At 67.1% G+C, this 56,699-nt stretch carries 51 protein-coding genes and 1 pseudogene (2 of these 52 cut by a window edge); 20 read left to right on the forward strand and 32 right to left on the reverse strand.

Annotation, left to right across the window (positions count from 1 at the left end; translation table 11 throughout):
- A protein-coding gene (locus AC3A5Z_RS21040) for an FAD-binding and (Fe-S)-binding domain-containing protein (protein WP_487521234.1) crosses the window boundary here: on the reverse strand, positions 1 to 2,142 show its 5' portion. 696 nt of this gene lie to the left of the window's left edge; only the first 2,142 of its 2,838 coding nucleotides appear in the window; the start codon lies at positions 2,140 to 2,142; the stop codon falls past the left edge of the window.
- Between the two features lie 66 nt (positions 2,143 to 2,208).
- Between AC3A5Z_RS21040 and AC3A5Z_RS21045 the strand changes: the two genes are divergently transcribed.
- From AC3A5Z_RS21045 to pqqE, 9 genes are all read left to right on the forward strand, one after another.
- Positions 2,209 to 3,159: a LysR family transcriptional regulator gene (locus AC3A5Z_RS21045; RefSeq protein WP_487521235.1), complete on the forward strand. Its 951-nt coding sequence runs from the start codon at positions 2,209 to 2,211 to the stop codon at positions 3,157 to 3,159.
- A 111-nt stretch (positions 3,160 to 3,270) separates the two neighbouring features.
- Positions 3,271 to 5,607: a calcium-binding protein gene (locus AC3A5Z_RS21050; RefSeq protein WP_487521236.1), complete on the forward strand. Its 2,337-nt coding sequence runs from the start codon at positions 3,271 to 3,273 to the stop codon at positions 5,605 to 5,607.
- Positions 5,608 to 5,686: 79 nt separating this feature from the next.
- Positions 5,687 to 6,430 carry a sulfotransferase family protein gene (locus AC3A5Z_RS21055; RefSeq protein WP_487521237.1) on the forward strand — a complete coding sequence of 248 codons (744 nt, stop codon included), beginning with the start codon at positions 5,687 to 5,689 and terminating at the stop codon, positions 6,428 to 6,430.
- Positions 6,431 to 6,521: 91 nt separating this feature from the next.
- Entirely contained in the window at positions 6,522 to 7,547 is a 1,026-nt protein-coding gene (locus AC3A5Z_RS21060) for a LysR family transcriptional regulator (protein WP_487521238.1), read from the forward strand.
- Between the two features lie 107 nt (positions 7,548 to 7,654).
- On the forward strand, positions 7,655 to 7,732 hold the full coding sequence (pqqA, locus tag AC3A5Z_RS21065; protein WP_107665770.1) for a pyrroloquinoline quinone precursor peptide PqqA: 78 nt from the start codon (positions 7,655 to 7,657) through the stop codon (positions 7,730 to 7,732).
- Positions 7,733 to 7,767: 35 nt separating this feature from the next.
- Positions 7,768 to 8,667, forward strand: a complete 900-nt coding sequence (gene pqqB / locus AC3A5Z_RS21070) for a pyrroloquinoline quinone biosynthesis protein PqqB (protein WP_487521239.1) — start codon at positions 7,768 to 7,770, stop codon at positions 8,665 to 8,667.
- Positions 8,664 to 9,428: a pyrroloquinoline-quinone synthase PqqC gene (pqqC, locus tag AC3A5Z_RS21075; RefSeq protein WP_487521240.1), complete on the forward strand. Its 765-nt coding sequence runs from the start codon at positions 8,664 to 8,666 to the stop codon at positions 9,426 to 9,428. Before pqqB ends, pqqC begins: the two co-directional genes overlap by 4 nt.
- A complete protein-coding gene (gene pqqD / locus AC3A5Z_RS21080) occupies positions 9,428 to 9,742 on the forward strand; it encodes a pyrroloquinoline quinone biosynthesis peptide chaperone PqqD (protein WP_487521241.1) in 315 nt (104 codons plus the stop codon). The genes pqqC and pqqD overlap by 1 nt, the downstream gene beginning before the upstream one ends.
- 5 nt (positions 9,743 to 9,747) lie before the next feature.
- Complete coding sequence (gene pqqE / locus AC3A5Z_RS21085; RefSeq protein WP_487521306.1) at positions 9,748 to 10,899, forward strand: pyrroloquinoline quinone biosynthesis protein PqqE; 1,152 nt, start codon at positions 9,748 to 9,750, stop codon at positions 10,897 to 10,899.
- 28 nt (positions 10,900 to 10,927) lie between these two features.
- Here the strand turns inward: pqqE and cysN are convergent, their stop codons facing one another.
- Together cysN and cysD are read right to left on the reverse strand one after the other, a co-directional pair.
- Entirely contained in the window at positions 10,928 to 12,829 is a 1,902-nt protein-coding gene (gene cysN, locus AC3A5Z_RS21090) for a sulfate adenylyltransferase subunit CysN (RefSeq protein WP_487521242.1), read from the reverse strand.
- Positions 12,830 to 12,882: 53 nt separating this feature from the next.
- A complete protein-coding gene (gene cysD / locus AC3A5Z_RS21095; protein ID WP_107664284.1) occupies positions 12,883 to 13,788 on the reverse strand; it encodes a sulfate adenylyltransferase subunit CysD in 906 nt (301 codons plus the stop codon).
- Positions 13,789 to 13,877: 89 nt separating this feature from the next.
- On the opposite strand from cysD, the gene AC3A5Z_RS21100 reads away from it, so the two are divergent.
- A complete protein-coding gene (locus tag AC3A5Z_RS21100; RefSeq protein WP_487521243.1) occupies positions 13,878 to 14,906 on the forward strand; it encodes a helix-turn-helix transcriptional regulator in 1,029 nt (342 codons plus the stop codon).
- Here AC3A5Z_RS21100 and AC3A5Z_RS21105 read toward each other — a convergent pair.
- From AC3A5Z_RS21105 to AC3A5Z_RS21115, 3 genes are all read right to left on the reverse strand, one after another.
- A complete protein-coding gene (locus AC3A5Z_RS21105; protein ID WP_487521244.1) occupies positions 14,903 to 15,622 on the reverse strand; it encodes a transporter substrate-binding domain-containing protein in 720 nt (239 codons plus the stop codon). The two genes, AC3A5Z_RS21100 and AC3A5Z_RS21105, sit on opposite strands and share 4 nt — an antisense overlap.
- A complete protein-coding gene (locus AC3A5Z_RS21110; protein WP_487521245.1) occupies positions 15,619 to 16,719 on the reverse strand; it encodes an isocitrate/isopropylmalate dehydrogenase family protein in 1,101 nt (366 codons plus the stop codon). The genes AC3A5Z_RS21105 and AC3A5Z_RS21110 overlap by 4 nt, the downstream gene beginning before the upstream one ends.
- A 69-nt stretch (positions 16,720 to 16,788) precedes the next feature.
- Entirely contained in the window at positions 16,789 to 17,841 is a 1,053-nt protein-coding gene (locus AC3A5Z_RS21115) for an Ldh family oxidoreductase (RefSeq protein WP_487521246.1), read from the reverse strand.
- A 95-nt stretch (positions 17,842 to 17,936) separates the two neighbouring features.
- Here AC3A5Z_RS21115 and AC3A5Z_RS21120 point away from each other — a divergent pair, with 95 nt between their 5' ends.
- A complete protein-coding gene (locus AC3A5Z_RS21120) occupies positions 17,937 to 18,854 on the forward strand; it encodes a GntR family transcriptional regulator (protein WP_487521247.1) in 918 nt (305 codons plus the stop codon).
- A 1-nt stretch (position 18,855) separates the two neighbouring features.
- Here AC3A5Z_RS21120 and AC3A5Z_RS21125 read toward each other — a convergent pair whose 3' ends face one another.
- Positions 18,856 to 19,932, reverse strand: coding sequence for an AbrB family transcriptional regulator (locus tag AC3A5Z_RS21125; RefSeq protein WP_487521248.1), 1,077 nt, complete (start codon positions 19,930 to 19,932; stop codon positions 18,856 to 18,858).
- A 70-nt stretch (positions 19,933 to 20,002) separates the two neighbouring features.
- On the opposite strand from AC3A5Z_RS21125, the gene AC3A5Z_RS21130 reads away from it, so the two are divergent.
- Genes AC3A5Z_RS21130 through tcuB form a run of 3 tightly spaced genes read left to right on the forward strand, consistent with a single transcriptional unit; the run spans position 20,003 to position 23,143 of the window.
- Positions 20,003 to 20,668 carry a GntR family transcriptional regulator gene (locus AC3A5Z_RS21130; RefSeq protein ID WP_107663607.1) on the forward strand — a complete coding sequence of 222 codons (666 nt, stop codon included), beginning with the start codon at positions 20,003 to 20,005 and terminating at the stop codon, positions 20,666 to 20,668.
- The gene (gene tcuA, locus AC3A5Z_RS21135; protein WP_487521249.1) at positions 20,665 to 22,059 is read left to right on the forward strand and encodes an FAD-dependent tricarballylate dehydrogenase TcuA; all 1,395 of its coding nucleotides are present in this window, start codon (positions 20,665 to 20,667) and stop codon (positions 22,057 to 22,059) included. Before AC3A5Z_RS21130 ends, tcuA begins: the two co-directional genes overlap by 4 nt.
- A complete protein-coding gene (gene tcuB / locus AC3A5Z_RS21140) occupies positions 22,049 to 23,143 on the forward strand; it encodes a tricarballylate utilization 4Fe-4S protein TcuB (RefSeq protein WP_487521250.1) in 1,095 nt (364 codons plus the stop codon). Before tcuA ends, tcuB begins: the two co-directional genes overlap by 11 nt.
- 73 nt (positions 23,144 to 23,216) lie before the next feature.
- Here the strand turns inward: tcuB and AC3A5Z_RS21145 are convergent, their stop codons facing one another.
- The 5 genes from AC3A5Z_RS21145 to AC3A5Z_RS21165 form a co-directional block, all read right to left on the reverse strand.
- Positions 23,217 to 24,311 carry a 4-oxalomesaconate tautomerase gene (locus tag AC3A5Z_RS21145; RefSeq protein ID WP_487521251.1) on the reverse strand — a complete coding sequence of 365 codons (1,095 nt, stop codon included), beginning with the start codon at positions 24,309 to 24,311 and terminating at the stop codon, positions 23,217 to 23,219.
- Between the two features lie 61 nt (positions 24,312 to 24,372).
- On the reverse strand, positions 24,373 to 26,373 hold the full coding sequence (locus tag AC3A5Z_RS21150; protein ID WP_487521252.1) for a tripartite tricarboxylate transporter permease: 2,001 nt from the start codon (positions 26,371 to 26,373) through the stop codon (positions 24,373 to 24,375).
- 200 nt (positions 26,374 to 26,573) lie between these two features.
- Entirely contained in the window at positions 26,574 to 27,674 is a 1,101-nt protein-coding gene (locus AC3A5Z_RS21155) for a Bug family tripartite tricarboxylate transporter substrate binding protein (RefSeq protein WP_487521253.1), read from the reverse strand.
- 108 nt (positions 27,675 to 27,782) lie between these two features.
- Positions 27,783 to 29,180, reverse strand: coding sequence for a sensor histidine kinase (locus AC3A5Z_RS21160; RefSeq protein WP_487521254.1), 1,398 nt, complete (start codon positions 29,178 to 29,180; stop codon positions 27,783 to 27,785).
- Between the two features lie 2 nt (positions 29,181 to 29,182).
- The gene (locus AC3A5Z_RS21165; RefSeq protein WP_487521255.1) at positions 29,183 to 29,857 is read right to left on the reverse strand and encodes a response regulator transcription factor; all 675 of its coding nucleotides are present in this window, start codon (positions 29,855 to 29,857) and stop codon (positions 29,183 to 29,185) included.
- 121 nt (positions 29,858 to 29,978) lie between these two features.
- On the opposite strand from AC3A5Z_RS21165, the gene AC3A5Z_RS21170 reads away from it, so the two are divergent.
- Positions 29,979 to 31,091 carry a type 2 periplasmic-binding domain-containing protein gene (locus AC3A5Z_RS21170; protein ID WP_487521256.1) on the forward strand — a complete coding sequence of 371 codons (1,113 nt, stop codon included), beginning with the start codon at positions 29,979 to 29,981 and terminating at the stop codon, positions 31,089 to 31,091.
- On the opposite strand, the gene AC3A5Z_RS21175 is transcribed toward AC3A5Z_RS21170, so the two are convergent.
- The 12 genes and pseudogenes from AC3A5Z_RS21175 to AC3A5Z_RS21230 form a co-directional block, all read right to left on the reverse strand.
- On the reverse strand, positions 31,075 to 32,064 hold the full coding sequence (locus AC3A5Z_RS21175; protein WP_487521257.1) for a D-2-hydroxyacid dehydrogenase family protein: 990 nt from the start codon (positions 32,062 to 32,064) through the stop codon (positions 31,075 to 31,077). The two genes, AC3A5Z_RS21170 and AC3A5Z_RS21175, sit on opposite strands and share 17 nt — an antisense overlap.
- 95 nt (positions 32,065 to 32,159) lie before the next feature.
- On the reverse strand, positions 32,160 to 32,462 hold the full coding sequence (locus AC3A5Z_RS21180) for a hypothetical protein (RefSeq protein WP_487521258.1): 303 nt from the start codon (positions 32,460 to 32,462) through the stop codon (positions 32,160 to 32,162).
- Positions 32,463 to 32,632: 170 nt separating this feature from the next.
- The gene (locus AC3A5Z_RS21185; RefSeq protein ID WP_487521259.1) at positions 32,633 to 34,258 is read right to left on the reverse strand and encodes an ABC transporter ATP-binding protein; all 1,626 of its coding nucleotides are present in this window, start codon (positions 34,256 to 34,258) and stop codon (positions 32,633 to 32,635) included.
- Positions 34,259 to 34,268: 10 nt separating this feature from the next.
- A complete protein-coding gene (locus AC3A5Z_RS21190) occupies positions 34,269 to 34,616 on the reverse strand; it encodes a cupin domain-containing protein (protein WP_487521260.1) in 348 nt (115 codons plus the stop codon).
- Positions 34,617 to 34,626: 10 nt separating this feature from the next.
- Complete coding sequence (locus tag AC3A5Z_RS21195; protein WP_487521261.1) at positions 34,627 to 35,949, reverse strand: NAD(P)/FAD-dependent oxidoreductase; 1,323 nt, start codon at positions 35,947 to 35,949, stop codon at positions 34,627 to 34,629.
- A 4-nt stretch (positions 35,950 to 35,953) separates the two neighbouring features.
- Positions 35,954 to 36,832, reverse strand: coding sequence for an ABC transporter permease (locus tag AC3A5Z_RS21200; protein ID WP_487521262.1), 879 nt, complete (start codon positions 36,830 to 36,832; stop codon positions 35,954 to 35,956).
- Positions 36,833 to 36,845: 13 nt separating this feature from the next.
- Entirely contained in the window at positions 36,846 to 37,796 is a 951-nt protein-coding gene (locus AC3A5Z_RS21205; protein ID WP_487521263.1) for an ABC transporter permease, read from the reverse strand.
- 100 nt (positions 37,797 to 37,896) lie between these two features.
- On the reverse strand, positions 37,897 to 39,549 hold the full coding sequence (locus AC3A5Z_RS21210; protein WP_487521264.1) for a peptide ABC transporter substrate-binding protein: 1,653 nt from the start codon (positions 39,547 to 39,549) through the stop codon (positions 37,897 to 37,899).
- A 94-nt stretch (positions 39,550 to 39,643) separates the two neighbouring features.
- Positions 39,644 to 40,975 carry an NAD(P)/FAD-dependent oxidoreductase gene (locus AC3A5Z_RS21215; RefSeq protein WP_487521265.1) on the reverse strand — a complete coding sequence of 444 codons (1,332 nt, stop codon included), beginning with the start codon at positions 40,973 to 40,975 and terminating at the stop codon, positions 39,644 to 39,646.
- Entirely contained in the window at positions 40,975 to 41,667 is a 693-nt protein-coding gene (locus AC3A5Z_RS21220) for an SDR family NAD(P)-dependent oxidoreductase (protein ID WP_487521266.1), read from the reverse strand. The genes AC3A5Z_RS21215 and AC3A5Z_RS21220 overlap by 1 nt, the downstream gene beginning before the upstream one ends.
- The gene (locus AC3A5Z_RS21225; protein WP_487521267.1) at positions 41,664 to 42,164 is read right to left on the reverse strand and encodes a MarR family winged helix-turn-helix transcriptional regulator; all 501 of its coding nucleotides are present in this window, start codon (positions 42,162 to 42,164) and stop codon (positions 41,664 to 41,666) included. Before AC3A5Z_RS21225 ends, AC3A5Z_RS21220 begins: the two co-directional genes overlap by 4 nt.
- Before the next feature lie 75 nt (positions 42,165 to 42,239).
- Positions 42,240 to 43,350 (reverse strand): annotated as a pseudogene (locus AC3A5Z_RS21230) (IS110 family RNA-guided transposase).
- Positions 43,351 to 44,031: 681 nt separating this feature from the next.
- Here AC3A5Z_RS21230 and AC3A5Z_RS21235 point away from each other — a divergent pair.
- The 5 genes from AC3A5Z_RS21235 to AC3A5Z_RS21255 all read left to right on the forward strand — a co-directional run bounded on the left by AC3A5Z_RS21235 (position 44,032) and on the right by AC3A5Z_RS21255 (position 50,107).
- Positions 44,032 to 44,430: a hypothetical protein gene (locus AC3A5Z_RS21235; protein ID WP_487521268.1), complete on the forward strand. Its 399-nt coding sequence runs from the start codon at positions 44,032 to 44,034 to the stop codon at positions 44,428 to 44,430.
- Positions 44,427 to 44,795, forward strand: coding sequence for a plasmid mobilization protein (locus tag AC3A5Z_RS21240; protein WP_487521269.1), 369 nt, complete (start codon positions 44,427 to 44,429; stop codon positions 44,793 to 44,795). Before AC3A5Z_RS21235 ends, AC3A5Z_RS21240 begins: the two co-directional genes overlap by 4 nt.
- Positions 44,785 to 46,566, forward strand: coding sequence for a relaxase/mobilization nuclease domain-containing protein (locus AC3A5Z_RS21245; protein WP_487521270.1), 1,782 nt, complete (start codon positions 44,785 to 44,787; stop codon positions 46,564 to 46,566). Before AC3A5Z_RS21240 ends, AC3A5Z_RS21245 begins: the two co-directional genes overlap by 11 nt.
- 107 nt (positions 46,567 to 46,673) lie before the next feature.
- Positions 46,674 to 48,500: a DUF927 domain-containing protein gene (locus tag AC3A5Z_RS21250; protein WP_487521271.1), complete on the forward strand. Its 1,827-nt coding sequence runs from the start codon at positions 46,674 to 46,676 to the stop codon at positions 48,498 to 48,500.
- Between the two features lie 701 nt (positions 48,501 to 49,201).
- A complete protein-coding gene (locus AC3A5Z_RS21255; RefSeq protein WP_487521272.1) occupies positions 49,202 to 50,107 on the forward strand; it encodes a DNA-methyltransferase in 906 nt (301 codons plus the stop codon).
- Positions 50,108 to 50,190: 83 nt separating this feature from the next.
- Here the strand turns inward: AC3A5Z_RS21255 and AC3A5Z_RS21260 are convergent, their stop codons facing one another.
- From AC3A5Z_RS21260 to AC3A5Z_RS21295, 8 genes are all read right to left on the reverse strand, one after another.
- A complete protein-coding gene (locus AC3A5Z_RS21260; protein WP_487521273.1) occupies positions 50,191 to 50,706 on the reverse strand; it encodes a hypothetical protein in 516 nt (171 codons plus the stop codon).
- Positions 50,707 to 51,068: 362 nt separating this feature from the next.
- Positions 51,069 to 51,413 (reverse strand): hypothetical protein, encoded by a 345-nt coding sequence (locus tag AC3A5Z_RS21265; RefSeq protein ID WP_487521274.1) that lies wholly within the window; start codon positions 51,411 to 51,413, stop codon positions 51,069 to 51,071.
- 91 nt (positions 51,414 to 51,504) lie between these two features.
- Positions 51,505 to 52,416, reverse strand: a complete 912-nt coding sequence (locus AC3A5Z_RS21270; protein ID WP_487521307.1) for an aldose epimerase family protein — start codon at positions 52,414 to 52,416, stop codon at positions 51,505 to 51,507.
- A gap of 3 nt (positions 52,417 to 52,419) precedes the next feature.
- The gene (locus AC3A5Z_RS21275) at positions 52,420 to 53,214 is read right to left on the reverse strand and encodes an NAD-dependent epimerase/dehydratase family protein (RefSeq protein WP_487521275.1); all 795 of its coding nucleotides are present in this window, start codon (positions 53,212 to 53,214) and stop codon (positions 52,420 to 52,422) included.
- 1 nt (position 53,215) lies between these two features.
- Entirely contained in the window at positions 53,216 to 54,091 is an 876-nt protein-coding gene (locus tag AC3A5Z_RS21280; RefSeq protein WP_487521276.1) for an SMP-30/gluconolactonase/LRE family protein, read from the reverse strand.
- Positions 54,088 to 55,290 (reverse strand): mandelate racemase/muconate lactonizing enzyme family protein, encoded by a 1,203-nt coding sequence (locus tag AC3A5Z_RS21285; RefSeq protein WP_487521277.1) that lies wholly within the window; start codon positions 55,288 to 55,290, stop codon positions 54,088 to 54,090. Before AC3A5Z_RS21285 ends, AC3A5Z_RS21280 begins: the two co-directional genes overlap by 4 nt.
- 72 nt (positions 55,291 to 55,362) lie before the next feature.
- A complete protein-coding gene (locus AC3A5Z_RS21290) occupies positions 55,363 to 56,205 on the reverse strand; it encodes an ABC transporter permease (RefSeq protein ID WP_487521278.1) in 843 nt (280 codons plus the stop codon).
- Positions 56,206 to 56,209: 4 nt separating this feature from the next.
- On the reverse strand, positions 56,210 to 56,699 hold the 3' portion of the coding sequence (locus AC3A5Z_RS21295) for an ABC transporter permease (RefSeq protein WP_487521279.1). 401 nt of this gene lie beyond the right edge of the window; the window shows 490 of its 891 coding nt (coding positions 402-891); the start codon falls outside the window, past its right edge; it ends in the stop codon at positions 56,210 to 56,212.

Raw genomic sequence — 56,699 nt, forward strand, 5'->3', positions numbered from 1 at the left:
GGGCAGGGGGCTGTCGAGCTCGGTCTCGCGCAGGAGGAGCGGCGGTTTCGGGCGAGGGGCGAGCCGGTCAGGGAGATCGATGCTCGCCGTCAGCGCCTCGCCCAGACGGGCGGCGAGCGGCCAGACCGGGGCGAGCAGCGGCGACAGGCGCGCGGCGCGCGGGCTCAGCCGTTCGGCCGCCAGCACCAGACGGTCGGCGAGGCTGCGGCGGTGGCGGCTGTAGTGATCGGCGAGGAAGGCCGAGCGCATGCTGGGGATATCGACCTGCACCGGGCAGCTCGAGGCGCAGGCCTTGCAGCCGAGACAGGTGTCGAGCACCCCCATAAGATCGGCCTCGATCCGCGGCAGCTCCGGGTCGGCCTCGGCCCGCGCCCGGTGCCAGCCGCGCAGCGCATCGGCCCGGCCCTTGGGGCTGTGGCGCAGATCGGCGCTGGCCTTGAAGCTGGGGCACATCGGCGTCGTCGCGGCGTAGCTCAGGCATTGCGCATTGCCGTTGCAGCGGAAGGCGCGGGTCAGCGGGTCGCCCTCCGGCGCGTTGAAGGCGCGGAACGGGGTGGTGGCGATGCCGAGGATCGGGGTGGCGTTGGAGACGAGCTTGCCGGGGTTGAAGCGGTCGCCCGGATCGAAGGCGGCCTTCACCCCCTGCAGCGCGGCATAGGCCTCGGGGCCGATCCAGTCGCGCAGATAGGCGCCGCGCACGCCCTTGCCATGCTCGCCCCAGAACACGCCGCCGTGCTGGCGGGTGAGGGCATAGATCGCATCCGACACGGCCTTGAGGCGGGCGCGGTCTTCGGCGCTGTCGATGTTCAGCGCGGGGCGGATATGCAGGCAGCCGACGTCGACATGGCCGTAGATGCCGAAGCCGAGCCCGTGCCGGGTGAGCACGGCGAGGAAGTCCTCGACGAAGGCCGGCAGGTTTTCCGGCGGCACCACGGTATCCTCGACGAAGGCCACCGGCCGGGCGGGGCCGTCGACCTTGCCCAGAAGCCCGACGCCGGCCGAGCGGATCGCCCAGAGCTCGCGGATCTCGGCGAGATCGGCGGCGACATGCAGCGCGCCGAGACCGGGCAGGCGGGCGAGAATGGTCTCGCAGGCGGCGAGCCGGGTCGTCACCTCGAAAGCGTCACTGCCGTTGATCTCGATGAAGAGATAGGCGACGCGCTGGCCTTCCACCGCCTGCAGCGCCTGCGGCAGCCGCCCGAGGATGCCGGAGCGATAGGCGATCTCCTGCACGGTCTCGTCCATCACCTCGACCGCGGTCGGATCGGCGGCGATCAGCGGGGCGGCGGCGGCGAGCGCGTTGCGGAAGCTGTCGAAGCCCGCCACGATCAGCCGCTTCTCCGGCTCGATCCGCCGCAGCTTCACCCGGATGCGGCTGATCGGACCCAACGTGCCCTCGGCGCCGAGGAACAGCCGCCACCACTCGAAGCCGCCGGTTTCGGGGCAGGCGCGGTCGAGATCGTAGCCGGTGAAGCGGCGGTTGAGCCTTGGCGTGTTGGCGATAAAGGCGGCGCGGCCGGCGCGGGCGGCGGCCTCGGCCTCGGCCAGGAACGGCTCCGCCCAGCCGGGGGTGGGGGCGAGGCTGGAGAGGAGCCCTTCGGGGCGGGCGATCTCCAGCCCGAGGATGTTGTCGGAGGTCTTGCCATAGACGCGCGAACCCTTGCCCGAGGCATCGGTGCTGACCATGCCGCCGATGGTGCAGCGGGTCGAGGTCGAGGTTTCCGGCGCGAAGAACCAGCCCGAGGGGCGCAGGCGCTCGTTCAGATCGTCAAGCACCATGCCCGGCTCCACCTCGGCCCAGCCCGCGCTTGTGTCGAGCGCGACGATCCGGTTCATGTGGCGACGAAGATCGACGATCACCCCGCTGTTCAGGCTTTGCCCGTTGGTCCCGGTGCCGCCGCCGCGCGCGGTCAGCGGCAGGGTGGCGAAGGCGGGATCGGCCATGACCGAAAGCAGGGTCACCAGATCCTCGGCCCGTTCGGGCGCGACGATCAGGTCGGGGGCGATCTGGTAGACCGAATTGTCGGTGGACATGGCGGCGCGCAGCGCGCTGTCGGTCTCGATCTCGCCGGCAAAGCCCGCGTGGCGGAGCGCCCCGGCCAGACGGTCGATCAGCGGGGGGCTGTCGGGGAAGTCGCGCATCGAAAAACCTTTCCGGCAAGTCGGAGCAGTTGACCACGGCGGGGCCTTCGATAAAACTGGAATAAAATGAAGATAAATGCGGAAAACCTGAACATAAATCTGCGCCACCTCAGGGCGCTGCATGCGATTGCCGAGGAGGGATCGTTCAGCGCGGCGGCCGGGCGGCTGGGCATCGTGCCCTCGGCCCTGTCGGAGATCGTGCGGCAGATCGAGGAGGCGATCGGCGCGCCGCTCTTCGACCGGACGAGCCGCCCGGCGCAGATCACGCCCCTGGGGCAGGATTTCCTGGCCGAGACGGCGCCCCTGATGCAGGGGCTCGACCGGGCGGTGACGCGGCTTCGACAGCAGGCGGGGCTGGAGGCGGGGGTGCTGACGCTGGGCGCCTCGCCCTCGGCGATCTCGGAGCTGCTGGCGCCGGTGCTGGCCGAGTTCCTTGCGGCGCATCCGGGGGTAGGGTGCCTTCTGCACGACGATATCGCGGAACGGCTGGCGCGGATGGTGGCGGAGGGCGCGCTGGATCTGGCGATTGCCGGGCGGGCGCTGCAATCGCCCGACCTGCGCCAGCGCCCGCTGCTGCGCGACGCCTTCGGGCTGGCCTGCCCCGCGGATCATCCGCTGGCCGTGGCGGGGGTGGCGCGGCTGGCCGACATCGACCCCGCGGCTCTGATCGGGCTGGCCGCCGATACCGGCACCTCGCAGCTTCTGGCGCAGAGCCCAGCCCTGCCCGAGGCGCTGCGCCGGCCGCGGATCACCGCCTATTCCACCATCGCCCAGCTCTGCCTGATCCGCGCCGGGCTCGGCGTCGGGCTGATGCCGGAAAACGCCGTCACCCTGTTCAACGACCCCCGCATCCGCTTCGTCCCGCTGAGCGACCTGCCGCTCTGGCGCACGCTCTACCTGATCGAACCGACCCGCCGCCCGCAATCCGTGGCCGGGCAGGCATTCGTGCGCGCCCTGGAACGACGGTTTTACGGGGTGCTGCAGGGGGAGTCGGGCGGGTGTCAGGGGGCATTTTAAGGCGGCATGCGGTTTTGGGCTTTTCGGGCTTTCCGGCAGCCGCGATTTCGCCGCGCAAGATTATTGCGCATTGCGGTGGCGGTGGTCTGGAGTTGCGGGCGGAGAGTCCCGTTGCAATGGGGTCTGATCCTTCATTACGCCGCCGATGCCGAGATGATCGACCAGGAGGGCAATACCGTCGAGGTGATCATTACGCTCGAGGATGCGGTGAACGGCGACGCGGAGCTGCTGTTCGTCGATCCCTCGGTGCTGCCGGCTCTGGCGGCGCTGAACATCTCGATCAGCGGCGACGGCAGCCACGAGATCCGGCTGTCGAGCGAGGAGGGCATCGATCCGACGCACTTCCAGCTGGCGCTGCGGGCGATCCGCTACCTCAACAACTCCACCGCGCCCACCGCGGCAGAGCGCCATGTCACCGTCAGCTCGACCGATGCCGACGGCAACCCCGGCGTCTCGGCCACCACGGTGATCGGGATGGATCTGGTGAACGACGCCCCGGTCGAGAATATCTCGATCTCCTACGAGGCCTCCGAGACCCGCAACCCGCTCTCGGGCGATCAGCTGGTGCTCGGCGGCATGCTGGACGATGCCGACGGCATCGACTTCTCCATCCCGCCGCTGGTCGAATGGCTGCGCGACGGCAAGGTTATCGCCTCCAGCAACGACTCGCCCAGCTACACGCTGACCCCGGCGGATGCAGGCCATCTGATCACCGCCCGCATCACCTACACCGATGGGGAGGGCAACGTCGAAGTCATCGAGGTCGAAGGCCCCGCCATGGTCGGGCTGAACCTCGAGGGCACCGACGGCGCCGATCTGCTGACCGGCTCGCGCGGGGCAGACCAGATCTCGGGGCGGATGTTCAACGACACGCTGATCGGGGGGGCCGGCGACGACCTGCTCGACGGCAACGGCGACAATGACAGCCTCTACGGCAACCAGGGCAACGACTCGCTTTATGGTGGCGAGGGCAACGACTGGCTGCATGGCGGTCAGGGCGAAGACCTCGTCGCGGGCGGTGCCGGCGATGACGTGCTCGCCGGTGGTCTGGCCAATGATACGCTGCAGGGCGGCGACGGCAACGACACCGCCAGCTACGATACGGCCACTGCCGGCGTTTCGGTCAGCCTGCTCCTGCAGGGTAAGGGCCAGTGGGTGAACGTCGAGGAAGGCTCCGACCTGCTGACCTCGATCGAGAACCTGACGGGCAGCAACTACAGCGACGTGCTGATCGGCGACGCGGGGGCCAACGTGCTCTCGGGTCTTGCCGGGGATGACGGGCTGGTGGCCGGCGCGGGCGACGACACGCTGCTCGGCGGTGCGGGGACCGACTTCGTCGATCTTTCCGCAGCGACGGGCGGGGTGACGGTCGATCTGTCGCTCGAGGGTCGGGCGCAGCTGATCAGTGCCGAGGAAGGCACCGACACGCTGAGCTCGATCGAAGGGGTCTACGGCAGCCTCCACAACGACCGGCTGCTGGGCAGCTCGGTGGCCAACATCCTCGTGGGTCTCGGCGGTGACGACACTATCATGGGTCGCGCCGGCAACGACACCATCGTGGGTGAGGACGGGGCGGACAGCCTCTACGGCAACCAGGGCAACGACCTCCTTGTCGGCGGCGAAGGCAACGACTGGATCCATGGCGGTCAGGACAACGACACCGTCATCGGCGGCGAGGGCGACGATGTGCTGGCCGGCGGCCTCGGCGACGACATCATCGACGGCGGCGCGGGCAACGACACGGTGGAGTTCCAGACCGCAAACTTCGGTGTCACGGTCGATCTGTCGCTGCAGGGCGTGCCGCAGCTGATCAGTGCCGAGGAAGGTTCGGACGTGCTGTACTCGATCGAGAACATCATCGGCAGCCGGCAGAACGATCGCCTGCTGGGCGATGCCGGGGCCAACATGATCGATGGCAGTGCCGGGAACGACACGGTCATGGGTCAGGCCGGCGAGGACATGGTCGACGGGGGCGAGGGGAATGACAGCCTCTACGGCAACCAGGGCCATGACACCCTTCTCGGCGACTGGGGCGACGACTGGATCCACGGCGGGCAGGACGACGACTTCCTGTTCGGCGAGAGCGGGAACGACACCATTTCCGGCGGGACGGGCGACGATGTGCTCATCGGCGGCGAGGGTGCGGATCTTCTGTCGGGTGGAACGGGGGCGGATACCTTCGTCTTCGAGAGTCTCGACAGCGCCGATGCGGACCGGATCACCGACTTTGAGCAGGGCGTCGACCAGTTCGAGATCTCGGGCGCGCTGATGCTGGCGCTGGAGATGTCGGAGACCAATCTGTCCGATGCGATCGTCTGGAATGCCGAGACCGGCATGCTGTCGATCGATATGGACGGCGGCGAGGCGACGCGTCTGGTGGATCTCGCCCGGATCGACCATGATGGCACGCTGAACATCACCTTCGACGATTTCCAGCTCCTGCGCTGAACCCTGCCGGGCCCCGGCCAGGCGATCGTCGACTGAAGGAAGGGCGGCCCCCTCAAGGGGGCCGTTTCACATGAGGACCATGGCAGAAGACAGACCGGACCAGACCCAGAACCCCATCGCCGTCGGCACCATCGGCGGCAGCGGCAGCCGGGTCGTCGCCCGCATCCTGAAGGGGGCGGGCGTCTTCATGGGCGCCAGGCTCAACGGGTCGGAAGACAATCTGGAGTTCACCGAGCGTTTCCGCCAACGCGAGATCCTCGAGCTGCCCGAGCCCGCCTTCGCGGCGCGGCTGGCGGCGTTCGAGCGCCTGTCGCGCACGGCGATGCAGGCGGCCGGGCAGCAGCGCTGGGGCTGGAAGGAACCCAACAGCCATGTGGTGATCGAGCGGATCCTCGCCACCTATCCGGGCATGCGCTACGTCCACCTGCTGCGCAGCGGGCTCGACATGGCGTTTTCGACCAACCAGCGCCAGGCGCGGCTCTGGGGGCCGGTCTATCTGGGCCGCAAGGTGGCCGAGCCGCCGCAGCCGCGCGACATGCTGGCCTATTTCTGCGAGGTGCATCGCCGGATCGCCGCGCTGGCCGCCCGGCCGGAGAACCGCGACCGGGTGATGTTTCTGCATTACGAGGCGCTCTGCGCCCGGCCCGAGGCCGAGATCGCCCGGCTCCTGGCCTTCCTCGGGCTGGAGCCTGCCGAGCCGCTCGACGCCCTCGCCGCCCTCGTTGCGCCCCCCGCCAGCATCGGGCGGCATCGCGCGCATGATCCGGCGGTTTTCGATCCCGCCGATCTGGCCTATCTCGAGCGGACGCTGCCCGACGCCTGAGCCTCATTCCTTCGTCGGGGGCGACGGCCCTGCGCGGGCCTGCCAAGCTCGGGCCCTGCGGGCGCGCGCCCGAGCCAGACGGGGAAGAGCCATGCCGAAACCTCTCAAGGCGGTGCCCGCCACGAAACCGGGGACGGAGCAGGAGCCGGGACTTGCGTTGCAGCAGGGGCCGGAACTCACGCTGCGCAAGCTGCGGGCCTTCTGGGCGGTGGCGCATGCGCAGTCGCTGACCGAGGCAGCGAAGCTTCTGGGCATCGCGCAGCCCTCGCTGTCGCAGCAGATCATCGGCATCGAGCAGGGGCTGGGGCTCGCGCTCTTCGAGCGGCGGTCGAACCGGATGGAGCTGACCGAGGCGGGCAAGCTGATGCTGCGCAAGGCCGAGCATGTGCTGCGCGGCATGCAGGAGCTGGAGGACAGCCTTGCCGCCTTCGGCAGCGGCCAGCGCCACCCGCTGCGGCTGGCAGGCATCGAGTCGCTGTTGCGCACCATCCTGCCCGAGGCGCTGGCCCGGCTGGAGGCGGGCTTCGGCCAGATGGATTGCGACCTGATGGAGGGGGCGCCGGCCGATATCCTGGAAATGCTCTATTCGCGCCGTGCCGATATCGGGCTTCTGGCGGCGAATTCGATCTCCGAGGCGAGCACCGGCTTCCTGCAGATCCCGATGCTCGATGATCCGATGGTGCTGGCGGTGCCCGAGGCGCTGGTGCTCGATGGAATCGAGCGGCTGGAGGACCTGCCGCCCGAGGGGCGGACGGTGCTGAATGCCTCGATCCAGATCGCCTTCGGCACCCAGCACAGCCGGCGGATCGAGAGCTGGTACGCCGGGGTGCTGCCGCAGAACCGGATGGCGGCGCGGGTGCGCAGCTTCGAGACCGCGCTGTCGATGGTGCGGGCCGGGCTGGGCGTCTGCCTCGTGCCCGCATTGGCGGTGGGAGCGGCGCCGGGACTGAGGCTCTATCACGCCGGGCTCGCGCCGCGGCGAATCGTGGCGCTGATCCTGCCGACGCTGCGCCGCTCGGGGCGGTTCGATGCGGTGCTGGAGGCCTTGCAGGCGGCGGGGGCGGCGGTGACGCGCCCGACGATCCACCCGCTGCCGCCGCTGCTGGTGCAGGCATGAGGCAGCCATAGGTTCGCACCTATGGCGCGCATAGCTGGTGACGCAATGTCGCAGCCTTACACTTCGTAAAGACGGCAGCAGAGCCGTTGCTAACGGAGGAGACCGACATGGCCTGGAAGACCCCGAAGTTCGACGAGACCCCGGTGGGCATGGAAATCAACATGTACGCCTGCGCCAAGAAGTGACGGCGTAGCCTGCTGCGAACCGGAAGGGAGCCGGGATGCTTCGTGTCATGGTCCTCGGGTCCGCAGCAGGCGGCGGTCTGCCGCAATGGAACTGCGCCTGCGACGGCTGCAGCGCCGCCCGCGCCGATCCGTCCCTGCGCAATGGCCAGATGTCGCTGGCGGTCAGCGCCGACGACCGGCACTGGTTCCTCATCAACGCCTCGCCCGACCTGCGCCAGCAGCTGATCGAGACGCCCGTGCTGCATCCGCAGGGGCTGCGCCACTCGCCCATCGCCGGGGTGATCCTGACCAATGGCGAGGTGGATGCGGTGGCGGGGCTTCTGTCGCTGCGCGAGGGCTCGCCATTCCGGCTCTATGCCCATCCCGACGTGCTGGAGGTTCTGGCCGAAAACAGCATCTTCAACGTGCTGAACCCCACTCTGGTGCCGCGCCTGCCGATGGCGCTGGATAGGCCGCTGAGCCTTGATCTGCCGGACGGCAGCCCCTCGGGGCTGGAGGTGGAGGCCTTCGCGGTGCCGGGCAAGCCCGCCTGGTATCTCGAAGGGGCGGCACCGCGGGAGGGCGACACCATCGGGCTGCGGCTGACGGCGGGGGGGCGGAGCCTGTTCCTGCTGCCGGCCTGCGCCGCGGTGCCGCCGGAGCTGGCCGAGCGGCTTCGGGGGGCGGATCTTCTGTTCTTCGACGGCACGCTCTGGACCGATGACGAGATGATCCGCGCCGGGCTGTCGCAGAAGACCGGGCTCGGCATGGGGCATATGGCGATCTCGGGCGTCGGCGGGGCCATCGCGGCACTGGCCGGCTTGGGGATCGGACGCAAGATCTTCGTGCACATCAACAATTCGAACCCGGTGCTCCTGCCGGGCTCGCCCGAACGGCAGGAGGCCGAACGCGCCGGATGGTGCGTGGCCCGGCCCGGACTGGAGGTCAGCCTATGACGCTCGACATGGTGAGATCAGATCTCGGCCCCGCGGGGCCGCTCGACAGCGCCGATGCGATGGAGGCGCGGCTGCGCGAGATCGGTGAAAAACGTTATCACAACCTGCATCCCTTCCATCACCTGCTGCATGGCGGGCAGCTGACCAAGGGGCAGGTGCAGGCCTGGGCGCTGAACCGCTTCTATTACCAAAGCTCGATCCCCCTGAAGGACGCCGTGGTGATCTCGCGCTTCCGCGACCGGGCAACGCGGATCGAGTGGCGGCACCGGCTGGAGGATCACGACGGGGCCGAGGGATCGGAGGGCGGGATCGAGCGCTGGCTGCAGCTGACCGACGGGCTGGGGCTGGACCGTGCCTATGTGGAAAGCACCGCCGGAGTGCTGCCCGCCACCCGCTTTGCCGTCGATGCCTATGTGCGCTTCGTCGGCAACCAGAGCCCGCTGGAGGCCATCGCCTCCTGCATGACCGAGCTCTTCGCCCCGGCGATCCACGAGCAGCGCATCGCCGGGATGCTGGCGCATTACGATTTCATCAACCCGGGCGTGATGCGCTATTTCCAGCGCCGCCTGACGCAGGCACCGCGCGATGCCGATTTCGCGCTGGCCTATGTGCGCGAACATGCCCGCACGCCGGAACAGCGCGCCGCGGTCTGCGAGGCGCTGATCTTCAAGACCGATGTGCTCTGGGTGCAACTCGACGCGCTGCATCATGCCTATGTCACCGGCCACATCCCGCCCGGTGCCTTCGTGCCGGAGGCGTGATGTCGAGCCTGCGCTCCCCCCGCCCGCAGCTGCGGCCCGAAGACCGCCCGATCCTCGCCCGCCACGCGCGGCTGCGCTTCGACAAGGCGCGCGACCGCTGGATATTGCTGGTGCCGGAGAAGGTCATGGTGCCCGACGAGATCTGCATCGAGATCCTGCGGATGTGCGATGGCGCCGTGAGCATCGCCGCGATCACCGCGACGCTGGACGACAAATACACAGCCCCACCCGGCGTCATTGCCGCCGAGGTGCTGGCGCTGCTGCAGGACCTTGCCGACAAGGGCTTCGTCCTGCCTGTCCCGGAGGCCGCATGACCGAGATGAAAGACGATTTCGCCCTTGTCACCCGCGCAGGCGAGGCCGCGCGCGCAAGCTACGGCATGCCGCTGGCCGTGCTGGCCGAGCTGACGCATCGCTGCCCGCTGCAGTGCCCCTATTGCTCCAACCCGGTGGAGCTCGAAACCTCGCGCGCCGAGCTGACCACGGCGGAATGGTGCCGGGTGCTGGGCGAGATGGCCGAGCTTGGCGTGCTGCAGATCCATTTCTCCGGCGGCGAGCCGCTGGTGCGCAAGGATCTGGAGCAGATGGTGGCGCATGCGACCGACGTCGGGCTTTATTCCAACCTCATCACCTCGGCGGTGATGCTGACGCGCGAAAGGCTGTCGCGGCTCTACGATGCCGGGCTCAGCCATGTGCAGATCAGCTTTCAGGGGGCCGAATCCACGGTGGCCGACCGGGTGGGCGGCTTTGCCAAGGGCCATGCGAAGAAGCTGGAAGCGGCACGCTGGACGCGCGAGCTGGGCCTGCCCCTGACGGTCAACGCGGTGATGCACCGGCAGAACCTGCACCAGCTGGCGGGCATCATCGAGATGTCGGTGGAGCTGGGGGCGGACCGGCTGGAGGTGGCCAATGTGCAGTATTACGGCTGGGCGCTGAAGAACCGCGCCGCGCTGATGCCGACCCGGGCGCAGCTGGAGGAGACCACCCGCATCGTCGAGGAGGCGCAGGCCCGGCTGCAGGGGGTGCTGGCCATCGACTATGTGATGCCCGACTATTACGCGCTGCGGCCCAAGCAATGCATGGGCGGCTGGGGGCGGCAGTTCTTCAACATCTCGCCCTCGGGCAAGGTGCTGCCCTGCCATGCCGCCGAGACGATCACCGGGCTGGAGTTCGCCTCGGTGCGCGATCACTCGCTGGAATGGATCTGGCACAATGCCGAGGCGCTGAACCGCTATCGCGGCACCGACTGGATGCCCGAGCCCTGCAAGAGCTGCGATTTCAAGGAGGTCGATTTCGGCGGTTGCCGCTGTCAGGCCTTCGCGCTGACCGGCAACGCGGCCAATGCCGACCCGGCCTGCGTGAAATCGGCGCTGCATGAAACCCTGTTCCAGCTGGCCGATACCGAGGCCGAGACCGGATCGCAGCGCTTTCTCTACCGCAACTTCTCGGGCGGGGTGCCGGAGGCGGAGTGATCCGCCCCCGGAAGCTCTTGCCGACGGATCAGGGGATCAGCCGGGCGATGATCGCGTCGGCGGCATCCTCGGGGGTCATCGTCGTGGTGTCGATGCGGATCTCGGCATGGTCGGGTGCCTCGTAGGGCGAGTCGATGCCGGTGAAGTTCTTTAGCTGACCGCTGCGGGCCTTGGCATAGAGCCCCTTCACGTCGCGCGCCTCGGCCACTTCCAGCGGCGTGTCGACGAAGACCTCCATGAACTCGCCCGGCTGCATCATGCCGCGCACCATGTCGCGCTCCGAGCGGAAGGGCGAGATGAAGGCGGTGATCACGATCAGCCCGGCATCGGTCATCAGCTTGGCCACTTCGCCGACCCGGCGGATGTTCTCGATCCGGTCGGCCTCGGTGAAGCCGAGATCCTTGTTCAGCCCGTGCCGCACGTTGTCGCCGTCAAGCAGGAAGGTGTGCCGGTTCATCCGCGCCAGCTTCTTCTCGACGATATTGGCGATGGTCGACTTGCCCGAGCCGGAAAGCCCGGTGAGCCAGAGCACGGCGGGCTTCTGATGCTTCATCCCGGCATGATGGTCGCGGCCGATGTCGGTCGCCTGCCAATGGATGTTCTGCGCCCGGCGCAGCGCGAAATGGATCATCCCCGCGGCGACCGTCTGGTTGGTGATCTTGTCGATCAGGATGAACCCGCCCAGATCGCGGTTCTCGGCATAGGGGGCGAAGGGGATCTCGCGGTCGGTGGTCACGTTGGCCACGCCGATCGCGTTCAGGTCCAGCGTCTTGGCCGCCAGATGCTCCTGCGTGTTGACGTTCACCTCGTATTTCGGCTGATGCACCGTGGCCGACACCGTCTGCGCGCCGATCTTCAGCCAATAGGCCCGGCCCGGCACCATCTCGGCCTCGTCCATCCAGACCAGCGTCGTCTCGAACTGGTCGGCGACCTCCAGCGGCGATTGCGCCGCCACGATCACCTGCCCGCGCGAACAGTCGATCTCGTCGGCGAGCGTCAGCGTCACCGACTCGCCGGCCACCGCCAGATCGCGGTCGCCCTCGAGGCTGACGATGCGGGCGACGCGCGAGGTCTTGCCCGAGGGCAGCACCCGCACCGCCTCGCCCGGGCGGATCGCGCCGCTGGCGACGAAGCCGGAAAAGCCGCGGAAATCGAGGTTGGGCCGGTTGACCCATTGCACCGGCATGCGGAAGGGCTGGGCCTGATCGGCGCCGCTGTCGACCTCGATCTCCTCCAGATGCGCCAGAAGGGTCGGGCCCTCAAACCACGGCGTGTTGGCGCTGCGGCTGGTGATGTTGTCGCCCGCCAGCCCCGAGATCGGGATCGGCACGAAGCTGTCGATGCCGATGCTGCGGGCGAAGTCCGTGTAATCCGCCACGATGCTGTCGAACACCTGCTGGTCATAGCCGACCAGATCCATCTTGTTCACCGCCAGCACCAGATGGCGCACGCCGAGGAGATGCACGAGATAGCTGTGCCGCCGGGTCTGGGTCAGCACGCCCTTGCGCGCGTCGATCAGGATCACCGCGAGATCGGTGGTCGAGGCGCCGGTGACCATGTTGCGGGTATACTGCTCGTGGCCGGGGGTGTCGGCGACGATGAACTTGCGCTTCTCGGTGGCGAAGAAGCGGTAGGCGACATCGATGGTGATGCCCTGCTCACGCTCCGCCGCCAGCCCGTCGACCAGCAGCGCGAAGTCGATCTCGCCGCCTTGCGTGCCCACGCGCTTGCTGTCGGCCTCCAACGCCGCCAGCTGATCCTCGAAGATCATCTTGCTGTCGTAGAGCAGCCGCCCGATCAGCGTCGACTTGCCGTCATCGACCGAGCCGCAGGTGATGAAGCGCAGCATGGTCTTATGCTGATGCGCAACGAGATAGGCGTCGATGTCCTCGGCGAGCAGCGCTTCGGTCTGGTAGACGGGGTCGGTCATGGCGGTATCCGTGATGTCTGTGGCGGGCGGAGGGCGAAGGGCGGGCAGGCGGCTCAGAAATAGCCTTCCTGCTTCTTCTTCTCCATCGAGGCGGCCTGATCGCGGTCGATCGCGCGGCCCTGGCGTTCGGAGGTGGTGGTCAGCAGCATCTCCTGGATGACCTGCGGCAGCTCGGTCGCCGTGCTTTCCACCGCGCCGGTCAGCGGGTAGCAGCCCAGCGTGCGGAACCGCACCGAGCGCATCTGCGGCACCTCGCCCTCGCGCAGCGGGAAGCGGTCGTCATCCACCATCAGGATCAGCCCGTCACGCTCCACGGTCGGGCGGGGGGCGGCGAAATACAGCGGCACGATCTCGATGCCCTCGAGGTGGATGTATTGCCAGATGTCGAGCTCGGTCCAGTTCGAGATGGGGAAGACCCGCACGCTCTCGCCCTTGGCCTTGCGCGCATTGTAGAGCCGCCAGAGCTCCGGGCGCTGGGTCTTGGGGTCCCAGCGGTGGTTGGCCGAGCGGAAGGAGAACACCCGCTCCTTGGCGCGGCTCTTCTCCTCGTCGCGCCGGGCACCGCCGAAGGCCACGTCGAAATTGTGCAGGTCGAGCGCCTGTTTCAGCCCCTCGGTCTTCCACATGTCGGTGTGCAGCGGGCCGTGGTCGAAGGGGTTGATGCCGCGGGCCAGCGCCTCGGGGTTCTGGTAGACCAGAAGCTCCATCCCGGCCTGCTCCGCCGCCTTGCCGCGCAGGGCGTACATGTCGCGGAATTTCCAGGTGGTGTCGACGTGCAAGAGCGGGAAGGGCGGCGGCGCCGGGTAGAAGGCCTTGCGCGCCAGATGCAGCATCACCGCGCTGTCCTTGCCGATGGAATAGAGCATCACCGGGTTTTCCGCCTCGGCCACCACCTCGCGCATGATGTGGATACTCTCCGCCTCGAGGCGCTGCAGGTGGGTCAGGGTCTTCTGGGTCATGCTCGGCTCATCCGGTTCGGGCGATTTGCGACTGACTTAGACCATGGGCGGGGCTGGTGAACCCCCCATTTGGGGGGTAATATGACAGGATGCGGTTTTCCGAGGATCAGACAGGGCTGGTGCAGGCGCTTTTCGCAGGCGCGGCCGAAGGCGAGGCCGCTCCCTGGCAGGGGTTTCTCGAGCTCCTGTGCCGGGTGACGCAGGCCGACTCTGCGGCGCTGGCCTTCGACCGCGAACGCCGCACGGCGCTGGTCTGGAGCCGCGGGCCCTGCCCGATGCTCGGCCCCGAACTGCGCCAGCGGCTGCGTGCCGACCGGGTCTATGACCGCGACGGGCTGCCGGGCGAGGCAGGGACCACGGGCTTTCTGCGCGCGGTGCAGGCCCGGGCGGGCGTGGGTGTGGGGGCAGGGCGGGTGACGCTCTGGCTGCACCGCCCGCCGCACCGCCGCGACTTCCGCAGCGCCGAGGCGCAGCCGCTGGCCGCTCTCGCGCCCTTCCTCGGTCAGGCGCTGGCGGGGTGGCAGGCGTTGCAGCAGGAACGCGCCCGCGCCGGTTTCGCCGAAGCGCTGAACCGGGGCCTCGGGGCGGGCTGGCTGCTCCTGGATCCGGCGGGGCTGCTGCTCGATGCCTCGCCCGGGGCGCTGGCCATGGCGGCGGAGGCCGGGTTGCGCCTCGCCGACCGCCGCCGCCCCGACCTGCCCGACGCGACGCTCGCCCGCGACTTCCGCACCGCCCTCGCCGCCTGCGCCACGGGCGCCGCGCCGCCGCCGCTGCGCCTGTCGCAGAGCCCGGTGATCGAGGCGCGCCTCACCCCCACGATCTTCGCCGGTGATCCCGCCATCCTCGCCCGCCTGCGCCGCCCGCTTTCCGCCGCGGCACTTCCGCCCGACAGCCTCGCCCACGCCCTCGGCCTCAGCCGCAGCGAGGCCCGCCTTGCTGCCCTCCTTACCGACGGGCACAGCCTGCGCAGCGCCGCCGCCATCCTCGGCTGGACGGAAGAAACCGCCCGCAGCACCTCGAAGACGCTGTTCTCCCGCACCGGCCAGCACGGCCAACCGGCCCTCCTGCGCCATATCCTGAGCAGCGCGGTGTGGTTCGGGGAGGAGCCGAAGCCCTAGGCGATCACCGCGCCCTCGGTCCGGTTCTGCTCCAGCAGCCGGGCGATGAGGCCACTGTCGCGGGCCGACGCGAGATAGGCGTTCAGCGCCGCCTTCAGCCGCGGGTCGCGGGTGGCGGGCAGGCCCATCGCTTGCTGGATCACCATGAAGCGTTCGGGCAGCAGGCGCAGGCCGGGGTGGCGGCGCTGGTCGGCCTCCAGCTGCTGGCGGATGCCGGCGGCGACCTCGAAGCCTTCGCGCAGGAAGAAATCGACCACCTCCTGCGAGGTCTTCACCCGTTCCAGCGTGGCAGAGCCGATGCTGCGGCTGAGATGCAGGTCATAGGCGCTGCCCCGGCCGACGGCGATGCGGATGCCGGGGCGGTCGACCTGATCCAGCGTGCGGATCGGCGAGGCCTCGGGGACCAGATACCAGCCCTCGATCAGCAGCCAGGGGTTGGTGAAGGCGACCGTCTCGGCGCGGGCCGGATCGACCGCGAAGAAGCCCAGATCGGCCTCGCCCCCGGAGATCAGCGCGACCGAGGCGGCGGCGTTGGGCACGGTCAGAAGCTCCAGCGGCAGGCCGCGGTCGGCGGCGAAGGCGCGGGCCAGATCGACCGAGACGCCGGCGGGCGCCCCCTCCTCGCCTGGTCGGGTCAGGATGGCGTTGCCGGTGTTGATCACCACCCGCAGCGTGCCGCTGGGGGCGAAGAGCGCGTTCAGGCCGTCGCTGGTCATGCCGTCTCTCCCGCCTCGATGGTCTCGACGATCCGCGCCGTGAAGGCCCGGGTGCCCAGCGGCCCGCCCAGATCGCCGGTGCGCCATTCCGGCACGGCGATGACCCGGGACACCGCGTCTTCGATCAGCCCCGCCGCCGCCTCCAGCCGGGGGTCGGCGCGGCGTTCGCCGAGCCAGCGCAGCAGCATGGCGGTCGAATTGATCAGCGAGGCCGGGTTCGCCCGGTCCTGCCCGGCGATCGAAGGGGCCGAGCCGTGCTGCGCCTGTGCCATGGCGTGATGCTCGCCCGCGTTCAGCGAGGCGGCAAGACCGATGCTGCCCGCGATCTCGGTCGCCTGATCCGAGAGGATGTCGCCGAACATGTTCGTGGTCACGATGGTGTCGAAGGCCGAGGCGTCGCGCACCAGCAGGGCCGCCATCGCATCGACCAGCACCTCCTCGACCGCGACCTCGGGATAGGCCTTGCCCACCTCGCGCGTGCAGGCGAGGAACAGCCCGTCGCTGACGCGCAGCACATTGGCTTTGTGGACCACGGTCAGCCTGCCGCCGCGCTGGCGGGCGATGCGGAAGCCGGCTTCGGCGATCCGGGTGGAGCCCTTGCGCGTCACCTTGCGCATGGCGATGGCGACATCCTCGGTCGGCATGAACTCTCCGGTGCCGGCGAACATGGTGCGGTCGGCGTAGAAGCCTTCGGTGTTCTCGCGCACGATCACCAGATCGACCGGCACGCCGCAGCGCGCGGGGAAATCGGGATGCGATTTCGCCGGGCGGATATTGGCGAAGAGATCCAGATGCTTGCGCAGGAAGCCCGAGGGGTTGACGCCGCCCTCGGCGACCGGCGGATAATCGTTGTGCGACACCGGGCCGAGGATCACCCCGTCTGCCGCCCGCGCCTGCTCCAGCAGCGCCTCGGGAAAGGTGGTGCCGAGCCGCGCCAGCGGTGCCAGCCCGACCTCGGCACGCGTCAGATCGAAGCGCAGCCCAAGCCAGCGCTGCACCGCGTCGAGCACGTCCATCGTCGCGCCCACGATCTCGGGGCTGATGCCGTCGCCATCGAGGACCAGCAGGGAAACGGGGGCGGAAAGGTCGGCGGTCATGCGGTCGGTCCTTGGGTCATGTGTCTTTCCTCGCTGAAAAACCGGCGCCGCCTCCTCGCGGCGCCGTGGTCATTGCGGCAGGGCCACGCCGAGGCGGGCCGCTTCCTCTGCCAGCAGGCGCAGGTCCTCGCCATCGAGGCGGATGCCGTCGCGGCGGCGGGTCTCGGTGGCGCGGGCCTCGATCTCGCCGGGCATCATGATCTCCTCCACCCCCGCCGCAAGCGGCTGGTCCTTGGCGCGGCGGATCAGCTCGGCCATGCGGTCCTCGTAGGCGCCGGGCGCGAGGAAGAGGCCGGGGCGGAAGGCCATGAAGACATGGCCCGCATCCTGCGGCGCGTCGAAATCGCTGTACTGGTTGCCGACCTCGCCACCGAAGGCCGAGCCCGACATGACCCCCGCGACGATCTCCATCATCAGCGACAGGCCCGAACCCTTCGGCCCGGCCAAGGGCAGCACGACGCCCTCGTAGCCCTTCTGCGCGTCGGTGGTCGGGTTGCCCTCGGCATCCAGCGCCCAGCCGAGCGGGATCGGCTCGCCCCGGGCGGCGGCGCGGCGGACCTTGCCGCGGGCCACCACCGAAAGCGCCATGTCCAGCACCACCGGCCGCTCGCCCGCCGGGGCCGCGAAGGCGAAGGGGCTCGTGCCGAGGAAGGGCGCGCGGCCGCCCCAGATCGGCATCGCCCGCGAGGCATTGGTGAAGACGAAAGCCGCCATGCCGGCGTCGGTCGCCTGCAGCAGGTAGTTCGCCGCCATGCCGAAATGCGTCGAGCGGCGGACGGCGCACATGCCCATGCCGTGCTCGCGCGCCATGTCGATCGCCTCGGCCATGGCGCGGGTTGCCGCGACGAAGCCGAGCGCGTCATCGGCATCGAGCCGCGCCGCCACCGACATCGGACGCTCCAGCACCATCTCGGGGCGCGGCTTCACGAGGCCGCGGCGCAGGCGCTCGAGATAGATCGGCACGCGCGACACGCCATGCGAGGCCACGCCGCGCAGATCGGCCAGCACCAGACATTCGGCCACCCGGCGGGCATCGGCCTCCGGCACGTCATGGGCGGCGAACATCGCGGCGACGGCTTCGGTCAGCCCGGCCTCGGTGAAAGTTCTGCTCTGCTCCGGCACGAAATCCTCCTCAGTCCGCCCCGGCTCATATTCATTTATGCACTCACAAATGCAATAGTGAAAACGGCGGGGCGCCATGCTACACGGGGCTTTCCTTGCCGAAAGCCCCGCACTTGCCCGCCTCGCCCACCTCCCGCAGCCGCATCGGCCCGCATCTTGCCGCGGATATCGCCGCGCATATCGCCTCCCAATCCCTGCCGGAGGGGGCGCATCTGCGCACGGCGGAGCTGGCCCGGCGATTCGCCGTGTCGCGCTGGCCGGTGGAGCAGGCGCTGAAGCAGCTGGCCGAGACGGGCCGGGTGCGCCACGAGCCGAACCGCGGCTTCTTCGTGCGCCATGTCGCCGAAGCCGCGCCGGAACGGCCGCGCGACCCGGTGCATGCCGCCTATCTGCAGCTCGCGACGCTTCTGACCGAGCGCACACTCGGGCCGCAGGTCACCGAGCAGGAGATCCGCGACAGGTTCACCCTGACCAAGCGCCAGACCTCCGACCTGATGGGCCGCCTGATCCGCGAGGGCATCGCCGAGAAGCGCGCGGGCTACGGCTGGAACATCAACACCGAGCTGACGGCGCCCGATGCGCTGGCCCATACCACGCAGATGCGGCTGATCCTCGAGCCCGCGGCGCTGCGCCTGCCCGGCTATCGCTTGCCGCCCGAGGACATCGCGCGGCTGCGCCGGGTGGAGCATGACCTGCTCGACGGCACGATCGACCGCGCCCCGCCGGATGCGCTCTATCTGCGCGGCGCGCAGTTCCACGAGACGGTGATGACCGGCGCGGGCAATCCCTTCATGCTGCAGGCGCTGATGCGGGTGAACCGGGTGCGGCGCCTGCTGACCTATCGCGCGATGGACGACCGCGAGCGCTACTACCGCCAGTCGCGCGAGCATCTGCGCATCCTCGACCTGATCGAGTCGGGCGACCTTGCCGGCGCCGCCGACCAGATGGAGGCGCATCTGCGTCAGGTGCGCCACAGCCTCTCGGCGCTCGGCTTCATCGCGCCGCAGGCGTGACCTAGCGCGGCGGCTTGCCCGCGGATTTCACGCCCATGTAGCGCGCGACCAGCGGCGCGCCGGTGATGACGATGACGATCCGCGTCAGGTGGTGCAGCACCACGAAGCCGAGATCGGCCCCCACGACGATGGCCAGCACCGTCAGCTCGGCCTGCCCCCCGGGCGCGAAGGCCAGAAACCCCTCCAGCGGGCGGGCGAGGCCGGTGAGCACGACGAATTCGGTGAAGGCCGCGGCCAGCACCGCCAGCACCATCACGAAGGCCAGCCCCGACAACACGAAGGCCCGCAGCTCGCGCAGGGTGACGCCGACATATTGCACGCCGATGCCGATGCCGATGAAGAGCTGCGCCAGCATGATCGCCTCGGCCGGCGGGCGCTGCGTGATGATCCCCGCCAGCGACAGCGCCGCGGTGGTGATCATCGGCCCGAGGATCGAGGCGCCGAAGAGGCCGAGATACTCGCCCCCCTTCCAGCCGACCAGCGCCGCCACCGCCATCCAGATCAGCTGGCCCGCCCCGAATTCCCGCAGCGGCGCGCCCATCGCCCCGCTGAGCGGCGCGTCGTAGAGCCAGACGAGGATCATCGGCGCGATGGTGACCAGCACCGCCACCCGCGTCGCATGGATCAGCGACAGGGCCCGCACATCGGCCCCCGCCTCCTCGCCGAAGATCACCATGTCCTGCAGCCCGCCTGGCATGGCCGCGTAATAGGAGGTCGCCGGATCGAAGCCGAGCCGCCGGAAGAACGGCACGCCGATCAGCCCGATCAGCAGCACATAGAGCGGCACCAGCGCCACGCTCATCGCCATCTGCGGGATCTGCCCGACCACCTCGGGGGTGATCGAGGCGCCGACCGCCACGCCGAGGATGGTGCGCGCCCCGACCGAGATCTGGCCCAGCCCGCGCAGCCGGGCGCCGAAAAGCGCCGCCACCAGACAGAAGGACATCGGTCCGAACAGGAAGGGCAGCGGCAGCCCAAGCAGAAGGAAGGTGGCGGCTCCGGCGAGAGCCAGCGCGACGGTGCCGGCGCGGGGGATCACCGACGCCCACGACAGGTTGAAACGGAAGGGCTGCGTCATGGCGCTCTCCTTGTTGACGGTTAATGTATCCAGATGTATGCAGCGGGATGCAACAGGGAACTGCGCGCACATGACCGAGGACTCAGAAGGACCGCAGGGACAGTCCGCATACCGGCGCCTGCTGGCCGACATCAAGTCGGGCCAGCTGCTGCCCGGCTCGCGCCTGCGCGAGACCGAACTGGCCGAGCGTTTCGGCATCTCGCGCACCCCGGTGCGCGAGGCGATCCGGCAGCTGGAGGCCGACGGGCTGGTGACGCATCAGGCCCGTCAGGGCGCCACGATCCGCAATCTCGACTATGCCGAGGTCATCGAGCTCTACGAGATGCGCTCGGTGCTGGAGGGCACGGCCTCGCGTCTGGCGGCGCGGATGGCGCAGCGGGTCGAGGTGGTCGAGCTGACCGAGCTGAACGACGCGCTGGCCGCCAGCGCCCCCGGCGCCGCCGCGCAGGAGCTGAACCGCCAGTTCCACCGCACCCTGCTCGACGCGGCGCGCAACCGCTTTCTGGTCAAGACCATGAGCGCGCTGCAGAAGACCCTGCTGATCCTCGGCCCGACCACCCTTGCCGACCCGACCCGCCCTGAGGCCGCCGCCGCCGAACATGCCGCCGTCATCCGCGCCATCGCGGCCCATGACGGCGATGCCGCCGAGGCGGCGATGCGCGCCCATGTCGAAGCCGCCCTGAACGCCCGTATCCGGGCCATGCGCGGGCGCGAAATCCCGATGGAGGACGAATGACCGAGACTCCCGAAACTTACGACATCGCCATCGTCGGGGGCGGCAATGCCGCGCTCTGCGCCGCGATCACCGCCGCCGAGGCCGGCGCGCGGGTCATCATCCTCGAGGGCGCGCCGGTGCCCTATCGCGGCGGCAACTCGCGCCACACCCGCAACTTCCGCTGCATGCATCGCGGCCCGATGTCGCCCCTGACCGGCGCCTACGAGGAAGACGAGTATTTCCACGACCTGATGCTGGTCACCAAGGGCAAGACCGACGAGCATCTGGCCCGCATGACCATCCGCACCTCGGAGGAATGCCTGCCCTGGATGCAGGAGCATGGCGTGCGCTTCCAGCCCTCGCTCTCGGGCACGCTGTCGCTGTCGCGCACCAACGCCTTCTTCCTCGGCGGCGGCAAGGCGCTGGTGAATGCCTATTACAACACCGCCGAGGCCCTGGGCGTGACCGTCGTCTACGAGGCGCAGGTGCGTCACGTCCATCGCGACGGGCAGGCGATCACCCATCTCGATGTCGAGATCGCCAAGGCCCCGCCGGTCACCATCCGCGCGAAGGCCTTCGTGCTGGCCTCGGGCGGGTTCCAGGCCGATCTCGACTGGCTGGCCCGGGCCTGGGGGCCCTCGGCGCGCAACTTCCTGATCCGCGGCACGCCCTACAACCGTGGCGTCGTGCTGAAGGACATGCTCGATCAGGGCGCCGACAGCGTGGGCGACCCGACGCAGTGCCATGCCGTCGCCATCGACGGGCGCGCGCCGAAATACGACGGCGGCATCGTCACCCGGCTGGATTGCGTGCCCTTCTCCATCGTGGTCAACCGCGACGGCCAGCGTTTCTATGACGAGGGCGAGGATACCTGGCCCAAGCGCTATGCGATCTGGGGCCGGCTGGTCGCGGCGCAGCCCGATCAGGTGGGATATGCGCTGATCGACGCCAAGTCGATCGACCTCTTCATGCCCTCGGTCTTCCCGCCGATCGTGGCCGACACGATCCCCGAGCTTGCCGCGAAGATGGGCCTCGACCCCGCCGCGGTGCAGGCCACGGTGAACGACTTCAACGCCGCCTGCCGCCCCGGCACCTTCCACCCGACCGAACTGGACGGGCTGGCGACCGAGGGGCTGGCCACGGCCAAGACCAACTGGGCCCGCCCGCTGGATCAGGCGCCGTTCTACGGCTACCAGCTGCGCCCCGGCGTGACCTTCACCTATCTCGGGCTGAAGGTCTCGGACAGCGCGCAGGTCCACACCCCCGAGGGGCCGATCACCAATCTCTGGGCCGCCGGAGAGATCATGGCCGGCTCGATCCTCGGCCAGGGCTATCTGGCCGGCTTCGGGATGACCATCGGAACCGTCTTCGGACGCATCGCCGGCAAGGAGGCCGCCGCCCATGTCGCTTGATTTCGCCCTCAAGACCCAATTGAGTGCCACCGAGGAAGCCCGGCGCCAGATCGAGATCTGCAACGCCTGCCGCTATTGCGAGGGGTTCTGCTCGGTCTTCCCGGCCATGACCCGGCAGAAGGCCTTCGCCGATGGCGATCTGACCCATCTGGCGAACCTCTGCCACAACTGCCGCGGCTGCCACTATTCCTGCCAGTATACCGCGCCGCATGAATTCGCGCTGAACATCCCCGCCGCTCTGGCCGAGGTGCGTCAGGACAGCTGGGAACGGCTGGCGCGGCCGCAGGCGCTGGCCCGCCTGTTCCACGAGCACGGCGTCGCCATGGCCGGGCTGCTGGTCGTCGCGCTGACGCTGTTCTTCGCGCTGATCGCCGCGCTGCGTCCGACCGGGGGCGAGGGTTTCTATGCCTACATGGCGCATAACGTGATGATCGCGATCTTCATCCCGGCCTTCCTCGCGCCCTTGGCCCTCATCGGCCTGTCGCTGCGCGACTACTGGCGCGAGGTGGAGGGCGGCCCGCTGCGCCTGCGCCACCTGCTGAAGGCGGGCGACATGGCGGGGCGGATGAAGAACCTGAACGGCGGTCACGGCGACGGCTGCAACTTCGAGGATGGCGACCGTTTCAGCCAGAAGCGCCGCATCGCGCATCAGCTGATGATGTGGGGCTTCCTCGCCTGTTTCGCCTCGACCTCGTCCGGCACGATCCTGCATTACGTCTTCGGCTGGACGGCGCCCTACCCGTTCTGGGCCCCGCCGAAGCTGCTCGGCGTGCCGGGCGGTCTGGCGATGGTGGCGGGGGCGCTCGGGCTGGCCCTGCTGAAGCTGAAGGCCGATCCGGATCTCGGCGCGCGCCGGGTCTGGGGCGGCGAGATGGCCTTCATCCTGCTCTTGGGCGTCGTGGCGCTGACCGGGCTCGTGCTCTATGCCGCCACCGGCACCGCCGCCGTCGGGCCGCTGCTGGCGATCCACCTCGCCACGGTGATGACGCTGTTCCTGCTCATGCCCTTCTCCAAGATGATCCACGGCTTCTTCCGCTTCACCGCGCTGGTGGCCGAGGCGGGCAAGCTGGAGAAGACCCGCTGAGCCTTCGGAAGACCGCGCAACGCAAAAGGGCCCCGGCATCGCTGCCGGGGCCCTTTGTCTTTCCGCCGATGGCTCAGGCGCCGGTCAGCGTCGCGGCCGGCACATAGACCTCGCCGGTGACCAGCTTGCGCGCGGTGCGGATCGCGCCGGCGCTGACCACCTGCAGATCCTTGCCCTGCCCGCTGGTGCGCAGCGCCACGTCGATCATGCCGCTCGGATGCTCGATCAGGATCTCGCGGTCCTCGCCCTCGGGGCGCAGTGCGAGCCCGTCCGAGACCGAACCCTCCAGCACCGCGACCGTCGAGACGCAGAGCGCGCCGGTCACCGCGAAGGCGGCATGGGCCTTGTGCGGCACGAAATAGCGCGCGGCGATATGGCCGCCCTGCTTCGGGGCGGCCAGTATCGCCACCTTGGGAAGCACCTTGCCGGTCACGTCGCCCAGCCCCATCCGGCGCCCGGCCTCCAGCCGCATCGCCTCGAGCCGGGCGAAGAAATCGCGGTCGGCGTCGAGCTCGGCCGGGGTCTCGTAGCCGGTCTTGCCCAGATCGGCGGCGCGCAGGATCATCATCGGCACCGCCACGTCGATCAGCGTCACTGCGACGCCGTCGATCTCTTCCTGCAGATGGCCCGAGGGCAGCAGGCCGCTGGTCTTGGAGCCGACAATATCCATGAAGTTCAGCCGCACCGCCGCCGCCGTGCCGGGCACGCCCGCAATGGCCATGTCGCCGTCATAGTCGACGCCCTCGCCGTCGGTCTGCACCAGCGCCTCGATCCGGGTGTTGGTGTTGACGTTGAAGATCACCACCCGCGTCTCGTCGCCGGTCACCGGCACCATGCCGCGCTCGATGGCGAAGGGGCCGACGCCCGACAGGATGTTGCCGCAGGAGGGCGAGGTGTCCACCACCGCCTCGGTCACCGAGACCTGCGCGAAGAGGTAATCGACATCCACCCCCTCGCGGGCCGAGGGCTGCACCATCGCGACTTTCGAGGTCAGCGTGTCGGCGCCGCCGATGCCATCGATCTGGCGCACGTCGGGCGAGCCCATCACCGCCAGCAGGACGCGGTCGCGCGCGGCCTCCTCCGCGGGCAGGTCTCCGGTGCGGAAATACGGCCCCTTCGAGGTGCCGCCCCGCATGATGATCACCGGGATACCGTGCTGTTTCGCCATGTCTTCTTCCTCCGTCCGTCAATGAAAATGGCCCGAGCCTTTCGGCGCGGGCCATGGGTCGTCACGAGACCAGCGGCCAGGGCAACCGGTCGTAGAAGTATTGCTGCAACAGCCCCTCGGGCAGGATCAGGTTCAGCGCCGAGGTCAGGATCATCAGGATGATCGCGCCCAGCAGCGTCAGGAGCAGGGTCTGCAGCCAGCCCGCCTTGGCGATGATCCGCAGGAAGGCGACGAAGAAGCCGATGACCGCGAGGAAATAGCCCACCACCGCGATCGAGGCGACGAAGCCCACCAGCCAGCCGATGTATTTCAGCGGCGTCATCGGGCCGGCGTTATCCTCCGGCTCCTTTGACTCGGCGTCGAACACCGCGCCGCTCGCGCGGTTGCCGCGGATCTGCGGCCAGAGCACCAGCGCGGCGGCGACCATGCCGACCAGCGCGATGCTGACCGGGAAGATCCGGCCCAGCTGCGACAGGTTGACCGTCTCGACGAAGGTGAAGACGAAAAGCCCCATGATCCCGAGGGTGAAGGCGATCTGCGGCCACATGACCGTCGTCGGGGTGGCGGCGCTCTTGCCTTCGACCTCGATCTTGGTGCCGCTCTTCTTCTGCGAATACATGCTGAAGCCGACCGACAGGATGATGATCGCGCCGATGATCAGCACGATGGGCCGCTGGAACGAGTTCCAGCCCGAGAACTGCAGTGCCTGGTAGAGATAGCGCTCGGACTGGGTGGCCAGCACGAAGCCGATCAGGAAGGCCGGACGCGGCCAGCCGAAGCGGCGCAGAAGAATGCCGACGATGCCGAGCACCACCAGCGCCACCAGATCGTAGAGCGAGCGGTTGGGCTGGAAGGCCGCGAAGGTAATCACGAGGATCATGAAGGGCGCGACCAGCGGGTAGCGCACGATGGTGATCTTGGCGATGGCCGGGGCCAGCAGGATGCAGAGCGCGGTGCCCAGCACGTTGGCCAGCGCCAGCGACCAGACGATGGTGTAGGTCACGTCGAGGTTGGTGCTGACCATCGACGGCCCGGGCTGCAGGCCGATCAGCACCATCCCCGCCAGGAAGATCGCCATCGAGCCCGAACCGGGGATGCCGAACAGCAGCGTCGGCACCAGACCGCCGCCATCCTTCGAGGCGGTGGTCGATTCGACCGCGATCACGCCGCGGATGTCGCCCTTGCCGAACTGGCTCTTGTCGCGCGAGGTCTGCACCACATGGCCATAGGCGATCCAGTCCACGACCGACCCGCCGAGCCCCGGGATCATCCCCAGCACCGCGCCGAGCGCGGCAAGACGCAGCGTCAGCCAGCGGTAGACCCAGGTGTCCTTCAGCCCCTGCTTCCAGCCCGCACCGATGGGCGAGCCTTCCTGCGCGATGGCGCTGTTGCGGCGCAGCAGGTCGCCGATCTCGGGAATGGCGAAGAGGGCGAGGCCGACGATCACCAGCGGCAGGCCGTTCATCAGATAGAGCGTGCCGAATTCCATGCGGTATTCGCCGGTCGCGGGGGCCGCGCCGACAGCGCCGAGGGCCAGACCCGCGGCACAGGCGGCGATGCCCTTGGACAGGCTGTTGCCGGCCAGCGTGCCGACCATCGACAGGCCGAACATCGTCAGCATGAACAGCTCGGCCGCGCCGAAGGACAGGATCAGCGGCCGCGCCACCAGCACGCAGACCGTCAGCACCACCGCGCCGAACAGCCCGCCGATGAAGGAGGCCGAAAACGCCGCACTCAGCGCCCGCGCCGCCTGGCCCTTCTTGGCCAGCGGAAATCCGTCGAGGATCGTGGCCTGCGAGGCGGAGGAGCCGGGGATGCCCATCAGGATCGAGGCGAAGGTGTCCGAGGTCGACAGCACCGGCAAGATGCCGATCAGCATCGCCAGCGCCAGGGTCGGCTCCATGCCGTAGACGAAGGGCAGCAGCAGCGACATCCCGACGATGCCGCCGAGACCCGGCAGCACGCCGACGATCAGGCCAGTGACGACCCCGATCATCAGATACTGGATATGCTGGAACGTCAGCACGTTGCTGAGCGCGGAAAGGATGGCTTCAGTGACCATGGTGAGACCCTGGGACCTTCTGAAAGGGTGACAGCGCGCGCGCCAAGGCCGCGGCGGGACAGCGCCGCGAGCGATCACCCGGATTGCGGGGTGCCGGCTGCGCGCAGGCCCGGGCCTCGGGGGCGGGGCATGCAAGCGCAGACGGAACGAAGGGCCCCGGGCCCGCCCGGAAGGGACGGCGCGGGGCCCGGGTCTTCACATCAGTCCAGCATCACGCTGTGGTTCTCGTTGAGATAGGTGCGGACCCACTCACGCGCGTCGGGATCGATCGTGGTCGCGACCTTGTAGAGCGGCACCACGCCATCGCCGACGGCCTGCTCGTAGTCGCCCAGAACCTCGCCGGCGCTGGCGATCAGCTCCGGGTCCTTGGCGGCAGCGGCGAAGGCATCGCGATAGGCCTGCACGATGTTCTCCGGCGTGTCCTTCGGCAGCATCGCCGGCTTCTGCGCGGCAAAACCCGAGCCGAAGAAGGACATGTAGGCCTCGAAGGCCACGCCCGAGGGCTTCTCGCCGTGCATCATCTCATAGGCTTCGATGAAATGCGGGATCTCGGGGAAGGACGGGTCGCGCTGCAGGTTGCCCTCGGCGTCGAGAACGCCGTAGGAGAACAGCGGCACCGCCGTGCCCGCCTCGACCAGCGGCACCACGTTGGTCAGATAGGCCGACGAGGTCTGGTAGTCGATGGTCGCTTCGCCGCGCTCGAAGGCCAGACGGCCATCGCCCCGGCCGGTCATGCCGAAGACATGGCGCACGTTCAGGCCGAGAACCTCGAAGGCCAGCATCGGCACGAGGTCGAGCGAGGTCGCGCCCTGGCTGGCATAGACCAGCTCGGTCTCGCCCAGCTCGCCCAGTTCCGAAGCGTTGGCGACGCCGGCGCTGGCCGGAATGTAGACCACGCCGCCGGTCGGCGACACGAGCACCGGCTGGAAATCGGCATAATCATAACGCACGCGGCTGTCGCCCAGAAGGAAGGGGAACTGCGTGGAGCCCGAGGTGCCGAGCAGTTGCAGCCCGTTCGGGCGGGCGCGGGCGGCGAATTCGTTGGTGCCGGTGATCGAGCCGCCACCGGGGACGTTGCGGATGATGACGTTCGGGTTGCCCGGCAGGTGCCGCGACAGGTAGGGCGCGAAGAAGCGCGCCCAGACGTCGGAACCGCCGCCCTCCGAGAAGGGGATCCACCATTCGACGGTCTGGCCGGAGAAATCGACCTCCTGTGCGGCGGCGGGGGCCGCGGCGGTCAGGCTGGCTGCCACGAATGCGGCGGCGACGGCGCCCTTGAGGCGACGCAGTGTTGCTTGCATGTTTGTTGTCCTCCCATTGGTCCGGCACGCGGGACGCGCCGGGCGAATGGTCCCTTCATCGCACATGAAGCTGTCCAAAGACTGTCATGTTGTCGCAGCGACTATTTTTCAGCTTGTTTTCTCGTCGCTCTGCACCAACGGAAGCGTCAGCAGGATGACGCAGCCCTGCGCCGAGGGCTCCACCCGCGCGTCGCCGCCCGCGCGGCGGGCGATGGTGCGCACGATCGGCAGCCCCAGACCCGAGCCTCCGTCATCCGCCGTGCTGACCCGGAAGAAGCGGTCGAACACCGCCTCGTGCATCTCGCGCGGGATGCCCACCCCCCGGTCGCGCACCCGCAGCACCGCCATGCCCCGCGCGCGCGACAGCTCGAGGCTCAGCGCGCTGCCCGGCGGTGCGCCGTATTTCAGCGCGTTGTCGATCAGGTTGTCGACGGCCTCCTCCAGCAGCACCGCATTGGCCGCGACCGGCAGCGGCCCCTCCACCCCGTCGAGCGACAGGTCCACGTCGCGGCGCAGTGCTGCCGGAACGTGGCGGCGCGCCACCTCGGCCACGATCTGCGCCAGATCGACCGGCGCGCAGCTCTGCGCGTCGGGCCCGTCGCTGGCCGCATCCAGCCTGAGCAGCTGCTGGGTCAGCCGCGACAGCCGCCGCGTCAGCTCCTGCAGATCGGTCAGCCGCTGCTGGCGATCCGCGTCGGAGCGCGCGTTCAGCGCCGAATCCGCCTGCGCCTGAATCGCCGCCACCGGGTTGCGCAGCTGATGCGCCGCGTTCGAGATGAAGGCGCGCCGCCGGTCCAGCTCCAGCGACAGCCGCTGAAACAGGCTGTTGATGGTAGCGACCAGCGGCACCACCTCGCGCGGGACGCGGCGGCGGATCGGGCGCAGCTCGTGCGAGTTGCGCAGCGCCACGGCATTGCGCAGGTCGGTCAGCGGCGAGAGCCCGCGGTTGATGCCGAACCAGACCAGCGCCGCACCGGAAGCCACCATCAAGGCCACCACTGCCGCCGCCTGCCCCATCATCTGCAGTGTCAGCGCCTCGCGCCGGGTCACCGTCTGCCAGACGCGCACCGTGGTCCAACCGTCGAGCTCGGGGTCGGTGATGTATTCGCGCAGCACCACCGCGCGCACCGGCGCGCCATTGTAGACCGCGTTGTAGAAGACCGGCACCGCCTCGGGATATTCGCGCCCCGCCGGCATCGGCGGCGCATCGGTGCGCCCGACGATGAACCGCCCCCCCGCCGCATGCACCTGATAGAACAGCGGATCGCCGATCGCCCCCTCCAGCGAAGTGAGCAGCGACTCCGCGATCAGGTCGCCCTTGGTCACCATCACCTCGCGCGCGACGGCATGGGCCACGACCTTCAGCGTGTCGTCATAGAGGTTGCGCGACATGTCCCGCGCCATCCAGTGCAGCACCACGCTGGCCAGCACCGCCAGCACCAGCTGCGGCACCACGATCAGCACGAAGAGCCGTGTCCTCAGGCTGAGGGCGCGCCCGTCCGGCATCCTCACGCCGTCCTGTCCTGCTGCAGGATGTATCCGAGCCCCCGGATCGAGCGGATCTGCACGTCGCAGCCCTCGATCTTGCGGCGCAGGCGCGAGACCAGCAGCTCGACCGCGTTCACGTCGACATCCGCGCCGGTGCCGTAGATGCTGTCGCAGAGCGCCGATTTCCCCACCACCCGCTCGGCATTGTCAAACAGCGCCTCCCACAGCGCCAGTTCGCGGCGCGACAGCTCGATCACCCCGCCCGGCCCGCTGAGCCTGCGCCCGGCCCGGTCGAAGGACAGCGCGCCCATCGTCTCGACCATCTGCCCGCGCTTGCCGCGCCTGCGGCTGAGCGCCCGGATCCGCGCGCAGAGCTCGGCCATCTCGAAGGGCTTGGTCATGTAGTCGTCGGCCCCCGCGTCGAGCCCGGCCACCCGGTCCTCGAGCCCGTCGCGCGCCGTCAGCACCAGCACCGGAATGTCCTTGTCCAGCGCGATGGTGTTGCGGATCACGTCCAGCCCGCCGAGCCGCGGCAGGCTCATGTCGACGATGGCGAGGTCGGCCCCCTCGCGCGTCAGGAACTCCAGCCCGTCCTGCCCGTCGGCCAGCCAGTCGACGGAATGACCCTCCTCCCGAAGGGCCTGCTCGACCGCGCGGGCCAGCATCTGGTTGTCTTCGATCAGGACGATCCGCATGGCCTTCGCCTCGCGTCAGGGGATATTTCCCTCTTAGGGGCTGGATCGGTGAAGATACAGTCCTTAAAGATGACTTCGGGGGAGAGGCTTCCGCGAGAAAGCCGCGCCAGGGAGGCATGCCATGCGATACCCACAGAGCGCCCCGGGCATCGTCCGGGCGATGCTGACCGTCTTCATCGCCGCGCTCGCAGCCCTGCCGCTGCGCGCCGCGCTGGCGCAGGAGGTCGATTTCACCGGCAAGCCGATCGATCTGGTGATCCCCTTCTCCGAGGGCGGCGGGTCGGATGTCTGGGCCCGCTTCCACGCCCCCCTGCTGTCGCGCCACCTGCCCGGCCAGCCCGATGTCATCGTCAGGAACGACCCCGGCGGCGGCGGCACCCGCGGATCGAACGCCTTCGCCGATCAGGCCTCCTCCGATGGCCGCTCGCTGCTGGGCACCTCGGGCTCGTCGCTCTTCGCCTATCTCCTCGGCGATTTCCGGGTGCGCTACGATTTCGGCGACTGGACGGTGCTGATGGCCTCGCCCACCGGCGGCGTCGTCTATGTCTCCAGCGATCTCGGCCTCACATCCTGGCGCGACATCGCCGACCTGCGCGACAAGACGCTGGTCTTCGCCAGCCAGGGCGTCACCTCGCTGGATCTGGTGCCGATGCTGGCCTTCCGGGTGCTGGGCTTCGACACGCATTACGTCTTCGGCTACACCGGCCGCCACGACGGGCTGGAGGCGATGCGCCACCGCGAGGTGAACATCGACTACCAGACCACCTCGGCCTATCTGCAGAACGTGGCCCCCATGGTCGCAGCGGGCGAGGCCGTGCCGCTGATGAGCTGGGGCGTCGTCGATGCCGAGGGCCGGGTGCAGCGCGACCCCACCTTCCCCGACCTGCCGACGCTGGAGGAACTCTACGAACAGCTCTACGGCAAGCCGCCCTCGGGGCCGGAATACGATGCCTACCGGGTGTTCTCTTCCGCCGGTTTCGCCGCGCAGAAGCTCCTGGTCCTGCCGGGCGACACCCCGGCCGAGATCCGCGAGACCTGGCTCGAGGCGATCCGCGCCCTGCGCCGCGACCCGGACTATCTCGCCCGAGCGCCCGAGATCCTCGGCGCCTACCAGACGCTCGTCGGCGACGAGGCCGAGAAGCTCGCCCGCAGCGTCACCGAGATCGACCCCGAGACCCGCCGCTTCGTGCTGAAATGGCTGGCCGACGAATATTCGATCAGGTTGGCGGAGTGACCTGCCGCCCCGCCTCGATCACCCGGATCGGGCTGCCCGCCTTCCAGGCCGCGATCGCCTCGGCGGTCTGGCGGTAGAACATGCGGAAGGTCTGCTCGCTGACATAGCCCAAATGCGGCGTGACCAGCAGCCGCCCGCTGTCGATCAGCCCGCGGTCCAGCACCGGCGCGCCTTCGGGCAAGGGCTCGACATCATGCACGTCGAGCGCGGCACCGCCCAGCCGCCCCGCCCGCAGCGCCTCCAGCAAAGGCGCGACCTGCACGATCGGCCCGCGCGAGGTGTTCAGAAGCAGCGCATCCGGCCGCATCAGCGCGAACTCCCGCGCGCCGAACAGGCCCCGCGTCGTCTCCGACAGCACCAGATTGACCGAGACGATATCCGACCCGCGCAGCAGCGCATCGAGATCGGGCGCGTATCCCACCGTCTCAGCGGCGGCCTGCTCCGCGGTCAGGCTACGCGACCAGGCCAGCAGCTCGACCCCGAAGGGCCGCGCCAGCGTGGCAAGCTTGCGCCCGATCCGCCCGTAACCGGCGATGCCCAGCGTCAGCCCCGCAAGGTCACGCCCGATGCCCCGCTGCCAGCCCCCGGCCGTGGCCGCATTCGCCTCCGGCACGATCCGCCGCGTCAGCGCCAGAAGCAGCGCCATGACGAATTCCGCCGTGGTAGTCCCGCGGGACTCGGTGCCGCAGACCACGATCCCGCGCGCCCGCGCCGCCGCGATGTCGATCGACAGGTTCCGCGCCCCGGTGGTCACGATCAGCTTCAGCTTCGGCAGCGCCCCGATCAGCCCCGCATCCAGCGGTGTCCGCTCGCGCATCACGCAAAGCACGTCGAAGGGTGCCAGCCGCGCCGCCAGCGCCGCCGGATCGGCGAGCGTATCGTGAAACACCGTGACGCTGTCGCCCTCCGGCCACGGCGCATAGTCCCGCGCCACGTCGGCATAGTCGTCAAGAACCGCGATCTTCAGTGCCATCCATCCCCCCGAGAGCCGCTCCCCTCCTGCCGCCGCACGCAGGCCCGGCCTATGTATGCAATCGCATGCCGCACTTGTCGAGACCGCCGCGCCCGTCACCCCTCCGGCGCATCCTCCCCCGGAGGCCGCACGGGAAACATGTCCTCCCCGTAGTGATGCAGCTTGATGTGGTGGCAGCGGCAGAGCCACCGGACGTTGAGCGGTTCGTCATAGCGATCGTGATGCGCATCGACCGCTCCCTCGCCGCAGACCTCGCAAGGCTGCTTCCGCAACACCCCCGCCCCCAGCGCCCGCTGCACCACGAGATGCGCCTGATACTTCAGCGGATTGGCCCTCCGCCACCCCGCCTGCCGCGACCCGCTCGTCAACCGCGGCCCCGCCTCCTCCGCCTCGCTCACACCCCATCCCTCCCTTGCCCCGTCACGGGCCTCGGCTCCCCGCCATTCTCGGCCTCGATGGCGCTCCTGTCCGCAGCGGGACGCCGAAAACAGCGATAGCACGTTCCACCTTTGCACATCGACACCTTCGGGGGGAGCGGACACATCATCAGAGCCTGGGCACACATCGCTCAGGCGGCGGTTTCCCAGTGGCTGCCGGGGATTGCATCGACCAGTTGGCGGGTGTAAGCCTGCTGGGGATCGCGGAAGATCCGCGCCGGCGGCCCCGCCTCCACCACCGCGCCGCGATGCATCACCAGCACCTCGTCGCAGATCTGGCTCGCCACCCGAAGGTCATGGGTGATGAACACCAGCGCCAGATGCCGCTCCGCCTGCACCCGCGCCAGCAGTTCGAGGATCTGCGCCTGGATCGAGACGTCCAGCGCCGAGACCGCCTCATCTGCCACGATGATCTCGGGATCGAACATCAGCGCCCGGGCGATGCCGACGCGCTGGCGCTGGCCGCCGGAGAACTCGTGCGGGAAGCGGTCATAGGCCGCCGGGTCCAGCCCGACCTGCGCCAGGATCGCCTGCGCCTTCCGCCGCGCTTCGTCCCGCGCCATGCCCTGCGCCACCGGCCCGACGGTGAGCGATGTGCCCACCGTCTGGCGCGGGTTCAGCGAGGCATAGGGGTCCTGGAACACCATCTGGATCCGCGGGCGGAAGGGCCGCATCTGCGCCTCGGTCAGGGGCAGGATGTCGGTGCCGTCGAGCAGGATGCGGCCCTCGTCCGCCGGGGTCAGCTTCATCAGGATGCGCCCCATCGACGACTTGCCCGACCCGCTCTCGCCCACCACCCCCAGCGTCTGGCCGCGCCGCAGGGTGAAGCTCACGTCCTTCACCGCCTGCACCTCGCGCGGCTTGCCGAAGAAGCTGCCGGCGCTGCGGTAGGTCTTGTGCAGCCCATCGACCTGCAGCACCACCGGTGCCTCAGTCTCGGCGGCGCGGTCGGTGTCGCGCAGGCGCGGCACGGCGGCGATCAGCCGCCGGGTATAGGGATGCGTCGGCGCGGTCAGCACTTGCGCCGCCGGCCCCTGTTCCACGAGATGGCCCTTCTCCATGACGATCACCCGGTCGGCGATATCAGCCACCACGCCGAAGTCATGGGTGATGAACATGACGCTCATCCCCTTGCGGCGCTGGATGGCGCGGATCAACTCCAGGATCTGCGCCTGCGTCGTCACGTCGAGCGCGGTGGTCGGCTCGTCGGCAATCAGCACTTCGGGGTCGAGCGCTAGGGCGATGGCGATCATCACCCGCTGCCGCTGGCCGCCCGACAGTCGGAACGGATATTGCAGCCGCATCAGCGGCGGGTCGGGCAGTCCCACCTCGCCCAGAAGCTCCAGCACCTTCGCGTCCCGCTTGGCCCGGTCGGTCCAGCCATGCGCCACCAGCACCTCGTCGATCTGCGCCCCCACCGTCATCAGCGGGTTCAGCGCAGACAGCGGGTCCTGAAAGATCATCGACAACGACTTGCCGCGCAACGCCCGCCGCTGCCGCTCCGGCATCGTCAGAAGATCCGTCCCGTTGAACAGGATGCTGCCGCCCGAGGGCCGCATCACCGGCGGCAGCAGCCCCATCACCGTGCTGGCCGTGACCGATTTCCCCGACCCCGACTCGCCGATGATGCAGAGGATCTCGCCGCGCCGCAGGTCGAAGCTGATGCCTTCGACCGCATGCAGCCGCTCCATCTCCTTGGGCAGGCTGACGGTCAGGTCACGGACGGAGAGGACGGCATTGAAGGGGGCATCGGTCATCGTGGTCTCCTCAGGGCTTCGGCACGACGGTGGCCAGCTTGCGGAACGGGGTGAGCACCTTGAGCCAGGGGGCGACCCCCTTCGGCACGCGGACGATGGAGCCGGGGCCGATCTTTTCGGGCTCCGACCCGCCGAGGCTGCACAGCGCCTCGCCCTCCAGCACGACGAAGGTCTCCTCCAGATCGCGCGGCGGATAGGGATAGACGCCCGGCTCGGCGATCCAGACGGCGACCTTGGTCGCGGTCTCCGCCGCGCCGTCATCTTCCCAGATCAGGCGGCGGAAGGACTTGGCACCTTCCTCGGAGTCGAGGCCGGGGGTCAGGGTCTCATTGGCGGAGACATGGGTGATGAGGCTCATGATCGGTCCTTCAGGCATGGGGAGGCAGGGGCGCGCCGGAGCGGCGCGCGGCGAAATTGTCGGACAGCCGCATCTGCCGCAGCTTCAGCGCAGGCGCGACGCTCATCCACAGCGGCGCTCGGTGCAAAGGCTCGACCCGCAGGTCGAGATCGGCTTCGGGCATGCCGAGCGCCCAGTCAGACAGGATGCCGCCCAGCATGGTCCCGGTCGGCACGCCACGGCCCGAAAGCCCGGTCAGCGCCACCACGCCCGGCGCCAGCCCGTAGAGCCGCGGCACGGTGCGCTGCTGCATGTCCAGCTCGCCGAACCACAGGTAGTCCCAGCGGATCTGCTCGCGGATCTGCGGATGCAGCCAGCGCAGCCGGTCGGCCATCACCTGCCTTGTATAAGGCAGATCGCTACCGCGCCGCCCCATCGGGAACATCGAGGCGACGATCCGGCCTTCGGCATTATACTTGTAGACGAAGATGTCGCCGCGCCCGTCGTGGATGGTGGTGTTGCGCGGCAGGACCGCCGCCCGGGTCTCGGAGTCGAGCGGCTGCGTCGCGGCAACGAAGACGCGCTGGATGCGGAAGCTCTCCTCGAGCTTGGGCCAGCCGCCGACCGTATAGGCCCCCGTGGTGAAGATCACCCGCTCCGCCCGCACCCTGCCGCCGGCTGTCGTCACCTCCCAGCCCGCGCCACGCGGTGCGCAGCCGGTGACGGCGGAGCGGGTATGGATCACCCCGCCCTCCTGCATCACCGCACGGGCAAGACCGCGGGCATAGCCGAGCGGGTTGAGGTGGCCCGCCTCCTCATGCATCCAGCCGCCATAGAAGCGCGGGCTGCCGGTCACCTCGGCCACCTCGTCGCGGTCGAGCACCCGGGTCCGCGCGCCGACGGCGTTGTAGCTGCGCGCCTTCTCGGTCAACGCGGCGATCTGGTTCGGGCGCAGCGCCCCCATGACGTAACCGTTCTGCACCCATTCGCAGCTGATCTGGTAGTCGCGGATCATCTGCCCCGCCCGGTCGTTCGCACGGGTCTGCCTGCGGATCAGCCGCTCGGCCCATGGCGCGCCCAAGATGCGGCGCAGGTCGTGGAGACTGTAATGGGTGAAGGTCGGCGTGCAGTGACCGGCGTTGCGCCCCGAGCCGCCGAAGCCGATCTCCTCGCGCTCCAGCAGCACCACGCGCGTTCCGGCCTTCGCCAGCTCCAGCGCGGTGGTCAGCCCGGTATAGCCGCCGCCGACGATGCAGACATCCGCCTCCACGGCGTCCCGCAACGGCTCGGTCGGCGCAGGCGGCGCGGCGGTGGCATACCACAGCGTGGCGTCGAAGGGCGAGAACCGCGTCATCGCCTCACCTCTGGTCCGAGCGGGCATCCAGCGCGTCGCGCAGCCCGTCGCCGATGAAGTTGAACCCTGCCACCGCCATGGTGATCGCCACGCCTGGCACGATGGCGAGCCAGGGCGCCTTGTCGAGATATTGCTGCGCCCCGTTCAGCATGTTGCCCCAGCTCGGCAGCGGCGGCTGGATGCCGTAGCCGAGAAAGGAGATATAGGCCTCCAGCAGGATAGCCCGGGCGACGGTCAGGGTGGCGGCGACGATGATCGGGCCGATCACGTTCGGCAGCAGCTCGCGGAACATGATCTGGGTCTTCGACAGTCCCAGCATCCGCGCCGCCATGACGAAATCGCGGTCGCGCAGCGAACGCACCTCGGCCTCGACGATGCGAGCGACCTCCATCCAGCTGGTGACGGCGATGATGATGGTGATCATGATCGGGCTGGGGTTTACGAAGGCCGCCAGCGCCAGCAGCAGGAAGATCGAGGGGAAGGAGAGGAAGGCATCGACCACCCGCATCAGCGCCGCGCCGAGCCAGCCGCCGGTATAACCCGCAACTACGCCCACGACGGTGCCAACCACCGTCGACATCAACATGGCGAAGAACCCGACCAGCAGCGAGATCTGCCCGGCCTGGAACAGCCGCGCGGCGATGTCGCGGCCCAAAGGATCGGTGCCGAAGATATGCGCCCCGGTGCCCGGCGGCGCAAAACGGGCGCGCAGATCGATGTAGAGCTCGTCGAAGGGCAAGAGGTAAGGCCCGACGAAACAGGCCAGCGTCAGCCCGAGGATCAGGACCACGCCCACCATCGCCAGCTTGTTGCGGGTGAAGCGCCGGACGGTGCGCGAGCGCCACCAGCGCGGGCGGGGAGCGGAGAGGGCAGCGGCGGTCATGGCGGGCCTCCTTTCAGTCCAGGCGGATGCGGGGATCGACGAGCGCGACCAGCAGGTCGGCCGCGAGATTGCCGACCAGCACGAGGATGGCCGAGAACATCAGCAGGCCCATCACCACCGGGTAGTCGTTATAGCCAAGGCTATCGAGGAACAGCCGCCCCATTCCCGGCCAGGTGAAGACCGTCTCGGTCACCAGCGCCCCGCCCAGCAGCGTCGGCAGCTGCAGCCCGGCCAGCGTGATCATCGGCACCAGCGCATTGCCGACGATGTGCTTCATCAGCACCCGGCGCGGGGCCAGCCCCTTGGCCTTGGCGGTGCGCACGAAGTCCTGGCTCATCACATCCAGCGTGGCCGAGCGCATGTAGCGGCTCCAGACCGCCACGTTGACCAAGGCCAGCACCATGCTTGGCATGATGAGGTGGATCGCATAATCGCCGAGCGAGCCGTTGCCGACCGTATACATGTTGCCCGCCGGCAGCCAGCCAAGCCAGAGCGAGAAGGTGTAGATCGCGATCAGTCCGAACCAGAAGGTCGGGATCGATAGGGCCACCATGGCCGCGACCGTCGTGGCATAGTCGAAGACCGTGCCGGCGCGCAGCGCGCTGCGGATGCCGATCCAGGTGCCGATCACCACCGAGATCAGGGTGGAGCTGCCCATCAGCAGGAGCGTGGCGAAGAGATGGCGGCTGATCACCTCCAGCACCGGGCGGCCATCGCGATAGGAATTCCCCCAGTCGCCCCGCACCATGTTCCAGAGCCAGTCGAGATACTGGATCGGCAGCGGCCGGTTCAGCCCCATCTGCTCGGCGATGCGGTCCAGCGCCTCCTTGGTCATGCCGGGGGTCAACGTGTATTGCGACAAGGGTCCGCCCGGCGCGAGGTTCAGCACCATGAAGCCGATGAGCGAGACGATGAACAGAAGCACGATGCTCTGCCAGAAGCGCAGCAGAAGATAGCGGATCACGGGGGCACCTCGCAGTCAGGGGGCGCAGCCTCCGCGGGAGCGGCAGAGGCTGCGCGGGGGCGCGCGCCGGGGGGTCAGCCGGCGCGCGGGACGGTCCGCGTCAGGCCCAACGCCAGCTGCGGACGTTCCAAGTGTCGATGCGGTTGTTGATGTTGGCCTCGTAGCCGGTAACGCCCTCTTTCCAGCCGCGGATCGTCGCGTATTGGAAGATCGGCAGGAACGGCAGGTCGGCGCGCATGATCTCCTGGATCTTCAGGTAGATCGGGCGGCGTTCCTCGGGCGACACCAGCTCGCCGCCCTGCTTCAGCAGCGCATCGACCTCGGGGTTCTGGTAGACCCAGGTGTTCTGCCCGGCCCCGCCCTTGGCGGCGGAGGAGGTGGACATGAAATAATCCGAGGTGTCCGGGTCGGGCCCGGTCAGCGTGTTCAGCCCCACGACGACCGAGTCGAACTGCGACAGCATCCAGTAGTCGCCCCACATGACGGCCGGCGGCAGGTTGGAGATGGTCATCTCCACCCCGATGTCCTTGAAGGACTGCTGGAAGAACTGCTGCGCCTGTTCGCGCAGGTGGTTGCCCGAGGTGGTGGAGTTGGTGAAGGCCAGCCGCACCCCGTCCTTTTCACGGATGCCGTCGGCGCCCGGCATCCAGCCCGCCTCGTCCAGAAGCGCCTTGGCCTTCTCCGGATCATATTCGTGCTTCGGCAGGTCGGCGTTGTAGTAGAACGACTCCTTCGGCATGTAGGTCTCGGTCGGCTGCGGCACGCCGTAGTAGAGCGCGTCGATGATCGCCTGCTTGTCCAGCGCGTGATACAGCGCCTGACGCACCTTAAGGTCCTGGAACTGGGGCCGCTCCATGTTGAAGGTCAGTGACTCGAAGGTCGCGGTGCCGACGACCTGCACCTCTTTGCCCTCGAGGGTCTGCGCCTCCTCGTAATTATCCGGGGTGATCCACTGCAGCCCGGCCACGTCGATGTCGCCGGTCTTGAACTGGGTGTAGAGCACGGTCAGGTCGGGGATGTATTTCAGCACCAGCCGTTCCAGATAGGGACCGTCGCCGAAATACTCCGGGTTGGCCTCCAGCTCGATATGGTCGCCCGCGACCCGCTCCTTCCACTTGAAGGCCCCCGTGCCGATCGGGGCCGAGTTGAACGGGGCCTCGTTCTTGTCGGCCACGCCGTCGAAGGCGTGCTTCGGGACGATGAAGGTCGAAGCGAGGATTGAGGCATAGGGCGCGAAGGGCTTGGCCATCTTCCAGGTGAGTTCGGTCGGCGAGACCACGGTCAGCTCGGTGACATGCTCATGCCCGGTGCGGCGCCAGCTGCGGAAGTCGGGGTCGACCATCAGCTCCAGGGTGAATTTCACATCCTCGGCGGTGAAAGGCGTGCCGTCATGCCATTTCACGTCGTCGCGCAGCGTGACCTTCCAGCTCAGCCCGTCCGCGGAGATCCCGCCGTTCTCGACCGTCGGCACCTCAGTCGCCAGCAGCGGATAGAAGTTGCCCTCCGGGTCCACGTCGAACAGCGGATCGAAGACGGCGTAATGCACGCCCTCGTCGACCTCGATATGCAGCAGATGCGGGTTGAACACCGTCGGCTCCTGCGAGAAGCCGACGACGATCTGTCCGCTCGGGGTCTCCTGTGCACGTGCGGCGCCGAGGCCGGACAGCGAGGGGACCAGCGTGGTGACGCCGGCCGCGCCCATCAGGAGCAAGGCCTGCCGGCGCGTCGGGGTGAAACGGGTGGCTTCGGTCATCTTGGTTTTCCCTGTCTTGCGGTGGATCGGATGCGGCTTCTGTTGGCCGCTGTCCGGGTGAGCCGGTCCGGGCGTTGCCGGACCGGAGTGCGGGTCAGAACCCGCTGATCAGCTCGATCTTCGAGCCGTCGGTGAAACGGTTGAAGCGGAAGGCCGTCGGATCGACCAGCGGCGTGCGGTTGGTGACGAGGTCGGCCATCAGCCGCCCCGCTGCCGGGCCGATGCCGAAGCCGTGGCCGGAGAAGCCCGAGGCCATGAAGAACCCCGGCACCCGGTCGATGGCCGAGATCACCGGCACGGCGTCCGGCGTCACGTCGATGTAGCCAGCCCAGCGTTGCGCGATCTCGGCCTTGGCGAAGGCCGGGAAGGCGCGGCAGGCGGCGGCCAGCGCCTTGTTCGACAAGGCCTTGCTCGGCACCGGGTCGAGCACGCGGTTGTATTCGAAGGGGCTCGGCTCATCCATCTGCCAGCGATCGGCGATGCGGGCCTCGTCGACGAAGCGCAGTCCGAGGCGGAAGTTCAGCGAGCGCCACTCCTTGCGCAGCGCGGGCAGAAAGGCCTTGGCGTAGCGAAAGGATTTCGGCACGATGTTGACGATGTTCTCGTGCCCGGACGCCACGGTATAGCCGCCGTCCTGCCGCTTGCGGATGGCGAAGTCGCTGTGCCAGATCGCCTGCTCCGGCCCGCCCTCCAGCGGTTTTGTCCTGAGGACCGAGTTCATCACCTTCAGCTGCGGGAAGTCGATGCCGAGGTTTCCGGCAAAGAGGCTCGACCAAGCTCCGCCCGCGAGCACGACGGAAGTGCAGGCGATCGGGCCGCGCTCGGTCACCACGCCGCTGATCCGGCCGCCCGAGGTCTCGATCCCGCGCACGGCGCATTCGGTCAGCACATGCGCGCCCTTGTCCCGCGCCGCCTCGGCGATGGCGGGGGCCGCCTTCTGCGGCTCGGCCCGTCCGTCGGCGGCGGTGTAGAGCGCGCCCTTCAGCTGCAGGTTGCTGTCCGGAAACATCTCCTTGAACTCGCGCGCCGACAGCATCCGGCTGTCGAGCTGGTAGCCCTCCAGATGCCTGTTCCAGTTTTCGTGCTGTGCGAATTGCAGATCGTCGGCGCAGGTGAACATGATGCCTGCGCGGCGATAGCCGGTGTCGCGGCCGAGCCGCTCGTCAAGCCCCGACCAGATCCGCAGGGCCTCGGCCATCAGCGGCACCTCGCGCGGGTCGCGGCGCGAGATCCGCACCCAGCCCCAGTTTCGGCTGGACTGCTCGCGGCCGATGCCGCCTTTCTCGCAGAGCGCGACGCGCAGCCCGCTCTCTACCAGTTCGAGCGCGGTGGAGCAGCCGATGATGCCGCCGCCGATCACCACGACATCGACCTCGCGCGGCAGGTCGGCATCGCCATGGACGGGAACGACATAGGGGCCGGGCATCAGAAACTCTCCTCAAGCTGACAGTTGACCGCGAATTCGGCGACGCTCGCCTCGTTCGACAGGTCGAGGATCATCGCCACGATCCGGGCGAGATCCTTCGGATTGGTCATGGCCTCCGCCGGGCGGTCGCTGAGCGATGTGCCCATGTCCGTGGCGACGAAGCCCGGGCAGATCGCGGTGGCGCGGATGCCGTGCTCGAAGCCTTCGTGCCGCAGCCCATGCGCCAAGGCGACGGCCGCGAATTTCGACATGGCATAAGCCCCGGCCCGGGCGGATTTCACCCGCTTGCCCGACAGCGAGGCTAGGATGGCCACTCTGCCCCGCCCGCTGGCGATCAGTGCGGGCCACGCGGCCTGCGCCAGACGACGCGGGGCCAGCACGTTGACCTCCATGAGCGTCCGCATGTCATCCTCGGTCGCCTCGATCACCGATTTCGGCACCATGACGCCCGCGTTGGCCACCACCGCGTCTATCCGGCCGAACCGCTCCAGCGCCGCCGCGACCCAGTCGGCCTCGGCCCCCGGCACCATCGCGTCATAGCTCTGCAGATGCGCTTCGGCGCTCCAGGCCGGCTGCACAGGCGCCCGCATGCCCAGCGAGACCGCCCAGCCCTCCTGCGCCAAGCGCTCGGCGATGGCCGCACCAATGCCACGGTTTGCGCCCGAGATGAGGGCCACCCGTTGATCGATCATGCACGGTCCTTCCGGAGACGCCGATACGCCCGCTTCAGGATGTTCATCAGCACCTCCTGCTCGCTGCGCGGAATAATGCGGTCGAAGAAGTCTTCCGACTGCTGCACAGCGATCGCGCGCACCTTCACCGCCAGCGCCGCGCCCTGCGGCGTGATGTATAATTCCTGCGCCCGGCTGTCCTCGGCGGAGGCTCTGCGAAAGATCAGGCCTTGCTGCTCCAGCGTGTCGAGGATGCGTCCCATCGCCGAGCGGTCGCGCAGCGCCAGATCGGCGATGACGGAAGGACGGATGCCGGGATGGCTGTCGATCAGGAGCAAGGCGGTGATCTTGCCCTTGCCGCGGGCCACCTCAAGGTCCTTCAGCCGTTCGTCCAGATCGCGCGAGACAGTGGTGTCGAGCACGCGGATGTAAAAGCTGAGGACGTTCTCCAGCACGTCCAGATCGACATGATCGATATGGGTTGCCGCCCCGCTTGCCGTGTTCTGAAGGTCGTTCAACCGACTGCCCTGGCTTATTTGCGACAGTGTGCCGCGACTCATCTGTAATGATGCTGTGACAGATAGTGGACTTTATCAATCAAATTTAGTGAACGCCTTACTTAGTCGTCCTTTGTTGCGCGATGCTTGCAGAGCCAGCGCTCCGTGCTCGCAGATGCTGCAACCGTGGGCACTTTCCACATAACCTAGGCCCATCGCTGCGGCATGGATGCGTCGCTTGATGATGACGCTGTTCTCTCCAATGATCAGCAGGCGCCTGAGGGATCGCCGCCCATCCTGCTGTTGGCGCCGAGGCGATGCTTGCCGCCAGTCGTGTGCTGCCGCGGCGAGAGGCCAAGCCAAGCCGCTAAGTCCCGCGCATTTTGAAAAGTCTCGGGCGGTGCCGAGACCGCAATGGCGGTGGCGATCAGGGGACCGATGCCCGGCACCGTCATCAGCCGGCGAGCCATCTCGTTCTTCTTTGCGCGCGCCTCGATCTCGACGTCGAGCTTGCCGATCTCAGCCTCGAGATGCGAAAGCGACGCGACCAGCACCGCCAAGGTCGCGATGGCGTCGGCGGGCAAGCCGCTATTAGCATTTCCACGATGGTGATCAGCCGGGCGGGGTTGGCCGCTTCCCGGTGCACGACCTGCCCGAACTCGCCCAGATGGCCTCGCGTCACGCCGAAGGCGTGCCTCCGGCACGGCACGTTGATCGCTTGCGTCCGCTGCCGGATCAGAAGCTCGCGGATGCGGAAGACCATCGCTGCCCCTTGGGTCTCCTCGCTCTTCTCCGGCACAAAGCGCGTGCTGCGCCCTTGAACTATCCCCCGGATCGTTCAATCCGCTGCGCGGATTAGCTTGAACTCGGCCGCACGGCCGCTTCGCAGATCGCCTCGGCGTTGGCCGCGTCGTTTGGAGGGAAAACGATCCACCTGATTGTTTTCTTGCCCGCCTCACTCTGGCGCTTGACGAAGGCTTCACGAAGCGTGCGGCATCAAGCGCACTTCATGGCCGAGCTTGCCAATTTCGCGGCCTAATAAGGGCGCGCCGCCGCACGCTTCCATGGCTACGACGCAAGGCGTCAGCAAACCGAAGAAGTCCAGCACCTCATCGCGCCGAAGCTTCTTCCGAAGCACAGCTCGACCTGAGGCATCAGCCCCATGCGCATGGAACACGTTCTTCGCCAGATTGAGCCCAACCGTGATGAGTTCGGCATCGCCCGGTCCGTCTTGGCGCGTGTGCCACTGCTTTGCGCAAACGCCTCACCTGAGCGGGGGCACTTGGCGGGTTGCAATGCCTTCCGCCTCCAGAAGCCCCCAAAGCTGCCATCCTGATCGCCAGTCGATTCAAAGCAGACGACGGCATCTCTGTCCCGGGCAAGATCCGCCACGGCAGCATGACCTGCCGGAGCGTTTGGCACTTTGCAGCGATGCTCTTCTGGGAGGCAGTGAACGTCCAGCCAGTCGCGGCTGACATCTGTGCCGATGACGCGGCGATATGATGGGTTGTCCATGCTGTGATCGAGACGATGAAAAGAGGTGGTGCCGGCAAGCTGGAGAACGTGGTCATGCCATGAGGGTCAGACGCCGCGCAAAACCCCGCCGTCGGCCCGGGCCGGGGCCAGTCTAGCAGAACGCAGATCAGTAGCCTCGGCGGTATGACCGCGGCCATACCCTGCTGTCTGCCTTCGCATTTCAAGCGGTAGCCTGTGCTGATCGTGGCGCAGGTGTCCTGATCCTATTTCCTCTGGTGCCTGAAGCAAACGACGCGCGACCTCGCGTTGCGCATGGATGCCTCTGCACGACGAATCTTGCGGTTCCCGATTTTCGATTTTCGGGACCCGGTCTTACTGAAGGAGTCGGATCGCAAAATCGAGGACCGACAGAATGCAGAAATCCGGAAAAGTCACGCTCGCGCGGCTTGAAGAGGCGCGCCGCGCCATTGCCACCCTTGCCGCAAAACCCAAGCTGGAATTCACCGCGCATCAGGCCATCGACGCGATGGCGGCCGACCTGAGGCACGCGCGTGACACCTTGGGCTACAGCTACGAAGATCTTGCCGAGATGCTGGCCGGATACGGGGTGGCGGTGAAGCCCGGCACCCTGCGCGGCTATCTCAAGAAGATCGCCACGGAGAAGGAAAAGGAAAACGCGAGGACTTCTGTTCGGAAGGCGGGTGCCAAGCAGAGGCTGGCATCGCCGTCGCCTGATGTTCCCTCTGTGGCGCCTATGGCTGATCCGGCGGCATCCTCTTCCGCGCTCCCCAACGCAGACCATGCAGAATGACTGAGGTGCGGGAGGGAGCCGTCGTCGAAAGCAAACCGCGCTCAGAACGGCGCCAGCGGACCAAGATCATCTCGGTCCGTGTCACCCCCCACGAGCGCCAACAGATTAAGGAGGCTGCGCGCCGGGCATGCTGTTCGGGCATTGCCGGCTATCTGCGCGAGCGGGCTCTTGAAGATGTTCTGATGCCGCGCGACCACGCGGTAATCATCGGTCATCTGGCTGTGATTGGCGACTGCCTTGCCAGTGCGGCGGAGGCCCTTGAGCGCGAAGGTCTGCTGGAGGCCGCCGAGCAGTGCCGCACGCGCTCGACGTTGCTTGTGGCCCTGCAGCTGAGGTTTGTCCAAGGGAGCAGCGATGCTGGCTAAAGCGATCAGAAGCAAACGCGGAAGCTCCGGCATTGGGGCGCAGTTCAAGCGGCGCATCGGCTATATCTGCAAGGGTGCCGACGGGGCACTGGGTGCGATCGTGACGCGGAACCTCGCGGGCGGTTGGCGCGATGCCGGGTTTCAGATGGCGGCGACCGCCGGGCTGCGGCCGCGGTTGCGCTGTCCGGACTATCATCTTGTGCTGACCTGGGGCGATGGCGAGACGCCAGCGAATGCCGAAGTGCTGGCCGCCGGTATCGAGGTGCTGCAGATTTTCGGCGCCGCGGAGCATCAATGCGTGCTCGCCGTGCATCGCAACCGAACCAACATCCACCTGCATGCCCTGATCAATCGTGTGCATCCACTGAGCGGCGTTGTGCTCTCTGACAGTCATGACTTTGCGCGTCTGGAACTGGCTTGCCGCCGGGTGGAACTGTTGTTTGGCTGGCCGCCGGATCGCGGCCGCTTCCAGTGCGGCTTGGTCGGATCGGAAGATGCGGCAGAGGTGCAGCTGCTGCCGATGCCGAAGGCGCATTGGCAGCACAAGCGCGAGAGCCGCGCCGCGGGGCTGCGTCCCGATCCGCGTGGGGTTCGTGGGCTCGAGCGACGTGAGAAACAGCACCCCCTGCGTGACCGCCTTCCGCCCCGTCTGATCGCGAGATTGCGCGAGAACATTGAGCGGGCAAGAAGCTGGCCACAGGTGCATGTTGCGCTGCTGGCGAAGGGGCTGCGCTATCTGCGCCACGGCGGCGGCGCACGGATCGAGGAGGTGAGCAGCAAGGCCTTCATGCCAGCAGGGCAGCTGGGCAGCGCCTTCGGTCTCCACCGTATGGTTGCGCGGCTCGGGGCGTTTGAGCCGACCGCAGATGGGACGTTGTCAGAGATGACAGCGAGGGCCGCCGCGCGACAGAAATATGCTCATCGTCGGCAGGAGCGGCGTGATGCGCTGGAGAGATTGCGGACAGACCACCAGGAAGCACGTGGGCGGCTCCGGCAGAAGATCCGCAGTCTCGCCCGTCCCCTGCGCAAGGCGTTCCGGAAAGCTCTGGCGCTGGATCAAACCGTCGGGATGCAAACACTGCGCGAGCGCATGCCGCTGCCGATCCTTGCAGAGCATGGGCTCGGGGTTCCAGAGCAGATCGACGGATCCCATGATGGTCATGCTGCGCGCTTCCGGCATGTCAGCCGGGCGGCCCAGATGAACGACGTCGGGATTGCCGTGCCGCCGCCCTGCGGCGATCACACCTGGGCCCGGCAGCAATGGCGCGCTGCGCAGAATGCGGCGAAGAGGGATGGCTCCGACGACAGTCCGGATAGCAACGACTGGTGCCTTGCCGACGGAAGTTGGCTGCTGCCGCGCCGCGATCCGGAGGCGGGGGTGCTGGGGTTCGACCGGCTCGTCCCCCAGCCCGATGGCAGCAGGATCAGGCAGATCTCCGGTGGCGAGCTCGCCTTTGTTCGCTTGGGGCGCGGCAGGAACGATCAGGTGTTTCTGCTGCGAGACGGCGATGCCGCGCTGAAGGTTGCCGCGCGTTTTCCCGACGCTCTCGTGCTGATCGCCGAGGGATCGCTTTCAGAACGGATGCGGCGGCATCTGCGAGATCTCCATGCCTCGCACAAACTCATTCACCTGCGCGATGCCGCAGAGGTCGAGAGATTCTTTGACGACGTCGCGAAAGATGCTGTTCCAGACGCTCGTTGCAGGGAGGCTCCCCCGTCCATGCCCCCGCGCGATGAGCCGACCACATCTGAGTCCGGACCGGAGTTATGACCATGCCCGCCTGCTTCCGATCAGGATTGCCCCCTCAGCCTCGGTCCAACAGTCCAACTCGTCCAACAGTCAAACCAGAAAATCTGTCCGGGAAGGAAGCAAGCACAATGAAGGACACTGCCACTCACTTGCCCGAGTTCCCGGGACCGGAGGGTGCTGACCTGGAGGTGGGGGCAGCGCCGCTCGGAGCCGGAAGCGATGCGCAGGGCTTCGATGTTGAAGCCTTCCTGCTTCATCTGTCACGTGCACTACCCGAGGGCTATCAGCTCGACGCCAACAGCCGGACCATCTACACCGAACAGGGCGAACCCATCTGCGGCCCGATCCAGGTCAGCTGTCTGGCGCGTCGCCCCGACCAGTCTGGCTGGTCAGCGGAAGTGCGGATCCTCGACCGGGATGATTGCCCGCATGTGCTCTTCGTCGAGATGGCCGAGATCCATGGCAGCGGAGCGGCGCTCTACAACAGGCTGATCAGCCTCGGTCTGCAGTGCTTCTCCGGCAAGACCGGCATCATGTCGCTTTTGAAGAGCTGGCGCCACGCGCCGCGGGCTTGGCGCAGCGACGAGGCTGGATGGTTCGATCTGCCCGATGCCCCTCCTGCATTTCTTCGCGCCGACGGCGCTCTTATCGCCCCGGCTTCGGATGCTCCCCTTGTCGTGCATGCTCGTCCCAACCCGAAGACCTGCCGGAAGGCCGGAAGCCTCTCCGGCTGGCGGAACGAGGTCGCCTGCTTGGCCTTCGGAAATCCCTCGATGATCTTCGCCATCTGCTGCGCCCTCGCAGGGCCGATCCTGCGTCTCTCGGGCTTCAGGTTTGCAGGGTTCAACTTCCACGGAAACTCAACTATCGGCAAAAGCCTCCTGCTGGAACTGGCCCTCAGCTGCAGTGATCACCCGAATGGCGTCCGTCCGTGGACATCGGTTGCACAAGAAAAACCCGGGACCGTCCCGAAGAGCACGGAAGGGTTGCTGGTGCTTGATGCGCTTCCCCAGGATCCCGGCAAGCCGCTGCTCGACCGGCTTCAATCCATGGCGGACGATCTGCGCCAGGATTCAGCGCGGGGCCTGCCTGATCTGCGGCTCGGCGACCCGTCGCAGATCATCTTGTCGACCTCCGAGCTTGCGACCGAGACGGTCCTGCAGCGCAAGCGCAGGAGCTTGCCGGAGGCGCTCTCCACCCGGCTGGCGGATATCCCGGCCGAATCCTGGCGACACGGCCTCGTCGACGAGCTCCATGGGCATTCCGACGCTGGCGAGTTTGCCCGCGCCCTTTCCGCTGCAATGACACGGCATCATGGGCAGCTGCTTCCCGCCTTCCTGCAAACTCTGGTCAACCGCCACGACGCCATCGCGAAGGAGATCCGGAAGCGGCATCATGCGGAAACCGAGCGGCTCCTGTCCCGGCTCGCGCCTCGACCGGGCGAGAACATGGCTGCCGTCCGGCGCATGATCGAGCGCTTCGCTTTTGTCGTTGCCATCGGCGAAGAGGCTATTGACCTCGGATTGCTGCCTTGGCCCTCCGGGGCGGTGGCCCAAGCTGTCATCGAGATCACGGCGATCTGGCATGGAGCGCCCCGTCACGCTCCCGAGCAGCGGCCCGATCTTGTCACCGCCTTCTCCGCATGGCTCGATCAGCGCCAGGATCGTCTTGTCGACTTCATGCCTGCCGACCTGATCTTGACGGAGCAAGACCCGGCCACAGACGGCAGGATCGGCTGGAAGGACAAGCAGTTCTACTATCTGCTGCCGCACATCCTGGAGAAAGAGCTGACCGGCTGCCGCGACACGATCACGATGCTCAACGCGCGCGGCATCCTCAGACCCGGCGGCGAGCAGCGTCTGCTGCAATGCAAGATGCCCGCCAGCCTGTTGATCCGGCGACCCCGCCTCTACCGCATCGACCAGGGCGCCCTGCAGGAGGCGGGTCGACGGTGACCCGTGCTGGCGCGTTGATAAACCCGCGGTTCCCTTAAGTGACAGGGCGTCCTGCCAGCAGGTGGGGTGGCGCCACTGTGCGGTGATGAACTTGGGCGCGGTCATTCTGAGCCTGGTTATTTACAATGCAAACGCGCCAAAATGGTGCAGCGAACACCATCTCGGCGACAGCGCCCGCGTGGATTGTTTTGCAGATGTCCTCGGCCAGCTGCCAAACATGCCCTTGCGGCGAGCCTGCCAGACCTGCTGCCAGATCACTGGAAGGCCCTGAAGGCCGGGGCGGCATGATCAAGCAGTTGCAAGTGATTGGGGCAGCAATTTTGATGTAGTCGACTGCCCCTTGTCCAAGCCGTTTCGCCGGTCGTGTGCCCCTATGCGCCGCAGAAGCCGCACCAGGCAACCGCCGACGCTCCAGATAGGCGGGGGCAAACGCGTCCAACGTCCAACAGGTCCAACGGCCTGCGCAGGGGAGGGTCGTTCATCGTCACCGACGGACCCATGACGTCAGCGCCCGGCAGGAGCCTCCACGCGGGTCGACCGAAGCGGATCCTTGGGGGGTGCCGTCGCAGTGTTGTCTGGTCCGGACCTGATCGCGGCTGCGGCGAGAAACGCCAAACATGTGGACAACGGAGCGGGGCTTGTTCTCAGCCGCGTTTGCGCCCCTATAATGGGTGTCGGTCAACAACAACACGAGCACCGACATGACTATCCTCGATCCCCGTTTCCAGTCTGGCGCACCCATTGCTGCCGCCGAGACTGCTGTGTCTACCGGGCGCGCACCGCTGCCGGACCAAGAGCAGACCGCGCAGAGCGTCATCGTCGGCGACTGTCTGGACATCCTGCGCGCCATGCCGGCCGGCAGCATCGACGCCGTGGTCACCTCTCCCCCCTACAATTGCGGGGTCGCCTACCGCAGCTATAATGACAAGCAGCCCCGGGACCTCTACCTGCAGTGGATGGACGACGTCGCCCAGCAGATCTCCAAGGTTTTGACCGACAAGGGCAGCCTGTTCCTGAACCTCGCCTCAACCAGCACGGACCCGTGGATCGCCGCGGATGTTGCGGACCGGTTCCGGCAGCACCTGACCCTTCAGAACCGCATCACCTGGGTGAAATCGATCTCGATCGACGGCAAGACGACGCGGGGGCATTTCAAGCCCATCAACAGTTCCAGATTCTTGAACCGGACCAATGAGGAGATCTACCATTTCACGAAGCGCGGCGATGCCGTGATCGATCGCCTGGCGATCGGGGTGCCCTACCAGGACAAGTCCAACGTAAGCCGATGGAAGCAAGGACGAGACCGCCGCTGCGGCGGAAACAGTTGGCATATCCCCTACGAAACGATCCGGAGCAAAGCCGGCAGGCACGGCCATCCGGCGGCGTTCCCCGTCGGTGTGCCTCTGCGCTGCCTTGGCATGCACGGTGAGAAGGGGCTGGTGCTCGATCCGTTCCTGGGCTCCGGCACTACGCTCGTCGCGGCGAGGATGGCCGGCTGGAACGGTATCGGAATCGAGATCGATGAGGCCTACGCGGAAGCCGCGAGGTGGCGGGTTGCCGCGGCAGGCCCGCCCAAGAGGGCGGAGCCGGTGTTGGTCAGTGGATGATGGGCTGATAATCACGGCCACGACAAGTATGCGGATCTGATCGACGTGCTCCGGGCAGACGGGGGCAATTTGTCGCTGCCATTCTAGAAGCCGAGCGTCTCTTCGGACGCACGCTCATCCTGCAGATCCATCAGAGCGAGCAGCCGTTCGGTCGCGAGCTTCATGAGCGCCTCTGCCCGCCGCGCGGTAGGCCCGCCGCCGTCTGCTCCCCACAGTCGGCTGTTCGAGTAAATGAAGTGCAAGACGTTGTCCCGATCCGGTGCGTGCTCCATACCGAGTGCGCAATAGAAAAAACGCGCTGCGAAAACGAGCCGGCGATCTGATGCGAGGACGATCGGCGCATCGCCAGCGGTGCGGGCAGCCTCGATGGCGTCATTCACCGCGTCCTCGGCGGCTACGTCGAGATCACCCAAAGCCAGTTCCCAGACGGCGGGGCTCGCGCGTAGCTCTTCCGCGGCGCGGGCTTCCGCCAACGCGTTCGACAGCGCAGTGAAAGCCGTGAAGACGGGCGAAGCGGTGCAGGCCGGGCGCGTCCGCGGGGGTTCGGAACGCTGTGCCTTGATGCCGCCAGCTAGGGTGATAGGGGTGATTGCAGCCATGATTTGATCTCCTCATTAGATCGGGTTGCGGTGGAGGTCCTCGCTGGTGTCGCAACCACTGGCGGGGACCGAACAAAGTGTATAGATGACGTATAGAAGATCTGAATTAGAATGTAAAGAGGATTTCTATACATTATGCGAGAGAACAAGACCGCGCAGGTCAATCTGCGTATAGCGCCTTCCTTGAAAGAGGCCGCCGAGAAGGCTGCATCTGCAGATCAGCGATCCCTGACTTCGCTCGTCGAGAAATTGCTTACGGATCATCTTCGAGAGAAGGGATTTCTCGGCGAGTGAGGGACAATTGGCGAACGCGAGGTTCATCAACTGGCATTCCGCCGCCCCGGGGTGCACCCAGACCGCTGTCAGTTCGCCTGCTCGATGCAGCTTCGCCAGCATGGTCGCGTCGCGCCAGTCGGCTTCACCCGGTTGCCCGCGTTCACCGGGATGAGCGAGGGCGCGATAACCATGCAACCATGTCCGAGTTCGGTCAGCTGGCGATGAAGCGGATAGCTGCAAGGCCCCGCCTCGCAGCAGAAATGGAGCCGTCGCCCGTCGCACCCCAGCTTCTCGGCAAGCCTGCGGACGTGATCGGGCGGGTGCGGGATCGTGCTCCAGTGCCTTAACTTGCCACCGCGCTTTCCTTGCGCAACAGCCACCGAGATCGTCGGCTTGTGGACATCCAGCCCGATGAAAATGCTATACTGCATGCGGTCTCTCCCCCGTTCTTGAGGCTCTGCGCCAGCCCATCTGGCGCAACCCGAAGGAGAGCTCCCGGGAGAGACCACCAATCCACTCAGGTCACACCGCGATCATGGGGTCTAAAGGGGACGCGGATAACAACATGCTCCCCGCCATCTCGCACTGAGATCTGAGGACTTGGAGCCCGCCAAACGGGTAGAGCGCAGGTCTGTTGTGTGCATCTGGAACATGGCTGACCGGCTCGGCGCAAATGACATCCCGCCGGTCCGGCACATAGACATGCAAAAGGCGCAGCTCTCCGTCACATCTGATGGAGACGGTGATGTCATCCTCTGGATAGCTGATCTGCGCGATCTGATCCCAGCCGGAATAACAGCGGTCGAGCCAAGGCATGCCAGAGAGCACAGTCTGAGTTCCTGGGTTAAACTCCGATCCGAGGCGAAGCGGGAGTAGGGGCAGGCCGTCGGCACCCCTCCCGAAGTAACCGTCTGCCGCAAATGTCAGCTTAGCGAGCGGAGTCTTCCGAAACCAAGGGTGGAAACCGAACCCGAAAGGCAGGGGGGCCGAACCCGTGTTACGCAAAGACAGCATCAAAGAGATGCCCCGAACCGTTACGGTCACCGACAGAGTGATCTCATAGCTGTACGGGTTGTTAGCGTTGGAGAACTCGTCTCGAAGCAAGGCCGACGACTTGTTCTGGGCCAACACACTCCAGGCCCGATCTCTTGAAAAGCCGTGTATGGCCATCCCTTCATCCGGCCGGTTCACTGGTAAGTTAATATCGCGCCCGGCAAAGTTGAACCGCCCCTGCCTGATCCGATTGGCAAAGGGCGCCATGACGAAGCAACCGCCGTCAAACGCTGAAAAGCCAGGATCCAGGGGCGACAGGAGAGCAACGGCAGGCTCAGTTGCAGGGGAACCGGGTCGGCACCATTTGGCCGAAAGAAGGGTTGCGCCTTGCTCTGGCGATATTCGCAGCTCGTACGGGCCACATGCAAGGGTGAGGGGCAGGGTTCAATCCTCTCGGTGGGAGCGGGAATATCCAAGCGCGCAGAAGACGGCCCCTTGGAAAAGGTTGGCGATGGGGTCCGGATCCGTTGGCAAGGGCGCGAAGATCGAAGCGTCATCTTGGGGAAGGTAGCCGATACGCGCCGCGTCATCTCCGTGCCACCAGCGGTCTTTGTTTGCTGACACTCCCCACACGACAGAAAAGTCGGTCTTCGGGGCCTCAAGCGAAGCCACCACAAGCTGGATCAGATCGTCGTAGGACAACCATGTTGACAAATGCCGATCTTCGGTTGGCGTGGGTAGGCATGATCCGATACGAAGACTGACGCTTTCAAGACCGTGCTTGTCGAACATCATGCGTGCCAGCAGTTCTCCATAGGCTTTTGAAATTCCATAGTGGCCATCTGGGCGAAATGGCGCGGCCGCGGTGATGATCTCACCACGTGGATAGAAGCCGATCGCGTGGTTTGAACTGGCGTAGACCACACGTAGACGGCGATCAAGCGCTGCGGCGAATATGTTAGTCACGCCGATGATGTTGGCGGGCAGCACGACGTCAAATGGCTGCTCACCGTTGATCCCACCAAAGTGCACGATACTCCGGCATCCTTCACACAAACCGGAAACGGCCACCCGGTCGGCGAGGTCGGCGGTGACGAAGGTGGCACCCTCCGGCGGCATGCCCGGAAACGGAGCGATGTCACTCAAGCGCAGTTTATACCCGAGCGCCGCCAGCCTCTTGGACACAATGCTGCCCAAGTTGCCAGATGCGCCCGTGATCAAGATGGGAAGTTGGCCCATGTCAGCAGCCCTTCATTCGCATAACGGGCGCGCCTGGAACGGGTGCCTCAGCAAGGAAAAGCCCGCCGGAAAAAGGTGCACCCAAAAGGCCCTCTGACGAAATCATCCGGTGTGAGGTGACCGCGATCTGATTCAGGTCAGGCCCGCAGAAGCACGGCATAGTTGGCGCGGGCACCGGCAGGCGAATGATCTCGCACAGCATGCCATCTGGCGAGAAGCGGTTGAGCACCCCCGCGGAGACGCCTGCGCTCCAGTAATTGCCTTCGGAGTCGCAGGCACCGCCATCAGGGCGGCCCTCTGCATCGGTAAGTTCTCGGAAACGCATCCGGTCTGACAAGTTGCCGCTCCCTTGGTCAAAAGCATAGCTGTCGATCCAAGGCCCGCGAGAATCCGAATGATACATGCGCCGACCATCTGGCGACCACGCAAGCCCGTTCGACACGATGAAACCCTCCGCTTCAATCCGTGCACCGCCCTTTGCGTCGATGCGGTAGAGACGGCTGCTGGGGCGGGGCGGGCTGCGCATGTCCATGCTGCCAACCCAGAAACAGCCGTCGGCTCCCACTTTGCCATCGTTGAGGCGGCTGGTTGCAGGCTCATCCTTAGCGGCGAAGAGGGCGGACTTTGCGCCGGTTTCCGGATCAAAGTGGATGACCTCCCGCGCCAGGGCGACGACGAGCCTTCCGCTTTCGCACAGGCCCAGTGACACGACCGACGACCCAAAGGTCCATCGGCGCAGAATGCCGATGCTCGGGCTGACCTCCAGAAGTTCACATCCTGGGATATCACAGCAAAAGAGGGTCCCCCGTCGTGAATCCCAAAGGGGGCTTTCCAGGACCTCCGCCTGGAGATCGGCGATGCAGCGAAAATCCATCATCCCTGCGACGCCGTTTTGCGGCGGATCACCTCCGGATGGTTCAAGACGAAGTCGCTGAGCTCCAGCCCGAGTCCGACGCCGGCAAACGGATAGATAAGGCCATCTTCAATGCGCGGCATGACTGTCACGAGGTCTCGATACCAAGATGTGTAGTAGGCCCGGACGGACTCCTGAAAGACGGCATTTGGCAAGTTCAGGGACAGGTGGATGGAGGCCGCAAACACGACCGGCCCGGTACAGTCATGCGGTGCGACAGGACGCTGAAATGCCTCGGCCATTGTGGCAATCTTCTTGGCTTCGCTCAGCCCCCCGCACCAGGAAATGTCCAGCATGACATAATCCGTCGCATCGGCGCGCAGGACGTCGAGGAACTGAGCGCGCGTGGCCATAGTCTCGCTGGCGCATACGGGAATGCCCGAACGCTGCGCATAGACCGCCAGCGCCGCTGGGTTCATCATCTTGATGGGGTCTTCCGCCCAGAATGGATCGAACTGGCGAAGGCCCCGAGCGATTGTCAGAGCCGAGGTCAGATCCCACATCGAATGCAGCTCCACCATCACCTCCATTCTGTCGCCGACCGCATCACGGATTTGACGGAACGGAAGAAGCGCCTTGTCGAGATCATTTGCATGAATGAAGTTGCCGCCGCTCGCCACCGCGAAGGGGTCGAACGGCCAGATCTTCATCGCGGTAATGCCTTCGGACAGCAGGCTTTCGGCCAGCGCACCCGCATCGCGATGGAAGGCCAATTGATCCTCGTAGGGCCCCTCGGCAGCAGTGTCACTGTCGCCGATGTAGCGCCGCGCGCCTGCCTTGTTGTAGGTATAGCCCGCGCAGGTATTGTAGGTGCGGATGGCCGGACGAGAGAGGCCACCCAACAGCTGATGGATCGGTTGGTGGGTGACCTTGCCCAGGATATCCCACAAGGCGATGTCGATTGCCGAGGCAGCGCGGATCTCGACCCCGGACGACCGAAAGCCGACATACGGCTCGAGCAGCAACTTTGACAGTCGGTCGATGTCCAGTGGGTTCTGTCCGATCAGTTGGGGCGCAATGTCACTGTGGATGTAGGTTGCGACAGCATTGGCGCCGCGGAAAGTCTCTCCGAGGCCGGTGATGCCCTCATCCGTATATACTCGCACCCAGAGGATGTTGTTCAGATGCGGAAGCTGGATGGTCTCGATCGCGGTGATTTTCATTTGTCGTCCGTAAGGTTCCCAGCGAAGTCTGGATCTGCGATGAGGATGGCCCGGGCTCCGGGCCTCGCCGTGTCAATGCCCCGAGGATGGTTTGCTGCGGGCCACAATTTGCGTGGGGTTCACGAAACGCAGGGCGATCAGCAGCCAGACGAGCGATGTCGCCATGTAAATCACCGCCATGGCGTCGATGGACTGAACGGAGCGAACGCCAGCCGCAAACACGGAGTAGTAAAGCGAAACCACGAGGGTCTGGCTTGTCGGTCCCGCTGTCAGAAAGGTCAACTCGAACATGGCGACCGTGCGCACGAGAACGAGCAGCATCGAGGCGAGAATGCCCGGGATCAGCATTGGCAGCAGCACGAAACGGAAGAGTTTGAACGTTCCCGCCCCGAACACGCGGGCCGCCGCTTCGACCTTAGGGTCGATCTGCTCGATGAAGGGGATCATCACCAAGATGACGAACGGCACGGTCGGCACCAGATTGGCTAGGACGACCCCCCAGAACGTGCCACCCACACCGATCTTGTAAAGCACTGTCGCCAGGGGGATGCCGAAGGTGATCGGCGGCACGAGGAGCGGGAGCAGGAAGATCAGCAGCACGAACTTCTTGCCCGGAAAGTCGCGGCGCGCCATGGCATAGGCCGCAGTGATTCCGAGAAGGCCGGACAGGATCACGACGGTGAACACGATCTGGAAAGTGACGACCAGAACCTGATCGAGCTGAAACTCCTTCCAGGCGGCCAAGTACCATTTGGTCGTCAACCCGTCGGGCAGCCACGTGCCCAGCCACCGTGTCCCGAAGGAGGACACCACGACAACGGCAATGACGGCCAGCACGTTCAGAACAAAGAAGCCCGTGACGGCCCAGACCAGCGTGATCCAGAGTTTCGACAGGACGGATGTATCGCGGATCATGATCTCAGCCTTTCCCACCCGCGGTCGAACCGCGGTAGAACAGTGAACGGACCCCCAAGAGTGAGACGACTACCAGCAGTTGCACCGCCGCCATGATCATCGCAATCGCCGAGGCCATTGAGTCGTCGTATTGCTCGAATGCCGCCTGCGCGGCGGCGATGGAAATCACTCGGGTCGGCCCGGACGGTGCGCCCAGAAGCACCGCCGAGGGAAACACCGCAAAGGCCTGAACGAAGGTCAGGCAGGATGCGACAACAAGGCCGGGAACCAGAAGCGGCATCATCACATAGCGAAATCGCTGCCAACTGGAGGCCCCATGTGTGGCAGCCGCGCGCTCCAGGGCGGGATCAATCCCCGTGACGTAGGACAACGAGAGAAGGAAGGTGAACGGAAAGACCGTGATCACTAGAGACACCAGAACGCCCCAGTAGTTGTTTGTCAGCTTCAGCGGCGAGTCGACGATCCCAAAGGCCATCAGTGATCGACTGAACCAG

Source organism: Cereibacter sp. Soil_C_27 (genome assembly GCF_057657095.1).

Coding starts and splice junctions, on each gene's coding strand:
- AC3A5Z_RS21045 (WP_487521235.1), top strand. CDS start 2,209: ATGAAGATAAATGCGGAAAACCTGAACATAAATCTGCGCCACCTCAGG.
- AC3A5Z_RS21055 (WP_487521237.1), top strand. CDS start 5,687: ATGGCAGAAGACAGACCGGACCAGACCCAGAACCCCATCGCCGTCGGC.
- AC3A5Z_RS21060 (WP_487521238.1), top strand. CDS start 6,522: ATGCCGAAACCTCTCAAGGCGGTGCCCGCCACGAAACCGGGGACGGAG.
- pqqA (WP_107665770.1), top strand. CDS start 7,655: ATGGCCTGGAAGACCCCGAAGTTCGACGAGACCCCGGTGGGCATGGAA.
- pqqB (WP_487521239.1), top strand. CDS start 7,768: ATGCTTCGTGTCATGGTCCTCGGGTCCGCAGCAGGCGGCGGTCTGCCG.
- pqqC (WP_487521240.1), top strand. CDS start 8,664: ATGACGCTCGACATGGTGAGATCAGATCTCGGCCCCGCGGGGCCGCTC.
- pqqD (WP_487521241.1), top strand. CDS start 9,428: ATGTCGAGCCTGCGCTCCCCCCGCCCGCAGCTGCGGCCCGAAGACCGC.
- pqqE (WP_487521306.1), top strand. CDS start 9,748: ATGAAAGACGATTTCGCCCTTGTCACCCGCGCAGGCGAGGCCGCGCGC.
- cysN (WP_487521242.1), bottom strand. CDS start 12,829: ATGACCGACCCCGTCTACCAGACCGAAGCGCTGCTCGCCGAGGACATC.
- cysD (WP_107664284.1), bottom strand. CDS start 13,788: ATGACCCAGAAGACCCTGACCCACCTGCAGCGCCTCGAGGCGGAGAGT.
- AC3A5Z_RS21100 (WP_487521243.1), top strand. CDS start 13,878: ATGCGGTTTTCCGAGGATCAGACAGGGCTGGTGCAGGCGCTTTTCGCA.
- AC3A5Z_RS21105 (WP_487521244.1), bottom strand. CDS start 15,622: ATGACCAGCGACGGCCTGAACGCGCTCTTCGCCCCCAGCGGCACGCTG.
- AC3A5Z_RS21110 (WP_487521245.1), bottom strand. CDS start 16,719: ATGACCGCCGACCTTTCCGCCCCCGTTTCCCTGCTGGTCCTCGATGGC.
- AC3A5Z_RS21125 (WP_487521248.1), bottom strand. CDS start 19,932: ATGACGCAGCCCTTCCGTTTCAACCTGTCGTGGGCGTCGGTGATCCCC.
- AC3A5Z_RS21130 (WP_107663607.1), top strand. CDS start 20,003: ATGACCGAGGACTCAGAAGGACCGCAGGGACAGTCCGCATACCGGCGC.
- tcuA (WP_487521249.1), top strand. CDS start 20,665: ATGACCGAGACTCCCGAAACTTACGACATCGCCATCGTCGGGGGCGGC.
- tcuB (WP_487521250.1), top strand. CDS start 22,049: ATGTCGCTTGATTTCGCCCTCAAGACCCAATTGAGTGCCACCGAGGAA.
- AC3A5Z_RS21145 (WP_487521251.1), bottom strand. CDS start 24,311: ATGGCGAAACAGCACGGTATCCCGGTGATCATCATGCGGGGCGGCACC.
- AC3A5Z_RS21150 (WP_487521252.1), bottom strand. CDS start 26,373: ATGGTCACTGAAGCCATCCTTTCCGCGCTCAGCAACGTGCTGACGTTC.
- AC3A5Z_RS21155 (WP_487521253.1), bottom strand. CDS start 27,674: ATGCAAGCAACACTGCGTCGCCTCAAGGGCGCCGTCGCCGCCGCATTC.
- AC3A5Z_RS21160 (WP_487521254.1), bottom strand. CDS start 29,180: ATGCCGGACGGGCGCGCCCTCAGCCTGAGGACACGGCTCTTCGTGCTG.
- AC3A5Z_RS21165 (WP_487521255.1), bottom strand. CDS start 29,857: ATGCGGATCGTCCTGATCGAAGACAACCAGATGCTGGCCCGCGCGGTC.
- AC3A5Z_RS21170 (WP_487521256.1), top strand. CDS start 29,979: ATGCGATACCCACAGAGCGCCCCGGGCATCGTCCGGGCGATGCTGACC.
- AC3A5Z_RS21175 (WP_487521257.1), bottom strand. CDS start 32,064: ATGGCACTGAAGATCGCGGTTCTTGACGACTATGCCGACGTGGCGCGG.
- AC3A5Z_RS21185 (WP_487521259.1), bottom strand. CDS start 34,258: ATGACCGATGCCCCCTTCAATGCCGTCCTCTCCGTCCGTGACCTGACC.
- AC3A5Z_RS21190 (WP_487521260.1), bottom strand. CDS start 34,616: ATGAGCCTCATCACCCATGTCTCCGCCAATGAGACCCTGACCCCCGGC.
- AC3A5Z_RS21195 (WP_487521261.1), bottom strand. CDS start 35,949: ATGACGCGGTTCTCGCCCTTCGACGCCACGCTGTGGTATGCCACCGCC.
- AC3A5Z_RS21200 (WP_487521262.1), bottom strand. CDS start 36,832: ATGACCGCCGCTGCCCTCTCCGCTCCCCGCCCGCGCTGGTGGCGCTCG.
- AC3A5Z_RS21210 (WP_487521264.1), bottom strand. CDS start 39,549: ATGACCGAAGCCACCCGTTTCACCCCGACGCGCCGGCAGGCCTTGCTC.
- AC3A5Z_RS21215 (WP_487521265.1), bottom strand. CDS start 40,975: ATGCCCGGCCCCTATGTCGTTCCCGTCCATGGCGATGCCGACCTGCCG.
- AC3A5Z_RS21220 (WP_487521266.1), bottom strand. CDS start 41,667: ATGATCGATCAACGGGTGGCCCTCATCTCGGGCGCAAACCGTGGCATT.
- AC3A5Z_RS21235 (WP_487521268.1), top strand. CDS start 44,032: ATGCAGAAATCCGGAAAAGTCACGCTCGCGCGGCTTGAAGAGGCGCGC.
- AC3A5Z_RS21240 (WP_487521269.1), top strand. CDS start 44,427: ATGACTGAGGTGCGGGAGGGAGCCGTCGTCGAAAGCAAACCGCGCTCA.
- AC3A5Z_RS21245 (WP_487521270.1), top strand. CDS start 44,785: ATGCTGGCTAAAGCGATCAGAAGCAAACGCGGAAGCTCCGGCATTGGG.
- AC3A5Z_RS21250 (WP_487521271.1), top strand. CDS start 46,674: ATGAAGGACACTGCCACTCACTTGCCCGAGTTCCCGGGACCGGAGGGT.
- AC3A5Z_RS21255 (WP_487521272.1), top strand. CDS start 49,202: ATGACTATCCTCGATCCCCGTTTCCAGTCTGGCGCACCCATTGCTGCC.
- AC3A5Z_RS21260 (WP_487521273.1), bottom strand. CDS start 50,706: ATGGCTGCAATCACCCCTATCACCCTAGCTGGCGGCATCAAGGCACAG.
- AC3A5Z_RS21265 (WP_487521274.1), bottom strand. CDS start 51,413: ATGCAGTATAGCATTTTCATCGGGCTGGATGTCCACAAGCCGACGATC.
- AC3A5Z_RS21275 (WP_487521275.1), bottom strand. CDS start 53,214: ATGGGCCAACTTCCCATCTTGATCACGGGCGCATCTGGCAACTTGGGC.
- AC3A5Z_RS21280 (WP_487521276.1), bottom strand. CDS start 54,091: ATGATGGATTTTCGCTGCATCGCCGATCTCCAGGCGGAGGTCCTGGAA.
- AC3A5Z_RS21285 (WP_487521277.1), bottom strand. CDS start 55,290: ATGAAAATCACCGCGATCGAGACCATCCAGCTTCCGCATCTGAACAAC.
- AC3A5Z_RS21290 (WP_487521278.1), bottom strand. CDS start 56,205: ATGATCCGCGATACATCCGTCCTGTCGAAACTCTGGATCACGCTGGTC.